The sequence below is a fragment of the Psychrobacter sp. Pi2-52 genome, assembly GCF_904846705.1.
Classification (GTDB): domain Bacteria; phylum Pseudomonadota; class Gammaproteobacteria; order Pseudomonadales; family Moraxellaceae; genus Psychrobacter.
The window spans coordinates 1-57,671 of the sequence record NZ_CAJHBS010000017.1 but is presented as its reverse complement, the minus strand read 5'-3'; the positions used below and the strand labels follow the sequence as shown (position 1 = coordinate 57,671).

Here is a 57,671-nt window from a genome sequence, read left to right as displayed (position 1 = left end):
GCGGATTCGGTAGTTTTTGTCTACATCACCGCCGTGCCCGTATGGGACGCAATCCTAAGACAGGTGAAAGCGTACCTGTGCCGGCTAAAGCGATCCCACATTTTAAGCCAGGTAAGGCCTTACGCGAAGCAGTAAACGATACGGTAGCAAACGGTTAATTAAACCAGCACTGGCTATCTAACCGTCAAAATTTATCATTCCAAACAGAGGTAACTGTCTCATGCGCTTTCTACTATTTGTATTGCTATTCTTGAGCTTTGCCTATTCACTTGGTTTGGTATTGGCAAATAATACTGAGGTCGGAGTCAACCTACTGTTTTCACAAGCACCTACGATGAATCTAGGGTTGCTACTTATTTTGTGTTTGATGCTAGGTATTGTTATTGGTATTTTACTGGCATTGCTTATCTTTCGTGTGCTGCAAAATAAGTGGGAAATCTCACGTCTGCAAAAAGCAAACGCAAATCTACAAGAGCAATTGACTCAAGCCAATACAGTTATCGATCGTCAAGCAAGCGCGCCAACAGTAGATGAAGCTGTTTATGGTGCTTCTGCTGCCAATGTACAAAGTAGTGACGCAACTAGCCTAACTGAAGGCTCTACTCTGTCTAAGCGTAGACGAGATTAAGTTGTTAGGTGATCTGCTAGGTGATAGCTTAACGATCGCAGTACTGACCTCAAATACAATACTTTGATAACTTCAAAATATATGGTAAAACCATGAATAATGTAATTAACTCTCCAGTTGTCGTCGCTCTAGACAATATGACGGTAGAGGCGTCTCTAGCGTTAGCTGACCAGTTAGATCCATCTCAATGCCGATTAAAAGTCGGTAAAGAGCTGTTTACGCGTTGTGGCCCTGATATCATCAAGGCACTGCATCAACGTGATTTTGAAGTGTTCTTAGACTTAAAATTTCATGACATTCCGAATACCACTGCTCAAGCAGTGTTAGCGGCCGCTGAGCTTGGTGTATGGATGGTGAATGTCCATGCAAGCGCAGGTCTAGAGGCCATGTCGTTGGCAAAACAGCGTTTGCTAGATAGAGATCTTGATACCTTGCTCATCGCAGTTACCGTATTGACCTCTATGGATAGTGAAGCGTTGATGCAAACAGGCATCACTGATAGCTTAGATACCCAAGTAAGCCGATTAGCACAATTGACCAAGCAAGCTGGTCTTGATGGGGTAGTTTGCTCGGCTCAAGAAGCAAAGGCACTCAAAGCATTATGTGGTCAAGACTTCAAACTGGTAACGCCTGGTATTCGCTTAGCTGAAGACAATGCAGATGATCAAAAACGTATCCGTACACCAAGTCAGGCGCTAATAGACGGTTCTGATTATTTAGTCATTGGTCGTTCGATCACTCAAGCTTCAGATCCTGCTGCTAAACTACAGACAATACTTCAAAGTATTTAAGTTTGAATAGACGTTAAGAAAAAGAGACAGCCTAAATGGCTGTCTTTTTACTTTTTGATGGCAAAGAAAAAGCTGCTACACTACTTAAATTTATTCTTACAGTATCTCCAAAATATAATAACTATATTAAAAACGCTCATGTAGCTAAATATTAGTAGTACTGCTATGAGCGTTTATCGCTAATTAGATTTTTAATAATAACGCCACTAAATGATGTTGGATAATATGAAATTACAGATATTGAGTGACTTACATATTGATAGTTATGCACGTCAATCGCACCCCGTTGGACATATTCCTAAAACTGATGCAGATCTAGTATTGGTAGCAGGAGATACTGCTAATAGCGACAAAGGTATGCCGTGGTTGCAAGAACAAGCGGCGCGCTTAGAAGTTCCCCTGATTACTATCGCTGGTAATCATGAATACTTTGATGAAGACGTATTGAGCTTTGACCATAAACTGGCAACTTGGGATAACTATGATACTGCGTCTAAAAAAGGGGTTCGAGTATTACAATGTCAGCATATCGATATCGGTGATATACGCCTTTTAGGTTGTACGCTTTGGACTGATTATAAGTATCATGCTAACGAAGACACCATGGTCGCTGCTAGGAATTTTATGCGTGATTACAAGCAAATCTATGCAGGCAACGAGTTGTTTTCACCTGAAGTATCTATGCAGATTCATGCTGAGCATCGTCAGTGGCTACAGCAAGCTTTGATTGAGTCTCATAAACTTGGTAAAAAAACTGTGGTAATGAGTCATCATAGCGTCAGTGCGTTATCGGTGTCTGAAAAGTATGCCAATCTACCGAGTAATGCGGCTTTCGTCAGTGACTTGTCAGGATGGATGCACGAGGATTGGGCACCGATGCTATGGGTACATGGACATACTCATGAAGCATTTGATTATAAAATTGGTAATACGCGAGTGATTGTCAATCCACGAGCCTATCCAAACGAGGTTAGCAGTACGGCATTAGAGTTTGCATGGGACAAAGTCATTGATATTGGCTAGGACCGTGTGTAAATATTTGGCAAATCTCCATTTATTCTAGGTATAGACTCTTTTGAATAACGCATTTTTCGAAAGAGTACATAGTATTTATAAGATATATTGCAACTAGATTTGTCTGTGGTTCATTCCTGATAAGAAATCTGCTAGGCTTGCTGTCATGAGTAAATATTTGAATAACACCCTGTCAAAAATATCTGCTGACAAGCTTGCGAGTCACACCCCAAGCGCGCCTGCACCTTCGCACCTACCAGATAGCATGATCTCCTCCGTTAGCCTGTTGCCTGAAAATAAGCGACTGATTCTATTTACTAGGCACTCTTTACGAGAGCGCTCTGATGGTAATGGCTTTGCCAGCTATCAGTTACCGTTGACTCCTAAAGGCCGTATACTGGCAAAGTCTTGGGGTCGTTGGTTATCGGGTCATCTACCATATTCGCTCGACGTCGATAGTATTTCTAGCCCGATTGGGCGTTGTATCGATACCGCGCAGCTGATGCAAGAGGGGGCAGGACTACGGCGTGACATTACGCATCAATCATTGTTGGTTGAGCCTGGCAGTCTCGTCACTGAGCCTGAAATAGCCAATCCTGTGTTCAAAGAAATTGGCGTCCTGAACTTTATTAATCGTTTTTTGCAAGGCAATCTCGAAGGCACTAAAAATGCCTATCAGGGTGGTCTCGATATCTTGTCGCTTTTTTATCAACATCAACCGCAGCACGGGCATTTAATGCTTGCGGTTAGTCACGATACTTTATTGTCTGCTTTTTTAGCGGTCATGCTCGATGTGACCGAAATCGATTGGAATGATTGGCCTAAGATGATGGAAGGGGTGTTTTTGTGGTTTGATGATAAGCCCTTTGAGCAAGCCAATGCTTATTTTGTTTGGCGCGGTGAGGTTTATATCCGCCCGATTAGCGCTTTATTAGAGGGCTACCGTGCTGCTGGTTTTCATCCGAATAAATTGCTATTGCCACCTGAAGTAAAGTGGACTTAATTGTTTTTTTTGCCAAATGATGAATAATTTCTAAACAGGCATAAAAAAACCTTGCTCCAGTATTAGAACCAGTAACAAGGTTTTAATCATTACGCTATAAAAGCGAAATGCGGTCTAACCAATACAAATCTTAAGCTTGTAGGCCTTTGATTGTTTTGTTTAGGCGGCTCTTACGACGAGCAGCTTTATTCTTATGAATAATACCTTTGTCAGCCATACGATCAAGAACTGGTACCGCTTTTTTGTAAGCTTCGGTAGCCGCGTCATAATCTTTAGCTGCGATAGCCGCATCAACACGTTTTAAGTAAGTACGAACCATAGAGCGTTGTGACGCAGAGTTCTGACGACGTTTGGTGTTTTGACGGGCGCGTTTACGAGCTTGTGCAGTATTAGCCACGCGTATCTCCTTGATAAAGATAGATAAAAATATGAATGTTGATTGCAATAATGGGTTTAACAATCATCGGTGACGAGCAGCCGTCTCGTCAAATATGATGTCGATGTCTGATATTAAAGTATCTAATATAAATAGAGCATCGTAAGCGTCAGAGCTGTTTGGAATAATTAAACAGCGTTGACGTGTAAAGCCGATTATCTTAGCAAATTATTGAACTAAGGACAATATATTTGATGATTAATGCTCAAAGAAGTTACGTAATATCATCGAATTTGGGTCATTCTAGTAACTAAATCAATAGTAAGCGCTGATAGACGTAGAGGGTTGATAAAATCTCTTACAATATATCCTATATAATAGCGTCAGTTATTGAGGAATTTAGGTATGATATTCTAACGATAGGCCTTGATATAGGTATTTTCTCATCAATATAGTTCATCTAATGTTATATAAGTGGATAGGGTATGCAGCGAAAAGCAATTGTGATTGGCGCAACGGGGTTAGTAGGGCAGCATTTGGTAAAGCAACTGAGTGAGCTTTATGACACATTGATTGTGATTGCTCGTCGTCCGCCACGCTACATTAATGCCAGCATGCGTTTTTATCAAATCAATGATTTTGATAATCTCTCTGAAGTGTTTGCAAGTGTCGGTGCCGATCGAACCACGGATGCTTTTAGTTGTTTGGGTACGACAAAGAAACAAGCTGGTAGCGATGAGGCTTTTCGCAAGGTAGATCGAGACTATAATGTAAATTTTGCCAAGTTATGTCGTGATAAAGGGGTAGAAAATTTCTTTTTACTCTCCTCGATGAATGCGGATATTGAAAGCCGCTTTCTGTACAATCGAGTTAAGGCTGAGACAGAGCAGGCTGTTATGGCATTAGATTTCGGACAATTGGTCGTCTTCCGTCCGTCGTTATTGCTTGGTAAGCATAAAGGTCGTCCGCTTGAGAGCATTGGTCAAAAAGCCTTTAAACTTATCTCGCCCCTCGTATCAGAATCACTGTCGTTACATCCTATCTCGGCTAAGCGCGTTGCTAGTGCTATGGCCATGAGTGCTCATGATATATATCATCGTAGTAAGTACCGTACTGAACCTCAAATCAAGCGTACGGATATTATCGAAAATAAGCAGATGCTAGCGATGACCCGTGTTAAAAAATAAAAGGACAGTTTTTCTAGTGATAGATTCAGTCTTAAAACTGGAAAGTTACAGATATCGATTGTTAATTGCATTAGAACAAGAGTACAAGAGTAAAAAACACAATAACTATTATCAAAGCATCAATAAGTATTGAAAAACCAGTCAGTTGAAACACTAAAACAAGGAGCAGGAGCAATGTCAGAATCGATACAAATGGATAGAGGGAATTTTGTCACTTGTGATCTATTGGATGCCAATCCTGAGTTGCGAGTATGCTTACCAAACATCGAAGGCAAGTCATTCCGTCAGTTTGGTGCAAAAGACAAATTCTGCGGTGAAATCGTGACGGTTAAGTGTTTTGAAGACAATAGCCGCGTTAAGTCACTGTTGAATAGCGATGGCAAAGACAAAGAAGGCAATGGCAAAGTATTGGTCGTGGATGGCGGCGGCTCTATGCGCTGTGCATTACTAGGCGATATGATTGCACAATCAGCTATCGATAATGGCTGGGCTGGGGTAATTGTATATGGTTGTGTTCGCGATGTTGATGACATGGCAGAGATGGATCTTGGTGTGATGGCGCTTGGTTGTATCCCGCGCAAATCAACTCGCCGTGATGAAGGTCAAACGGATATCGAAATTAGTTTTGGTGATCTGACGTTGAATTCGGGTATGTTCATTTATGCTGATAACAATGGCATCATCGCTAGCGATAAACCACTTATCAGCTGAAGTTTTAGGCTTGGCTTGATTATCAAAAATGAAAACCTCAGCTGATAAGTTGGGGTTTTTTGTTATGTAACGACAGTTAAAGCGCAATAATCGTTGTTAACCCTCAATCATTAATGAGTAAACTCTTAAGTGACAAACCGTTACGGCATAAGTTTTGGTAATTGCTCAAATATTCGTATAATAGCTTTCTGACTCCTTAACTTTGATTCTACTCTTTATGCCTATTACTGCTCTGACTGACGCGTTTGACCCTATTAACCAGCAGTTGTTTCCTATCCAAAATGCCGAGCGGCGTTGGCTAGCGCCTGTCCATGGGGCGGTCAGCAGTTTATGGTTGGCAAGCTTGGTGCAAACACCTATGTGGAATGTTGCCGAGCGCCTAAAAGTTGTGGTAGCACGTGACCAGAACCAACTCAATCAAATAGAGACTGAGCTGGCATTTTGCGGAGTCGATGCTTACGTATTCCCTGACTGGGAAACGCTAACCTATGATGAGCTATCTCCACATCAAGACATCGTTAGCGAACGCATTAATCTGTTGACGGATATGCCAAAAACGGGCGTGCTACTTATTTCAATACAAGCGCTCATGCATCGCGTCGCACCGCCAAGCTGGTTGATTGGACAGCATTTTGATTTGAGTGTCGGCGATCGTTTTGATATCAATACCCAACGTGGGCTATTGGCAAAAGCAGGTTATCGCGCGGTTGAAAATGTCTTTGAACCAGGTGAGTTTGCAGTACGTGGCAGTATTATTGATATTTTTGCCATGGGTCAGCCTTTTCCGCTACGTTTAGACTTGTTCGATGATGAAATCGAAACCATTCGCTTTTTTCATCCTCAAACGCAGCGTACATTGACTGCCGATGATTTGAAGGCGATGTTAACGGGCAACGATACCAGTATGGCAAAAGAGTCATTGTCACTACTGCATAAGATGCCAGATATCTCTAAACCTATTGAACAATTTCAAATCTTGCCCGCAAAGGAGTTTCCGCTTGATGAAGGGCGTGAGACCTTCCGGACAAACTTTGCTGCGATGTTCCCTAATACCAGTAGCCGTAAGTCTGAGCTGCACAAAGACGTAATGGCAGGGATTGCTAGTAGCGGATTAGAGTATTATCAGCCGCTATTTTTTGACTTAAAAGACTGGGAGGCGGAAAGTAGTTTATTTTCCTATTTACCAAGCGATGCGTTGTTTATCACCGATGAATTAATCAATGAAAAACAAGCTGATTACTGGTCGCAAATTCAGCGCCGTTACGAAGAGCGTCGCCATGATATTGATAAGCCTATCGTAGAGCCAGCAATGCTGTATCTATTATCTAACGCGCTTAACGAGCAGCTCAATCAATACCCAAGAGTAATATTAAGTGCTCGTGATGAGCTGGCTACGATGAATGATGTAGCAGCGCCAGAAAGTATAGAAGCCTCACAAATACCATTGCCATCGAGTGTCACTAAACAACAAGGGCTGGTGACATTAAGTGCTCAAGAACCGCCACAGTTAGCAGTCAATCATCAAAAGTCTGAACCATTATCAGAATTGCTCGACTTCTTGGATACGCAATCAAAGACTTCAACACCCGTATTAATCGTTGCAGAAACCGCAGGCCGTCGCGAGATTCTCATCGAACTGTTCAAGGGCAAGATTAATATCAAGGCGTACGATAGCTTTGAAGCCTTTCTAGCCGCAGATAAAACCAGCGCTATTAATAACAGTCATTTGCCGCATGTTGGTTTGACTGTCGCACCACTCGAACGTGGTGTCTATGTGCCTGAACGCTTGGTGTTGATTAGCGAGACACAGCTGTTCGGTCGTCAAGTCTTACAGACGCGCCGTCGTCGCCAAAGCGGGGTATCAGAAGAGTTCTTAGTCAAGAGCGTCACTGAAATAACAGATGGTAGTCCAGTGGTACATATCGAGCATGGTATCGGTCGTTATAATGGCTTGATTACCTTAGATGTGGGCGATGGTGAGCAAGAGTTTATCCATTTAAAATATTCTGATGACGCTAGTATCTATGTGCCAGTGGCTAATTTGCAAATGATTAGTCGCTATAGTGGCGGTGATCCAGCGTTAGCACCGCTACATAAGATTGGTAGCGGCAAATGGGATCGAGCCAAGCAAAAAGCATTAGAGCAAATTCATGACGTCGCTGCTGAATTGCTCAATATGCAGGCAAGACGTGAGGCCAAAGTTGGCATTCATTTTAAGATAGACCCATCACAGTATGAGCTATTTGCCAGTCAGTTTGCCTTTGAAGAAACCGCCGACCAAGCCAATGCCATTCATGCCGTAATGGAAGATATGAGACAAAACCAACCGATGGATCGTCTTATTTGTGGCGACGTTGGTTTTGGTAAAACAGAAGTCGCAATGCGAGCCGCCTTTATTGCGGTTAGTGCTGGCTATCAGGTTGCCGTACTGGTGCCTACTACATTGCTTGCCGGTCAGCATGAAGACAACTTCCGCGATCGTTTTGCCGACTGGCCAGTCCGTATCGAGAGCTTATCGCGCTTTGGCGGCAAAAAACATCAAGAAATGGTGTTGGCTGATTTGGCTGCTGGCAAAGTGGACATTGTCATTGGTACTCATAAACTGCTACAACCAGATGTGAAATTTGCCAACCTTGGCCTGATGATTGTTGATGAAGAGCATCGCTTTGGAGTGCGTCATAAGGAGCGTATCAAGGCCATTCAGACAGATGTTGATAGTATGTCTATGACGGCAACTCCGATCCCTAGAACGCTAAATATGGCGCTCTCAGGCATGCGCGATATGTCGATTATCGCCACACCGCCTGCCCGTCGTCTTGCGATAAAAACTTTTGTAATGCAAAAGACAGAAGCCTTGATGAAAGAAGCCATATTGCGTGAGCTATTACGTGGTGGGCAGGTCTATCTGCTACATAATGATGTTGCCAGTATTGAGCGTATGGCAGAAACCATTCGTGACCTAGTGCCAGAAGCGCGAGTAGGGGTGGCACATGGGCAAATGCAAGAGCGTCAGCTTGAGCAGATCATGCAGCAGTTTTATCATAAAAAGTTCAACGTGTTGGTTTGCTCTACCATTATCGAGACGGGTATTGATGTGCCCAATGCCAATACGATCATCATTGAGCGCGCTGATAAGTTTGGTCTTGCGCAATTGCATCAGCTGCGAGGCCGAGTAGGGCGTAGTCATCATCAAGCGTATTGCTACTTATTAGTGCCTTCTCTGAAAGGCCTCAAAGGTGATGCCAAGCGCCGTTTGCATGCGATTGAGCGCGCCAATACCTTGGGTGCAGGCTTTATGCTGGCAAGTGAGGATTTAGAGATTCGCGGCGCAGGTGAGATATTGGGTAAGCAGCAGAGTGGCAATATGCAGGCGATTGGTTTTAGCTTATACATGGATATGCTTGAGCGGGCGACTAAAGCCATTAAAGCTGGCAAGGAACCTGATTTAAATACACCATTGTCGCTAACCAGTGAAATCAACTTACACAGCTCTGCCCTCATTCCAGAGGAATATCTACATGACGTGCATCAGCGCTTATTGTTCTATAAGCGTATTAGTAATACCGATGATAAAGAAGCATTGACGGATATTCGTACGGAGATGATAGACCGCTTTGGAGCACTGCCAGATCAAACCAAGCAGCTATTCGCCATTCATGGATTACGCTTACAAGCAGAGCCGCTTAAGATTAACAAAATTGATGCCAATAGTAGTAGTATGACGCTGGAATTTGCGCCTGATACTCCAGTTGATGCGTTAGCGATTATCAAGTTGATCCAATCAAATGGTCAGCATTATCGTATGAATGGCGCATCTGGTATCCGTTACCAAAATAGCGATAAACTGGCCACACCGCAACAGCGTGTGACGGTCATACAAGAGCTGCTGCGCTATTTTAGCGAGCACATGGTGACAGAGCCTGCTTAGTATATAGCTGGATATCAAGTAGGCTAGGTAGTCATTCCAAGGCAATAAATCATGGTGCTATTTTATCAACCAGATAACTGATAAAATAGCCAAACTAACTTTTAACCTTCTGTATTTTATTTGCATTAAACAACAAGAGAACCGTCATTATGTTCCAACTTCATCATAAACTTGCTGCTGATAGTTTTTTAGTGGGGGATTTTCCATTATCCACTTGTCGTTTAATCAATGACTGCCAATTTCCTTGGCTGATATTAGTGCCACGTGTATCCGGTATCAAAGAGCTATATGAGCTGTCTGAGGCAGACCAAACACAGTTTTTACGAGAGTCGAGCTGGTTGTCGAGTCAGTTAGCTAAAACCTTTCAAGCCGATAAAATGAATGTAGCCGCTCTTGGCAATCAAGTGCCACAGCTTCATTTTCATCATATTGTCCGTTATCAAAATGACATGCAATGGCCAAACCCAGTATGGGGTGTGCCAGCTGTTCCATATACTAAGGAAGTGTTGGCGCAAATGCAGCAAACATTGATGATGGCATTACGTGGTCATCACCAAATGCCGTTTGATTGGCAAATGTAATTATCAATCTATTCTGCCTTTAATAAGAATAGATTGAACCTTAATTTTATATGTAAAAGAGAGGCCAGATACTTAAATGTATTTGGCCTCTCTTTTTATTTAAATTTGGATAAAAACTGTAAACAGTGAATAAACTAGACAAAAGGTCGCCTTATAGTCATCAGTAACCTTGTTTAAACTTATTTCAAAAGTATAATATATTATTAGATATATCTTATGATAAATCGTCATAAGGACAAATAACGTACATATGTTAGTGTAGTATGCCTTTGTCTCTCAGATAGCTCACCTTATTTAAGTGAATCTCATATGACCTTCTCAGAGACATTCAAACCAAAGTCGCCGCTGAAAGATGCTGGAGTTTGTCGTTTCGATTATCCAGAAGTGTTCGTGTTGATACTGACGGTTGTTTTGCGTGCTATATACTACGACTTCCGCTCTATCTCAATGGCACTATTGGTTATTATTACATTGCCAAGTCTCCTGATCCTGATATACAACTACCGACGCCAGACCAGCTTTTGGACGTCTAATATAGTTATTATTCTATTATCGGTTGTCATTGGCTCCCTACAGTTTTGTATGATCATATCAATCAGCTTGGCTGTTTTGATTGGTATACGTATCATTCTTAGCCGGCCTGAGAACCAGCTCAAATTGCTTACAGTGTCATTTATAACGGCTATTGTTTTTTATTACGTGGGTACCATTTTAAGTAATGATGAATTGGACTGCGGTGATAGTTGGCTACCACCTACAGTACTGCTAGCTAGTATGATTGTTATCATATGTCAGTTTCGACGTATGTATCAAGAATATATTGGTTATAAGGCTTCTGCCCATAAGGCAGCGGGACGCCTAAGCACGATGGTATCAGTGATCAATAAGCTTACCCGTTTTGTACCACCACAAATTTGGGAGCCTATTGTCAAATCGGATAGCCCTGTTAGGGTTTCTAATAAACGCGCGAAGATAACTATTATGTTTTCAGATATTGTCGGCTTTACCGAACTGTCTGATAGTTTAAGCTCTGACAACTTGTCAGACATTCTCAATACTTATATGCATTGCATGACGTCAATCGCTGATAAGCATGGTGCAGTGCTTGATAAGTTTATTGGTGATGGCATGGTATGTTTCTTTGGTGAACCGAATAGCCGCGGCTCGCGTCAAGATGCACTAGATTGTGTGGCGATGGCAATTGATATGCGCCGAGAAATGCGCACCTTACGTCAGAAATGGCGGTTAATGGGGTTTGAAGGCTTATATATACGTATTGGTATCACCACTGGCTACTGTCACGTTGGTAATTTTGGTAGTAATAGCCGATTAAGCTATACAATCATTGGCAAAGAAGCCAACCTAGCCTCTAGGCTTGAGTCCTGTGCGAGCAAAGATCAAATACTGGTCAGTGAAAGCACTTACGATTATATATGCCATAACTATGAATGTGAGCACGTTGCCGCATTTTGCGTGAAGGGTATTGATGAAAAGGTCGATGCATGGCAAGTACTTGACCCTAGTGCCAGTACAGGTCATTTATCTAAATGGGTCGACCACACATTGCCTGGTTTCAATTTGCATTTAAATTTTAAAGATATGAAAGACAATGATTATCAAGATATTAGAGCTCGTTTGAATTTTGCGTTGGAACGCATCGAGCAAGAGGAAGAAAAAGTAGCAAAGGGCATAGCTGCAGAAAGTAAGCGTGAAGATGCCAGTCGCAAGTAAGCGTTTCAAGTCTATCGTCTTAAAATCATATATAGAAAAAGGCCAGCTATATGATAGCTGGCCTTTTTTAATCTTAACTAGAAAGTATCATCAGTGTTTAATGATTTTCTTTAGCATGATTGAGGGTATACTTAGGAACTTCGATGGTCAAATCCTCATCATCAAGCATGACCTGACAAGATAAACGTGAGTCAGGCTCTAGTCCCCAAGCACGATCAAGCAGATCCGCCTCGATATCATCCATCTCATCTAAACTGTTGAAACCTTTACGTACTACAACATGACATGTGGTACAAGCTTTTGACATCTCACAAGCATGCTCAATTTTAATGCCTTTTTCTAATAGTGCTTTGCATAAGTTTTCACCAGCTTGTAGCTCAACTTCTGCGCCTTCAGGGCAAATTTCGTGGTGGGGTAGTACGGTAACTTTTGGCATAAATTATCTGTCCGATGCTAATCAATTTAAAAAATATTAGAAGTTAGCTTAACATGTCAGTTAAGCTATATATGTCGATGTATTTATTACCAGTCTTTGGCACTAGTACCGGCCATACTGGTCTTGACGCTCTGATTCATAATACGTGCAGCAAAGGCATCACTATGCGGCTTGAGCTGTGCTTGTTGTGCTTCAATAAGCGCTAAGTCATCAGTGCTAAGAGAGTTACGTAGCACTTGTATATGCTCTGCTAGTGACTGTTGTTCTTCGATAGAGAGCAATGACGCAAATTCGTTGAGTGCCGACTCTAGGGCGAGTACTTCACGTTCCGCTTCTACTTTCGTCTCAATCAAAGAACGTGCATTTTTGTCTTCTTCTGCGTGCTTGAACCCTGCAACAAGTAACTGTTCTTTTTGCTCATCTGATAGACCATAAGAAGGCACAATCTCAATTTTGCTTTCTGTTTTGGTCGTAGTTTCTTGTGCACTGACAGTAAGCTGACCATTAGCATCAATACTAAAGGTGACTTCAATACGAGCAAACCCAGCTTTCATTGGCGGGATACCATAAAGCTCAAAACGTCCAAGTGAACGACAGTTTTCCACCGTCTCGCGCTCACCTTGTACCACGTGAATCACCATGCCTGTTTGACCATCTTGATAAGTAGTAAACACCTGACGTTTCTTCACAGGGATTGGCGTATTGCGTGGGATGAGTACTTCAACCAAACCGCCCATGGTCTCAAGACCTAATGATAATGGCGTCACGTCCAATAACAACAAATTGTTATCACTATCGCCATTAACCAATTGATGAGCAGTCTGGGCAGCGCCTAAGGCAACGACCTCATCTGGATTCAGACGGCAAAGTGGCTGTTTAGCAAAAAACTCACTCACGACTTGCTGCACTGCAGGCATACGAGTCGAACCACCCACTAAGATAACTTCATCTAGATCTGTAGTAGACAGCTTGGCATCGCGTAGGACTTGTTCGCACACACTGAGCGTACGGCGACTGACAGGCTCTACGATAGTTAGTACATCTGTACGGCTTAATACGCCTTGATAAGACTGACCATTGACCGTGAGATTGATATCTACTTGCTCAGCGTCAGTCAGTGCTTGTTTATAAGCTTTTGCTTGTTGAGCTAGTATTGATTTGTCATGCAGGCTTACGTCTTTTGGATCGATATTTAATTGTTTAATAATCCAATTGGTAATAAGACGATCGATATCATCGCCGCCTAGTGCGCTATTACCACCAGTTGCCAACACTTCAAAGACACCGTCGGTAAGTTTTAAGATAGATACGTCAAAAGTACCACCGCCCAAATCATAGATTAAGTAATAGCTTTCTTTTTTACTATCTTCTGATGATTGGTCAAGACCATAAGCGACCGCAGCCGCTGTTGGTTCATTCAACAGGCGAAGTACGTTGATGCCCGCTGCTTGAGCGGCATCTTTGGTTGCTTGACGCTGTGCTTCATCAAAATAAGCGGGAACCGTAATCACGGCACCTTCAATACTATCTGCAGGTAAAGCGCTTGCTGCACGTTGCTCAAGAGCGGCTAAGATACGCGCTGATACTGCAACAGGAGAAACCTCACCTTGTGCTGTTACAAATGCGGGCATATCATCTTTACTACCAGATAACTCATAAGGATGAGAGAATTTGATATCAGCTTGACTACGACCCATAAAACGCTTAGCCGAGACGATCGTATTTTTTGGATCATCCGCTAAATGCGCTAGGGCGTCATAGCCAACCAATGGCGTACCAGTAGCTGGATAATAGACAACAGACGGTAATAATGTATCTGTCGCTGCGCCTGCCTCTAAGACTTGTGCCTTACCTGAACGCACCACAGCAACCAACGAGCGTGTAGTGCCAAGGTCGATGCCCAAGCCAAATTTATGTTGGTGAGGTTGAGCGCTTTGATTGGGTTCAGCAATTTGCATTAAAGACATAAGGATAACTCAGAGATAAAATGAATAAGTGAAATGGAGCAAATATAGCATATGCAGTACGAGAGCTTAACGTCAGTAATCTCATTCCATGGAATAAGGATTCTGACAGTTTGATGCGCTTAGACTCAAAGATTATACGGTATCACGGTCACTATTTTAACCAAATATACAGAATTTAGCTTGTTAGTGAGGGCCATAACCACAGATATTTAAACGTATAAGTCATCGTCATCTGAATGTGATGAATTTGCAACATCATCAAGCCCTGACGTCACATCAGCATTTAGCTTAACTAAAAACTTTAGCTTCTGTGTCGCATCAATCGCTGTCTGCCAATCTTGATTTTGATAAGCATTATTAAAGCGTTCAGATTGATTTGCTAGACGCTCTGTAATTTGAGGGTGTAATTGCTGCAAGGCTGCAAGATCTTTGTCCTCTATAGCATCATCTAGATCTATACGCATCTGCATCGCATCTTCCAAAAAGTCCAAATCTGCGATTGAGTGCTCTATATTTTGTGCTTGATCCGCCATGTCTAATAAATAACCAGCACGACTATCAGGAGCGCTTAGAGTCTGATACGCTTGATTGATCAAAGCGGACGCTTTTTCAGACTGCAACTGTGCTTGAACCATATCGGTCTGATTTTTGGCAACATTATCAGGATGATAGCGTTTCTGCAGCAATCGCAAACGTTGCTCTAGACTGCTTTGATTAATTTCAAATTGTACAGGCTGCTCAAATAGGGCAAAGAAGTTATCAAACTGTGGTTCTGAAGTAATATCTATCATAATCTGATGCCTTGCTTTTTTATTTATTTTAAAGTCATGACCTAGCTAAGAATATCTCAATCGCTTGGCTACCTAACTACATTAGCCATTTTTCATAGCGATAGCAGAGATACTGCATTATTCTTATGAAAGCTTGCTGAAGCATGAATCTATTAGTTTTCAGCCATAGAACCATTAAACTGTAAACGACTCACCGCAACCACATTCACCTTTTTGGTTAGGGTTTGTAAATTTAAAGCCTTCGTTTAAACCTTCTTTTTCGTAATCCATCAACAAGCCGTCTAAATACACGAGGCTTTTAGGATCAATGAAAATGCTAACACCGCGACTTTCATAACGCGTATCGTTTTCATCAGGGGTATCTACAAACTCTAAAACGTAAGCCAAGCCTGAGCAACCCGCCGTACGGATACCAACTCGAATGCCTTCGCCTTTGCCGCGATTGTCCAAAAAGTCTCGAACATGCTGAGCGGCGCGTTCTGTCATTTCAATCATGCCAACTCCCATTGACTATTAATCATAAATATCAATAAAAAAATCTAGATAAACTGACAACCAGAATTACAAGATTGCCAAAACAATAGGCTTACAACTATTAGAAAACAAAAGGTGACAATTACATAAGTGTCATTGTCACCTCTTTAGCGTCAGTAGCGATTACACATTGCTACTTTAGCGTAGCGATTACACATTGCTACTTTAGCGTTGCTAGTACAACATAGTGCATACGCTAGCAGGCTTAGCCTAGCCTAGATCGCAGCTTCTTCTGCTGGAGCGGCTACGCCATGCTTACCTTTATAGTCGCTAATAGCGGCTTTAATAGCGTCTTCTGCAAGTACAGAGCAATGCACTTTTACTGGTGGTAATGCTAGCTCTTGAGCGATATCGTTGTTTTTGATTTCGCCAGCTTGATCCAAGCTTTTGCCTTTTAGCCACTCAGTAACAAGCGAGCTTGAAGCAATCGCTGAACCGCAGCCATAAGTCTTGAAACGTGCATCTTCAATAATACCATTATCGTCGACTTGGATTTGTAGACGCATTACATCGCCACATGCTGGGGCACCGACCATACCGGTACCAACGTTCTTGGCGTTTTTGTCAAGATTACCAACGTTGCGTGGGTTTTCGTAATGATCAATAACTTGGTCACTATAGGCCATGGGGTTTTCTCCTAGTTAGATGATGAGTAGTTGTTTATCAACTTTAAATGTCTAACTACTCATCGATAATTGGGGTCAAACGCTTAATTTAATTGTCTGATCAATTGTTTAATAAATATATATATTGCTAGCTATACTAAAAAGCTGTATTAAAAATTAGTGCTCAGCCCACTCGACTGAGTTTAGATCAACACCTTCTTGATACATATCCCAAAGTGGTGATAGGGCACGTAATTTATCAACGGCTTCATGCATCTGTTTGATAACGGTATCGATGTCTTCGTCAGTGGTATAACGGCCGAAGCTGAAACGGATTGAGCTATGTGCCAATTCATCTGGGCGACCGATTGCACGTAGTACATATGATGGCTCAAGCGTTGCTGACGTACAGGCTGAACCTGATGATACAGCTAAGTCTTTAAGTGACATCATCAATGATTCACCTTCAACGAAGTTAAAGCTGATGTTTACAATATTTGGTACGCTATTCTCAAGATCACCATTTAAATAAATCTCTTCGATGTCTTGTAGGCCATCCCAAAGCTTTTGACGTAGTTTGGCTGCGTGTGCATGGTCAGCTTCATAGCTTTCATTAGCCAAAGCAAATGCTGCGCCTAGACCAACGATTTGATGCGTTGGTAGTGTACCTGAACGCATACCGCGCTCATGACCACCGCCGTGTTGCTCAGCTTTCAAGCGAATACGTGGCTTACGACGAACAAACAATGCGCCGATACCTTTAGGGCCGTATGCTTTATGACCTGAGAAGCTCATCAAATCAATTTTCATTTCTTCAAGATTGATTTTTACTTTACCAACAGACTGTGCACCATCAACATGGAAAACTACGCCAGCTTCGCGAGTGATTTCACCAATCGCTGCAACATCAGTAATAGTACCAAGCTCATTGTTTACCATCATAAGTGATACTAAAATCGTATCATCACGCAGTGCTTCTTTTACTTGCTCTGGCAGAATAAGACCTGTGCTTGGCTGTGGCTCAAGATACGTAATCTCAAAACCTTCTTGCTCAAGCTCACGGCAGGTATCTAATACAGCTTTGTGCTCAATTTTACTGGTAATGATATGTTTGCCACGAGACTGATAAAAATGTGCCGCACCTTTAATGGCTAGGTTGTCAGACTCAGTCGCACCAGAAGTAAAGACGATTTCGCGTGGATCAGCGTTGATAACTTCAGCAACTTGACCGCGAGCAGTTTCTACTGCTTCTTCCGCTTGCCAGCCGTAACCATGTGAACGTGAAGCTGGGTTACCAAAGACACCATCTACAGTCAAATACTCGCTCATTTTAGCAGCTACTGATTTAGCAACTGGGGTAGTGGCGGCATAATCTAAGTATATAAGGTTGTTATGTTGGCTCATGCTGGGTTTGCCTCGCTGTTCGATAGAGTAATAGTATTAATGTCTTTTATGGAAATATCTTTTGTAGAGATGTGCTGACGCTCTGAGACTGACTGCACGTTTTCCATATCTAATAATTGCGCTAATGTTATATTTTTCAAGTACTGTTCGATATGATTCGACAGTGCACACCACAGATCGTGAGTTAGGCACATTGTACCACCTTGACAGTCACCGCGTCCTTCACACTGCATCGCGTTTACTGACTCATCAACCGCAGATATGATGCTCATCACATCTATCTCATTCAATGGTTTAGCTAGGTGGTAACCACCTGCAGCACCGCGAATACTCGTGACAAGGCCGCGTTTACGAAGTTTAGAAAATAACTGTTCAAGATACGATATTGAAATCGATTGTCGTTTGGCGATATCGGATAATGATACAGCACTGTCTTGTTGGCTGGTCTGCAATGCCAAATCTAATAATGCGGTAACAGCGTATCTGCCCCGAGTAGTCAAACGCATGTGTTATCTCCAAACTTAATGTCATTTATGTTTAACAACGATCTTAGCTAAAAGTTTTAATAAGTACTCATAAGATAAAAAGAGCAACCAATAATACGTCAGCTAAGTTTTGTCTTATCGTTATTGAACAACAGATGATTAACCCGATGTGTGCAACGATTAAGGTAATTATACTTAATCCCGAGTAATTTAGTCAAGATTAAAGTGTGGTTCAATGGTTAATCAAGCTTATTGCTGTAATTGATAAAAACAATGATGTTTAGAAGAGATATATGAGTGAGACATAAGTAGCTTAATTCGTCTGCTACAAATATATTTAATGAAGTAAAAAATAAGCGTTCAATATCTATAGAAGACATTGAACGCTTATTTATAAGTAATTCAGCGAACCAAAACTAATTCATCGATAGTGCGACGATTGAACCGATCATAATGACAAGCGCAACAACAGTGACAATCATCAACGTTTTTTGCTTGCTCTGAAGCTCTCTCACGGTTGTTTCAAGTTCACGGTTTTTGATGGTCAAGGTGTTAATCTGTGTTTGCTGTTCTTTAATACGCAGTTTGTAGTTGTTCTTTTTTTCTTCCAAATCAGCTTCTGTAGGTTTGGTTTTGGTCTTGCCACCCTTTATCTTTTTGATCAGCCCCTGAATCAAGCTGCCAAGCCCAAGTTGCATAATAAACTGTTTGACCAGTTGTACTTGAATCGACTCACCGCGCATCTGTAGCTTTTCGGTGGTTTCGCTATCATGAGTGGTGATGGCGTTGATAACTTGAATGCTGTAGGCATTGATAACTACGTCAGGCTCACTACGACCAATCGGCAGTTGCGCATCTAGTAACACGCCTTTGGTACTAAAGGTGGCAAATACTTCTACATGTGGTAAATACAGGCGAAGCGCCACCACGGTGCCTTGCTTGGCGAGCGGATAAGCGGCCTTACGCAATTCAGGATCCAAACGTAACAGTAATGTCAGCGCCGACTCGATAAATACTAAAATGATATTAAGAAAAGAGTGAGACAACGTAGAACGCTTCATGTAAGTAATCCGTTTTTTATTTAGCAAGTTTTGAATATTGAGCAAACAGAAGTCTGTATTTTCCCAAGGCTTGCAGTGATATTTTGCTTATAGTAACGTCTTTATAATAAAAAGTAACGCTAGTTTCTGTAGTGGCTAAACTATTACATTACAATTTAGCCGTCAATAAAGACACTCTTATTTATGACCAGTAATATACAAATTTAATGTATAGCAATGCATAGACAGCAATTGACAAATCTGTCAAAGCGTAGAAAATAGGAAAGCCAATCGTCTCAGTTATGCAGACTCGGTTATATATAAATTCCTAACGCTTTGCGTAACATTAGGTGTCAAATACGTAGTGTAGAGCACAAAAATATGTAAAATCGCTTGCGCTCCTTATGCTGCCTTGATATAAAGACGATAACAAAGAAGAACCTGTTAATGCGCCAGTTAGGTAGTTTTTATTGCGTAAGCACCATGAGAGCGTTACAATACTTGGCGTGAGCATTTATTACCCCCTTAAACTTGAAGGAAATTTTATGAATAAGTCAGAATTAATTGATAGCATCGCAGACAAAAGTGGTCTAAATAAAACCCAAGCTGGTGATGCACTAAACGCTGTTATGGAAAGTGTTGGCGAAGCGCTAGAAGCTGGCGATAGCATTTCATTAGTTGGCTTTGGCACTTTCAGTGTAAAAGATCGCAAAGCACGTACTGGTCGTAACCCTAAGACTGGCGAAGAGCTAAGCATTCCAGCAAGCAAAGTACCAAGCTTCAAAGCTGGTAAAAACTTAAAAGAGCGCTTGAACTAAGCCGCCTTTTTAAGCGTAAAATGATAGTCGGTGGTCTATAGCTTAGGTAAGAAGCTAACCATCGAAGAAAGCACCTAATATTTAGGTGCTTTTTTTATCGCTATAGTTTGTATCATGCGTCGTGAATATTTTGAGTCTGCATGAAAAATCACGTATCATAGGGCGCGCGATAGGTGTGTCATTTAAGTCAGATTTCTTTAGTAAATTTTGTTTTTTACTATAAAATGCATACGCTCTTACTCTTACCATTGCTAGCTTAAATAGTACTGATATTGACAGGTTGCACTCAACAGCTCCTAACAGTATTACAATGGTTTTTCATCAATATAGGTTAATAAAGCAGAGATAACTATGGATAAATTGCGCGATTTCTTAAAAAGCTGGCCAGGTCGCATTTTATTGATTTTATGCCTATCGCCGCTCGCTCTCTTGGGTGTCGAAAGCTATTTTGGCGGCAACGTCGATCCCAACCAGATTGCGCAGGTAGGTGAGGCAAGCGTAGGACTGTCCGAGTATCAAACTGCTGTCAATAGCCGTCGTTCTGAAGTGCTAGAGCAAGTCGAAGATGCCAGCTTATTGAATGAAGATGTGCTTCATGAGCAAGTATTAAAGGGTCTAATCGACCGTACGTTGTTAGAGCAGCAAGCAGGCAAGCTTGGTATGACAGTCTCTGACGACACGATCAATCGTCTGCTGCGTCAAGAAGAAATATTCCAAGATGCAGAGGGTAACTTTTCAAACGATCAGTTCTCAAACTTCTTGCGTCAGCGCGGCATGACCAAAAACCAGCTATTTGCAGAATTTCGCAATCAGTTAAGCTTGGATCAACTAAATGCCAGTATCGTTGGTACGGCCGTCTATCCTATGCAAGCGGTCAGTCAATTGATTGATTTGCAACTTGAGTCGCGCAACGTTTGGGTGCATCGCTTTAATTGGCAAGACTATGCTGACAAAGTTAAGCTTAGTAAAGCAGACATTCAATCATACTATGATGCCAACAAAGACACATTGAAAAGTGCAGCGATGGTTGACTTGGCTTATATCCAGCTTAGCCCGCAAACTATCAAGGTTGATGAAGTAACCGCAGAAGAGTTGCAGCAGCAGTATGAAGCATATAAGCAGAGCATTGCGGCTACTGATGAGCGTAAAGTCAGTCAGATACTGTTTACTGGTAAAGATGCCAAAACACGAGCCGATAAAGTGAAAGCGCGTCTGAATAAAGGTGAAGCGTTTGCTGCGCTTGCTAAAGCAGAGTCGGATGATCCATCAGGTGAAACAGGTGGTGATATCGGACGCTTTAATCCGTCAGTGTTTGGCAGTGACGCGGATACTGTGCAAGAGGCACTAGAAGGGTTGAGCGTTGGTGATGTGACTGCGCCTATCAAGACTAGCTTTGGTTATCAGATATTTACGGTTACTGAAGATAATGGCAAAAAAATTCCAAGTCTAGACAGTATGCGTGAAGAGCTAACTGCGAAAGCAAAAGAGTATAAACGTCAGGAAATCTATGCTGATAAAGTGACATCAATCAATGATTTGGCAGCAGATGGTTTCAGTATCGAAGATATTGCACAGCAAGAAAACGTCAGCCTCAAGCGTATCAAAGATTATCGTAAAGTGAACAACAAATCAGCACTGCCGCAACCAGTAGTGGTTAAACAGGCATTTGATGAGTTTACTATTCAAGATCAAGCGGTAACGGCAGGCGTAGAAGTTGGCAACGGTACCGTATGGTTACAGCCAAGCAATTATCGTCCTACTAAGACGCTTGCTTTGGCAAATGCAACTCCAAGAATCACTCAAATACTCCGTCAGCAGAAAGCGACAGCATTAGCTTTAAAAGATGCTAAAGCATTGGCTGCTGGTATCAAGACGCCAGCTGATATAAGTAAGCAGTCGGTAAGCTTCCAATCACTGGGTGAGATTAACCGTCAAACGACGCAGCTAACAGACAAAGAGCGTGGATTGGCATTTAGCCAGCAAGCCGCTGATAATGGCGTCGTTGCGATCGCTAGTGAGACTGAGATGGGTGCAACGCTACTGGTTGGAGACCGTATTAAAACTGAGCAGCAGTCGCCACTGTCTGATATGCAAAGAGCGCAAACAGCCAGTATCATTCGTGACAATTTAGGCCAAGACCAGTTGCAAGACTATTTGGACTATCTACGTATGGTGTATACGGTTGAGATTAATGAAAGCAACATGGCAAACGCACAAGGACGCTAAGTATTTGCTAGTTTATTATTCTTAGATATTAAAAAAGCCACTGTATCGATTGATGCAGTGGCTTTTTTGTGGATGATGCTTTAACGATAATTATCACAAATGTTATATAGACTGAAAATTAGTCGCAGTGACAAATACAATTGCTGTGACTAATCCCAGTCTTAAACTAATAGGTGATTGTTTAATGGCGGAAATGACGCATGCCAGTGAATACCATTGCAATGCCATGCTCATTAGCTGCTGCAATGGTCTCGTCATCACGCATAGAGCCACCTGGCTGAATGATAGCAGAGATACCTACTTCAGCAGCATTATCAATGCCATCACGGAAAGGGAAGAAGGCATCTGATGCCATAACTGCACCTTCGGTAGCCAATCCAGCATGTTCCGCTTTGATAGCAGCAATACGTGCTGAGTTGACGCGGCTCATTTGACCAGCGCCAACACCGATAGTGCGTTGACCTTTGGCATAAACGATGGCATTAGATTTGACATATTTTGCCACGTTCCAGCTGAATAATAAATCAGCAACCTGTGCTTCAGTTGGTTGAACATCAGTAACGATTTTTAGATCGTTTGCCGTAATCAAACCAAGATCTTGCTCTTGTACGAGTAGGCCGCCATTGACGCGTTTGTAGTCAAGTTGACTATCACGCTGATCTGGTGCGGGTAGTTCGCCACATACTAATACACGTACGTTTTTCTTAGTAGCTGTCGCTTCAAGTACACCGTCTTCGATACTAGGTGCAATGATTACTTCTACAAACTGATTGTCGATAATGGCTTTTGCAGCAGCAAGCGTTAACGGACGGTTGAATGCAATAATACCACCAAAAGACGATTCAGGATCGGTGCTAAAAGCAGTACGATAAGCCGCTACTTGGTCATTATCAACCGCGACACCGCAAGGGTTGGCATGCTTAACGATAACGCAAGCAGGCGCGCTAAAAGCTTTAACGCACTCAAGCGCAGCATCGGTATCAGCGATGTTGTTATAAGACAATGCTTTGCCTTGTAACTGCTTAGCCGTTGCGATTGAAGCTTGTTTGCTTTTTAAAGGCTGGTTTTCAGTATAGAAAGCCGCGTTTTGATGCGGGTTTTCGCCGTAGCGTAGGTCTTGTGCTTTTTCAAGCTGTACATTGAATGTACGTGGGAAGTTTTCTGGCTCTTGAGTTTCGTTGACACGGCTACCTAAGAAGTTTGCAATCATACCATCGTACTGTGCAGTATGCTCAAACGCCTTTACTGCCAAATCATAACGCAAAGCAGTTGTCAGTTCGGTGCCACCATCTAAGGCGCTAAGTACACGGTCATAATCAGCTGGATCAGTGACGATACCTACATGAGCGTGGTTTTTCGCTGCTGAACGCACCATGGTAGGGCCGCCAATATCGATGTTTTCGATAGCGTCGTTCATAGTTACGTCAGCACGTGCAATCGTTTCAGCAAACGGATATAAGTTCACGACGACTAAGTCGATACGTTCGATCGAATGATCGCTCATAACTGCATCATCTGTACCGCGGCGTCCTAAAATGCCACCGTGAATCTTAGGATGTAGCGTTTTAACACGGCCATCCATCATTTCAGGAAAGCCTGTGTAATCTGATACTTCAGTCACGGCGACATTGTTTTCTGTGAGCAGACGATAAGTACCGCCAGTAGATAATAAACCAAAACCTGCTTTGAGAAGGCCTTGAGCAAACTCGATGATATTAGACTTATCGGAGACCGATAGTAGGGCAAGTGGGGTTGTACTCATAAGAAATTTTCCATAAAAAAAGCCTGACGTAAACGTCTGGCAAGGTGATGATGACAATGGTATGCCGTATCATGATAGATAAAGCGCGGAACATTTAATTGCCATACATAATGATGGTCAATGATGGGTAAGCTCATATAACAATGCTACATTAAATCATAGGTCTTCATTTTTTTGCGCAAAGTGCCTCGATTTAGGCCTAATATCTGAGCACATTTGGTTTGGTTGCCTCTTGTTTTTTCTAGGACGACAGATAAGAGAGGCTCTTCGACTTGCTTTAAAATCAGCTCATATAAATCAGTGGGCATCTCATCTCCTAACATCGCAAAGTACTGACGTACCACACGCTCCACATGAACTCGTAGAGGTTGCTGCGCACTATTTGTATGGTGTTGACTAGCAAAATCAAAGCCGTGCGTAGGTGATTGGTATTCGTCTTTATTATAATCGGCAGGGTGCTCAGAGCTTTTAGCAAAATGATTGGCATTATGCTGTGCATGAGGTGCCATAAAATAATATCCTTGAGATGAAGAAAAATTCTGATTGTGAGGGGTCAGAACCATAGTATATCAAATTAATATCGCCTAGCGCTGATAGATTCATCGTTATCTTGGCTATCACGGTTTAATTGAAAATGAATTTACAGTATGTTTTCTACTCACGCTTATTTATATATGACAACTTGATTTAATAAAGAGCGGTCATAGTAATGTCGCGAATTTGCGCATTAGCGACAGGGATAGTAAATAATAGCTGTCTATCTGTATTGGCAGCTAACTGACTTTGCTTGCCTAATAAATAATCGTTTGGATCTGCAATGAACTCTCCAATAATCTCATCTTTACCATAAACGCTTATTTTTACATTGGGGTATAGTTGTGCTTGCGGGCTGCCGTTACTTAGAGTAGCGCCTATATCGCTAAATGTACCAGCAGTTTTAATCTGACTGCTTCTATGAAAGGTATTGCTGATGGTAAGGGCTGATAAGTCCGCACTGGGCAAGCTGCAGGCAGCGACAGAGCATATTGATTGGAGACGCTGAGCATATGCTGGGTTTTTCACTAAATTTTCTAAGTTAAAAATAACATACTGTGCCGCGAGTAGCAGTGCTAGAACCAAACAACCTAGTATCCATAACAATGACGCAATTGAACGTGTCGTTTGGGTTGGTGCAAACGGTAGCTGGGTTTTTCTTAAGCGATCGTCCGCAGCAGGGTCTTCATCTTTAACGGGTACACCCATATCAGATAGAAGCTGTGATAAGTCTGTATCATCTGGTGGTGTTTCTTCGTCTTGATTTTGTTCTTCTAATAGTTTTTGCAGCCATGAATTGTTATCTGTATTCTCAACATTGGCATGAATATCATTGGCCGCTGCCGAGCTGAGCATGTCCTGTGTTGATGAGGATGCTGATATTGTACTAGTAGATGGTTTCTTTATTGATGGATTAGGGGTTTTGATAGTTTCTTTAGAAGAGGGCGCTTTTGGTTTTTCTGTGGTTGCTGCGCTAGGACTGGTATTACTGGCTTGGGTTAACCATGCATCCATACTATCTAGAGAGTCATACTCTTGAACGTCTTCTTCTGGCTCGTCTATATCCATATCATCATGGATTAAACCATCGTAAATCAAAGTATCAGATGATTTTTTTTTACTGATTGAAGATGTAGGGCGATTTGGCACATTTTGAAGTTTATGCTGACTGCTACTAGTATTCGCTTTTTGCTCGTTCGAAATTGGTTGAGTTTGAGATTTTTGTTGAGCAGGAATATTTTTTTGTGGTGTTGGTTTTTGAATGACCTCAGAATTTACCACAAGATGCTTATTGACCAAAAAACTTTGCTGGCACCGATCACAGCTGATGGTAGCATTGACTTGATTCAGTTGAGTTTGTTTAACGCTATAGCAAGCTTGGCAATGGGGGCATTGGGTTTTTATTGGCGTGGTCATAGAGGCGAATCCAAAAAAGTATGGTTATCAATACCGCTTAGCCACTCACCAATAGCTGCCCACAATACTCATTGTATTTTTTAAGTTTCGATGAATTATGGGCAAAGACAGAGTGGCGTCAAACACATAACATTTGACTGCCCTCTATCGTAACAGATGTAATTAAATGTTGCTAGCTGGTAAATGTACCTGATAAACGCTGCCAATGTTGGTCTTCTTGCGCAGTAAAAGCATGCTTAGGATCCAGTGCAAAATATGGCTGATAAGCTTCAGTGACTTGCTCGGTTTGCGACTCAATCAAACCTGCTAATACGATACGGCCCTTTGGCGCAACCAGTGTTGCAAAGTAAGGTGCTAAACCAATAAGCGGCTTTGCTAAAATATTGGCAACAATCACTTCTACAGGCAACACATCATGTTGCGAGCAGTACTCTGTAAATTCTTCTGGTAGAAATGCCTGTAAACGTTCGCCTACATTGTTGCGTACTGCATTCTGATTGGTAGCAAGTACCGCCTGCGGGTCAATATCGACTGCATATACCTGACGTGCACCCAATAGCAAAGCAGCAATCCCTAGAATACCTGAGCCACAACCATAATCGATAACCACTTTGTCTGTTAGGTCTTGCTCTGTTAGCCAGTCTAGACATAGGCGAGTCGTAGCATGATAGCCAGTCCCAAATGCCAAACCTGGGTCCATAATGATATTGGTGGCTTCAGGGTTAGGCGGTGTTAGCCAGTCAGGCACAATCCATAGGTCATTAGCACATTCGATAGGATGATAGTTGCTCATCCACTCGCGCTCCCAGTCCTTATCATCAACAGCCGTTAGCCAAATACGAGTAGCCTGTACTTGTGCAGCAATTTCATGACTTAATTGTTCAACCGCTTGACGACTACCAGCATCAGTAGTCGCATCAAATAGTCCTGTTAGTATCACCTCATCCCACAGCGGTGATTCACCTGGAAGTGGCTCAAACAGAGGTTGATCGCCAGCATCGTCTAAAGCTATTGATAATGCACCTGCTTCTAACAAAAGCGCTTCAGCCAAGTCGACGTTTGATTTTTCACATTGTAAATGCAGTTGTTGCCATGCCATAAAGATAACCTTAAGCGGAAATAAAAATAAGTGTAGGTGTTAGGGGGCTGCCCTAGATAAGTCTACATACAATGAAATGAATAATGTATATAGATGTTTTAACTAATAAATCTAAGAGGTACAAATACTCGGTTATTAGCGCAATGCTTGTTTTGCTTCATTGACCACGCGTGAGTTACCCTGAGCTTGTCCTGATTGCAATATAACTTGCCATAGTGCTCGTCTACGATTGCTATCTTGAGAGACACTAAGACCACGACGTGCCATCGCTTCTGCCTTACGAGGTTGGTTCTTTTTTAATGCTACTTGTGACAAATAAAAATATACCGCCGACGATTTGGGCGCTAGACGCTGTGCACGGGTAAAGCTGTTCTCTGCATTGGTTAGATTGCCAGCTTTCAACTGACTGATACCTACTTGCATCAAATTGCGAAACGCAGGCAGATTACTATTATTGCTTGCAGATTGTTGAGTACGTTGCTGCGAGTTTCTTCTAGCGTGCTCAAGTAACTCATTATGCGACGGTACCGATGGCTCAGAGATTATATAGTCGTTACGAGAAGGCGCAATGATAACAGGATCAGGCTGCGTCACTTCTGGTGCAGAAGGCGTAAATACAGGTGTCTCTTGCGTTAATGGATTTGGTGTTTCGGACTGTTCAACTGTAACGTAAGGCTCGGTTGGATAGTTGCTTTGATCATTTGCTTCCGTGATAGGCGCTTGAGCAGTTGTTGTTGATGGCACGGTCGGTTGTGATGTTGGTAGTGTTTGAACAGGCGTTGTTTGCACTGTGGTTGACGTGCTAGGTGCCGTCTGACAAGCACTTAGGCTTAGCATGCCAATGATCGCGCTGCCTGCAAGTAAGGTATTGCTTGACGTAATTTTATTACGCCATAGCACTATGGTTTGTTTTACTGAAGTAGTTGTCCGTAAAGATGACACCATCATGTTAAAACCTTTTTTAAATATTAAAAGCTAAATACCAAAAACATTATTAGAGCTATTTAACAGCTAGAGCCATTCAACAGCTAGAACCATTCAACAGCGCGGTCATACCAAGTATCAGCACGGTCTTCATCACCTTCACTTTGCTCGCTGATACCTTCTGCACCATCAGATTCAACAGCTTCGCCATTTGGAATTTCTAAACCTTCGCGGCGACGTTGTTGATTGATATCACCTTGCTGATTTTGGAACTGTGTCTGTTCACGAGCGCGATCTTGCTGATACAGGCTCAGCGCACAACTGCTGGCTTCTTCTGGTAGGTGAGCTGACATTACTGGTAGGTAGCGAGCGTTAGCACAGCGCTCATTAGACAGTTTGCCTGAATTGTTCTCTAGCCATAACCACTCGATACCTTCTGGCTCTGGTAGAGCAACCGGAGTCAGTTTTAGGCGTTTCATATAATCTACCCAAACTGGTAAGGCGCCAGTACCACCACTCAAACCAATCGGTTTATTATCATCACGACCAACCCAAACGACACTTACATAGTTGCCACTATAGCCTGCAAACCAAGCATCACGGTAGTCATTTGTCGTACCCGTTTTTCCGGCTAGGTTTAAATTGTTGCCGAGCGATTGGGCGCGTCTGGCCGTACCATTTGAGACGACTTGCTGTAATGCATAGTTGGTCAAAAAGTTGGTTTCAGGTGGAATACTGCGCTGAGTGTTAAGCCCAGTACGCTGTAAAATACGGCCACGATCATCAATGACAGTACGGATACTGTGAATAGGCGTGCGGAAACCACCAGTGGCAAAGACTTGGTAAATACCAAGCATGTCCATCGGACTCAAATTAACTGAGCCTAGTAATGCTGATGGGTAAGGTGGGATTTTTTCTTTGATACCCATGCGCTGTAATTGCTTAGCAAAGGTATTAACACCGAACTCCATACCTAAGCGTACTGCCGCCTGATTATAGGATTGAGACAATGCCGTGGTAAGTGGTACATAGCCATGATCACGGTTGTCGTAGTTTTTAGGGTTCCAGTCAGTACCGTCGTTTAGATTGACCGTAATAGGGGAGTCATCTACTGAACTGGCCAAGTTGTAACGACCGCTCTCAAGCGCAGTCATATAAATGATAGGCTTCAGCAACGAGCCGACTTGGCGTTTGGCATCGACCGCGCGGTTAAACCCTGTAAATTCACTACCACTACCCACGACAGACACTAGCTCGCCAGTCTCAGGATTAGCACTCACCAACGCGCCTTGTAAATCCTTAGTTTTGCTACTGTTACGGCGCAGCTCACCAAGTTTTCTATCAACAGCTTTATCTGCTGCTAATTGAGCGATAGGGTCTAGAGTACTGATAATAATCAGGCCTTCGTTTTTGAGGTCGTCAGAGTAATATACGGTATTTAGCTCACGTTTAACAATATCTAAGAAGTCAGGGAACTGGCTTTTGCCTTCAGCAGGCTTATCCACGATACCAAGCGGTTGCTTTAAGGCTTTGTCGTAGTCTTCCTGGCTCAGTGTGCCCATTGTCAGCATGTTATTAAGCACCACATCGCGGCGTGCTTTTGAATCGTTTGGATTGCGACGTGGGTTGTAGATACTTGGGCCTTTTGCCATACCAACCAGCATTGCTTGCTGATCTAAGCGCAGCTCATTAAGAGGTTTGTCAAAATAAAACTGTGATGCCAGACCAAAACCATTGATAGAGCGATTGCCATTTTGACCCAGATAAATCTCATTCAAATAGGTCTGTAAAATCTCATCTTTGCTGTAATGCAGCTCAAGTAGCACGGCCATCAATGCTTCATTGGCTTTGCGTTTGATAGTGCGATCTGAGTTGAGATAAAAGTTTTTGATCAGCTGCTGGGTGATGGTCGAACCACCTTGTCTGGCACCACCAGTAAAGTTATTGATTACGGCACGGGCGATACCACGTACCGATACCCCTTTATGCTCATAAAACGCGCGATCTTCGGTAGCGATAAGTGCATCAATTAACGGCTGAGGCACTTCGTCCAAAGACACAACCATCCGATCTTCATTACTGTCTGGATAGATACCACCGATATTGACAGGCTCTAGACGAATGATGCCGCTTTTGGCAGGCAGAGTACTCTGGATAGATTCTACTTTATTGCCAGAAATTGTCATTTTGATGACTTGCTCGGCATCTTTATCATTGGCGCTATACGTAAAGCCGCGCGTGTGAATAAAGTAAGTATTACCTGTTCGATGATAGGTGCCTGTACGATCATAAGCTTTGTTGCTTTGATAATTGAGCAACTCTAGCCATGTCTTCATCGTATCTCTATCGACATTGGCACCTTGATACAGCTCAAGCGGCTGCGAATACACTTTGGCTGGAATGTCCCAGCGCTTGCCCTCAAACTTATGAGTAATGGTGCGATCAAGTTTGATCAAATATAGCGCCAACAGCACCATGCCTGCGATGATGATAATTAATAGCAGACTACTAAAGACCAAGCCGCGCTGCTGCGAGGGTAGCGTGTGCATAGCAGACTTAGATGACGCTGATAACTTGGTATTTGGTAACTTGTAATTAGGTTTTTGCACGGATGTCGCACCATTTTTGGATAAAAAACTGCCTCATAATGACGCAAATTGACAAATTTTTCAATCTATCATCGTCAACGCAGGCATTTATTGGTCGTAGACTATGAGCGATGATACTGCTCATAGCGATAGCTTATAGTATAATCCCTATTAAAATACCGATACTTGTAATAAAGCGTCAGTCACTTTCAATCTGGTAGATAAACGCCATATAAGATAACAATTTACGATTGCCCTCACGATGTATTTTGTATGAATTCGCTGTTGCTAATTGTTTGCTATTAGCCGTTTGTTATGAATACTATGCTACTAACAGTAGTAATATTCATGTGATTAAAAACGGCTCTATTGCATGACGTACAGTACAGTCAATACGAGCAAGTTTGCTTTAAATGAATGCATTTTAAGCAAGCCTGTCAAAGGAAGTAAGCGCGACTATGTCTAGTATCCCATCATCAGTATCATCTGCTACCAATCACTCTTATGAAGACACTTCTATCATCGAAGGCTTAGTGCTTCCGCTGGCTGACCACTGCTTTCACTGCGGCGATCCCGTACCTCAGCCACCGTTTTATGCTGAGATATTAGGTCAGTCACGAGAGATGTGTTGTATGGGCTGTCAGTTAGCTGCCCAAAGCATAGTAGAGGCTGGTCTTGAGCAGTATTATCTTGACCGATCGGAAATTAATCGTACGGCAAGTTTACCAACTCAACTGACACGCCTCGAAGCCTATGATCATGACGAGATAAAATCGCAATTCGTGTATGCGCAAGACGGTCTGTCAGTAGCAGAGTTGTCTGTTAATAACTTACGCTGTGCGGCCTGTACATGGTTGATTGAGTCGCGTCTTGATGAGCTAGAGGGCATTAGTAAGTGTCAGGTGAATTTGACCAACCAACGTATGCGGGTCATTTGGAATGAAGACAAATTACCGATCAGCCGGATTTTAGCGGTCATCAATGAGATTGGCTATGACGCCAAGCCTTATCGGCAAGATACCCATGAAGCCATGCTGGCACGTCATAACAACCAAATGCTATTACGTCTTGGTATCGCGGCACTAGGTTCGATGCAGGCAATGATGTATGCCGTTGCGCTTTATTTTGGTGAGTATAGCGACATGTTGATCTTTCAGCGTGACTTCTTGCGTTGGGTGTCTTTATTCGTTAGTACGCCTGTCTTCTTTTATGCTGGTATTCCTTTTTTTACCTCTGCATGGTCAGCGATTCGTGCCCGCCAAGTCAATATGGATGTGCCCGTCAGTCTTGCATTGATTATTACTTTCTTTGCCAGTCTCTACGCTACCATCACTGGGCAAGGAGAGACATACTATGACTCGGTCAGCATGTTTATTTTCTTTTTGTTGGCAGGGCGTTATATCGAGCATAACGCACGTCTAAAAGCTGCGACTATGGCTAATGATTTGGTCGTAGTTGAGCCGGTATTAGTACAAAAAGTCGCTGAAGACAAATCAGCAGCTGAGCATATTTTACAGCAGCTGAAAGAAAATACGTCTCAACAAGATGAAGCTATCGAAGATAATGCTCAAAAGGGTTCGAGTGTAGCGGCTGAAGTTATGCCTGACTTTATGCAGCGTATGGACGCCAATGTTCATCAGCTCACATCACGTATCGCTCAAGACTGGCAGCAGGCACGCAACAAACAGAATGCGCAATCACAAGCAGAAGACGATATAGAGTTAAAGAAAATGGTCACCGCTCATAGTTTACAGGTGGGTGATATTATTTTAGTTGAGGCAGGTTCAGAGATTATCAGTGATGGTATCTTGCTAAGTTCTACTGCAACGGTGTCACAAAGTCTACTGACGGGCGAAGGTGATTTAATCATCAAATCCCAAGGTGATTATATCGTCGGCGGTGCACAAAACGATAGCCAGCCGTTCGAAATGCTCGTCACCGCCTTACCAAAAGACAGTCAGATAGGTTTAATTGATCGATTGATGAATCGTGCCATGAGCGAAAAACCCAAACTGGCGCAACAAGCAGATAAGCTGGCACGTTGGTTTGTCGCGCGTATTTTGGTTTTATCCGTCTTAGTATTTGTCGGCTGGTATATTGTTGACCCAAGCCAAGCCATTTGGGCAACCGTGGCAGTCTTAGTCGCTACTTGTCCATGTGCTCTGTCGTTGGCAACGCCGATTGCCTTGACCGTCTCAACCAATCGTCTGGCAAGCTATGGTTTTTTGACGACGCGTGGCCATACCTTACAAACGCTAGCTGAAATCACGCACGTTGCTTTTGATAAGACAGGCACGCTGACTTATGGTAAGCCAAATTTATTAAATATCGAATTAATCACACCAAAAAGCCAGACCGAAATTGACGATTTATCATTAATAGCGCAAAAAGATACGCTATTGGCCATTGCAGCTGCATTAGAAGTAGGTAGTCGTCATCCAATTGCCCATGCGTTACTGACGGCGGCCTATCAGTTACACCTGCCATCGACACAAGCCGTACAGCATTATCCAGCAGGCGGTGTAGAAGCAATGATTGAAGGCACTGTATATCGAATCGGCCATAAAGACTTTGCGCTAGATAAAACAGATAATAGCGCCAATGATATAGATGTAAACGATGATTTAACCATCGATCTAGTAGCTCAGCGCGCCAGCTCAGCAGTGGTATTGTCTTATCAAAACACTGATAGCAAAAAATGGCAGGCGCTGGCATGCTTTTATTTCAATGACAAGGTACGTGATAGTGCGCAGTCGATGCTCGATACACTCAAAGAGCTAGGTATCGAGTCTGTTATGTTGACAGGTGATCCAAGCCCGCAAGCGATAGTCATGGCTGAGAGTTTAGGTATGCAAGCTGCATACAATGGCCTATCACCGACTGATAAAGTCAATCATATTCAGCAGTTGCAAGCTAACGGTGCTGTGGTATTGATGGTGGGTGATGGTATCAACGATGCACCAGTGCTAGCCGCAGCAGATGTGTCGACCTCGATTGCAGGTGCGGCAGACTTAGCACAAGTATCCAGTGATAGTGTTATCTTAAACGGACAAATCGAGGCCATCACTGCGGCTAAACGTATCTCTGATAAGACGGAACGTATTATCAAGCAAAATTTCCGTTGGGCGCTCGCTTACAACAGTATCGTCCTGATACCAGCGGCTTTAGGCTATGTGCCACCATGGCTTGCTGCAATTGGTATGTCGCTCAGTTCGCTATTTGTCGTATTAAATGCATTGCGCTTAAAACGTGCTTAGTCTCTTTAAAAAGCATTTAATATAAACAGGTCTGTAAAGTTTGCTCATAAAAAAACCGCCTTCCATCAAATGGAAGGCGGTTTTTTCTATACAAAGATATTGTTAGGTAGCTCTTACAATTAGTCTTGTAGATAGCTTAGCAGACGCATAAATTCGATATACATCCAGACTAAGGTCGCAAGAATACCAATACTGAACAACCACTCGTAATCTTCAGAAACACCCATCGCAACACCGCGATCAATATTATCGAAATCTAATAGCAAGGTGAAAGAAGCGATAACGATGACAAATAAGCTAAAGCCAATAGCGATAGCGCCACCTTCAAATAGGAACGGCAATGATGAACCAAACGCTAGAGAAAGTACCCACTGTGCTACATAAACAAGCATAATGGCAATAACCGCCGAGGTCACGATAGAGCGGAACTTTTCAGTAACCTTAACTAAACCTGAACGATATAACCCAAGCATAACTGCAGCTGTGACGAAAGTTGCGCACATTGCAGTGACTGGTACTGTTGGATACATTCTCATGAAAAATAATGAGATGCCGCCCAAAAAGATACCTTCTAACAAGGCGTAAGGCACTGCCAAAGTCTTGGCTTTTTGCGGCTTGAAGGTAATAAAAAGCGCCAGAACAAACGCAGCAATCATGCTACCAAAGGCTGCCATCGTAATAAAACCTTGCGATAAACCTGCCATAAGCGCATAAAAGAAAAAGCCCACACCAGTAATGGCTGATAAACCAAGTAACAAGCTGGTCTTTTGAATTACGCCTTTGACCGTCATTGGATTACCGCCGATCGCAAGTTCTGCGCGACTGACAATAGGATTGGCCATACATAAGTCCTTAATAATAAAATATAAAAATAGTGATGTTAGTTACTTTAGCAAAACCGCTATTATTGTCAACTGTGTTTACGTGACAACTGATGCGGTGCAACCTTAGACTGCTCATTGGCTAGCGCATCGGGCTACTGTATCGCTCAATACGCTAATTGGAAAACTGAACAGACAGATTCGGCTAAGTAAAACATTCGATAGCTTTTATATGGGGTCAGTTACGACAGTTAACAACGATAATTCATAAACATGCTAGTCTAAGCGCGCATTTATCGCTATCATTACCTTGTACTTCACCGTTATACCGAGTCGTTTTATGGAAAACTCAGCGCAGTCAGCAAGATTGCCACACTTACATGAATCAGAGCTATTCCACGCTATTAAAAATCCTGCCTTTAGGCGTATTGGTCTAATGGGCCGTGCTGGTAAACGTAGTGTCACTCAAAGCTTGGTACAGATTGCCCAAACCGTCAATGATATGAATTTGACCTTGATAATGGATGTACAAACGGCCAATTTGCCAACGCTTGACCTCACAGACATAGAAAGAGTCAAAATCGTCAAACGTGGTTTGATTGGTGAGATTTGTGATTTGGTTATTGTGGTTGGCGGTGATGGTTCGATACTACATGCTGCTGAAGCGTTAGCACGCTACCGTGTACCTGTACTAGGGGTAAACCGTGGTCGTCTAGGATTTTTAGCAGATGTAAAACCTGATGAAGCTGCGTTTAAGTTACGCCAAGTATTGATGGGAGACTATCAACTGGACCATCGGTTCTTATTGACGATGGAGATACGAGAAGGGCGCAAAATTATCCATGAAGATATGGCGCTGAACGACATCGTATTGCACGCCGGTAAATCGGTACATATGATTGATTTTCAGATGAAAATTGATGGACATGATGTTTATAGACAGCATAGTGATGGCTTGATAGCGGCAACACCGACTGGCTCTACTGCTTATGCCTTATCAGGTGGCGGTCCAATTATTCATCCGAGTATGGACGCTATTTGTCTGGTGCCGATGCATCCCCATACATTATCTAGCAGACCGATTGTGGTCAGCGGTAATAGTGAGGTCTGTATTCGTATCCACGAAGACAATCGTACTCAGCCGATGGTGAGTGCGGACGGTAAGCCAAGCGTGCCACTTGAGCAAGAGCAGCGCCTCCATATTCGTAAGCATCCTGATAAGCTTACCTTGTTGCACCCACCTGGGTTTGACTTTTATGAGGCCTGCCGTACAAAGCTGCACTGGAACGTACATGCCGAAGAATTCAGTCTTGATGTCGATGATGATATTATAGACGATGAATAAGCGTATCTATTAGACCAAAATATGATACAAAAAATGGTAGTGGAGAGTAGGTAAGATGGATAAACAAACAATACTAGCAAGTCTAACGCCCGAAGTGGTTGATAAATTTCGTATGGCGATTGAACTAGGCAAATGGCCTGACGGTCGTAAGATTACTGCTGAGCAGCGCGAGACTTGTATGCAAGCAGTGATGGTATGGGAGCATGAGCACCTACCGCCAGCTGAGCGTACAGGTTATATTCATAAACCCGTAAAAGATGATGGCTCTGTCGTTGGCGCTGAATGTGATGTCGAGCACGAGCATCACTACCCTAATATGCCGAATCCTAAAGGTGCGGTACAGCCTGTTAAGTTTCGTGATAAATAGGTTTATAAGAAATCTATAATAGTTGTGATAAAGACAATTGTCATAAAAAAGCCACGCTATATAGCGTGGCTTTTTTTACTTTATCAATGATTAAATCATCAGAAATAGCTTAATCACTATAAATGATTAAATAGCAGTCGTATCGACACTAGGACGAACCGTTAGCGGATTCTTTTGCATCAAGAATCCTTGCCAGCCCCAATGTAAAAAATTACGGATATTGGCATGATCGGTACCGTTAGGCGTTGCTTGAACCTTGGCATAATGTTCGCCAAATAGCTTAAGCGTGTCCAATTGGTTCAGGCCATGGTGCTTAGCAAAACCAAAAATCTTTGCGCTACCTTCGTTCTCACCGGCTGCATTATGTACCATCCCATTTACGAAAGGGGCAGGCGCATAGCGATAAAAATCATCGATAAAGCTGATGACATCATTGAATCCAATGGCTTTTTTGTTCAAACCATTAAGTAATGCCGATACATCTGATTGGCGGATACTCATAAATAAATGACCTCAGAGCAGATTAAAAAAACAATATAATATTTATGTGTGCTCAATGATGATAGTAGCCGTTGAGCGTTCAGCATTATAATTTAGCTAGCTTAGCGATTAAAGTAGTCTTCGTCATCAAACGAAGGCGAAAAGTTGCCTTGCTCAAGATGCTGCATTTGCGACTGTACAGAACGCTCATGCTGAATACGTTGATAAATCTCTTCGCGGTGTACTGCAATATCTTTAGGTGCGTTTACACCGATACGTACTTGATTGCCTTTGACGCCTAGAACCGTCACACTTACTTCGTCGCCAATCATTAGCGTTTCGCCCACGCGGCGTGTCAAAATTAACATGCGTCACACTCCTTATGTCGCATCAACAAATTATTACTCATCAGATTACTTCTCAATTGCAGAACATCACCGCAGCACCAAACATGCAATATAACCATTATCACGATGCCAGATATCGTGCCAATAGCGGTAATGATAGGTAGATTCATTTAGCCCAAATGAAAGCCCCATTATAGGCGGCATAACAGATACTGTCACGGTTTTTCACAAAACTATTAGGTAAATGCTCATTTTAACTATGCTAAAAAATAAAAATAGGACCTAAAAAGATCCTATTTTATTTAAGTACTGTTTTTATTTAGATACTATTAATTCAAACGCTATTAATTTAAATGCTGTTTATCTACATACTATATAAAGTATAAAGTCATTAATAGCGATTAATAGATAACCATTAAAGCTAATGCTATATTTTAACAGTTTTTATGTCTTATAGCCCAGCGATTTTGCTTTCACCGTCTTCACGATCTAGGCCAAATGCCGTGTGCAATGACTTAACGGCTTTTTCTAAGTGTTGATCCTGAATCAGGACCGACACTTTGATTTCGCTGGTTGAAATCATTTGGATATTGATGTTGTTTTCAGCCAGTGTTTGGAACATAAGACTAGCGACACCTGCGTGTGAACGCATGCCAACACCAACCAATGACACTTTAACCACTTCACTGTTGCCCAATATTTCTTTGGCGCCAATTTCATCTTTTACTTCTTCGTTAAGCACTTTTAGCGTCTTATCTAAATCAGTGCGGTTAACCGTGAAAGTAAAATCAGTGGTACCGTTATCCGAAAGGTTTTGTACAATCATATCGATTTCAATATTGGCACGACCAATTGGGCTTAAGATAGCAGAGGCGATACCAGGATGGTCAGGCACGCCGCGTACTAAGATTTTTGCTTCGTCTCTATTGAACGCGATACCTGAGATGATTGCCTGTTCCATATTGTCTCCTTCGTCTATCGTAATTAGGGTACCCACGTTGTCTTGAAATTCTTGGTCAAAGCTACCGTCTGTGTTTTCATCAAAGCTAGAGAGTACACGTAGCGGCACGCCATATTTACCAGCGAATTCTACTGAGCGAATCTGTAGAATCTTAGAGCCAAGACTTGCCATTTCAAGCATTTCTTCAAATGTAATTTTTTCAAGTTTTTTGGCTTTTGAGGTCACACGAGGGTCAGTGGTATAGACACCATCGACATCGGTATAAATTTGACATTCGTCAGCGCCCAAGGCAGCAGCAATCGCCACACCTGTGGTATCAGAACCGCCGCGCCCTAATGTGGTCGCGTTGCCTTCTTCATCGATACCTTGGAAACCTGCCACAATAACGATATTGCCAGCATCTAATTGCTCGCGTATGTTTTTGTCATCGATGCTTTCGATACGGGCTTTGTTATGGGCGTTGTCGGTTTTAATCGCGACTTGGCGACCAGTCATTGAACGGGCACCAATACCAAGCTCTTTAATCGCCATCGCGAGTAGTGAGATAGAAACCTGCTCACCTGTTGAGACCATTTGATCGTATTCGCGAGGATCAGGCTGTGTGCTAATTTGGCGAGCTAGATCAATCAAACGGTTGGTTTCGCCGCTCATGGCTGAGACTACGACGACCACTTGGTGACCATTGTCATGCCAGCGTTTGACTCGTTTGGCGACGTTTTTGATGCGGTCGATACTACCCATCGAGGTGCCGCCGTATTTCTGTACTATTAACGCCATAAAAATCTACCTATTTATTCAATAATGACTTTTTATTGTCATTGATGAGAGTCAATGTGATGCTCGTCAATGCTTGTATAGATAAAGCCAGATGATAAGAGTTATGCCTTTAGGTTTTTCATTCTTCTAATGGTATCTATCAACCTTATAGAATGAACAATATGCCCAAACGTTGACCTTTATACCATATCTACTGCATAACTTTAAGCCTCAGGAGCGCTTAGATGTATGGCGATTGGTTATAGTAGTTATAACCAATCACGTATTCTATGTGTAATAGAGTAAAGCTATGCGATAAATATAAAGTACATTGTGACGCGCTATACCAATATATTCACGAGTTTAATATTCACTAGCTTAGCTAAGCTGGGTTTCAATCCAAGCAGGTAGAGCGCTGATAACCGCTGCACTGTTACTAGACTTCGGTGCGCCGCCTTGTGCGTAGTCAGGCTTACCGCCACCTTTACCACCAAGCTCACCTGCTAAATGACGAATAATATCACCAGCCTTCACTTTGGCAGTGACAGATTTTGCGACGCTCGCTGCGAGTGCTAATTGGTCATCTTTATCACCAATCAATACAATCACGCTATCAGGCAGTTTTGATTTGATATCGTCCATCAGCGTACGGATGGATTTACCATCGATACCGCTTAAAGTACTGATAAGAACCGGAGTGCCAGCGATCGTTTGTACATCATCAAGCAAATTGGCTGCTTGAGCACTGGCTATTTTTTGTTGCAAACGTTCTAGTTGTTTTTCTAGGTCACGTTGCTTATCAGCCATCGTACGGACACGCTGCGCCACTTCAGGACGTTTTACTTTCAGCTGACTTGCCAATTCGCTCAGTTGTTGCTCGCTTTGCTGGATGTTTTTGATCGCGTTCATGCCAGTGACCGCTTCAACTCGGCGGATACCAGCCGCAATACCAGACTCACTGGTGATTTTCAGGACACCGATATCGCCCGTACGCTGTACATGCAAGCCACCGCATAGCTCGATAGAGAAAGGCTTGCGCTGACCATCAACGATACGGTCTGTACCCATGGTTAGGACTCGAACGTCACTGCCGTACTTTTCACCAAACAGTGCCATTGCGCCTTGACTCATTGCTTCATCAATAGACATGTGCTCGATACGAGTAGGGGTGTTGGCTTGAATTTGCTCATTAACGAGACGTTCGACACGCATGATTTCAGCGGCGCTAACAGGTTTGTCATAAGCAAAGTCAAAACGTAGTACTTCGCTTGAGACTAGTGAGCCTTTTTGCGTGACCGCATCGCCTAGCACTTCTCTTAGCGCTGCGTGCAATAGGTGAGTGGCCGAGTGGTTTTTGGCGCTGGCTGCACGTATACTAGACAGTACTTGCGCTTCAGCGGTTTGCTTAGTGCTGATATCACCCATGGTCACGACACCATAATGGATAATCGCCTGACCAGATTTTTTGGTATCTTGCACTTCAAAGACGCCAGATGCCGTACGGATTTCACCAAGCTCACCAACTTGACCACCACCTTCAGCATAAAATGGGGTGCGATCTAATACCACAACGCCTTCCATGCCTTCTGTTAAGCTGTCTGCTGGGTTGCCGTCTTGATAAAGCGCATCAATCGTTACGCCGTTTTCTTCAAGCTGCTCATAACCAACAAAGACGGTTGGTGTCTCTACTTGGATGACACTGCTGTAATCGACGTCAAACTTGCCAGCATCACGCGCACGCTCACGTTGTGCCTGCATATGCTCATCAAATTCGGCTTCATCAATAGCAATACCACGCTCACGAGTGATATCAGCAGTCAAATCAAGTGGGAAACCATAGGTATCATAAAGCTTAAATGCTGCTTCACCAGATAGCGTATCACCATCTTGTAAGCCTTCAAGTTCGCTGGCAAGCAAACGTAAGCCTTGAGCCAATGTTTTAGCAAACTGTGCTTCTTCTTTTTGAATGGCGTTTTCGATGACGCTCTGCTTGTCTTTTAGCTCAGGATAGGCACTGCCCATTTCAGCTACAAGCGGCGCAACCATCTTATAGAAAAACTCACTATCAGCGCCAAGCTTGTTGCCATGACGTACCGCACGACGAATGACACGGCGCAATACATATCCGCGACCTTCATTACTTGGCGTAACACCATCAGCAATCAAAAACGCTACGGCACGAATATGGTCGGCGATGACTTTCAATGATGATTGTTGCTCATTGCTGATCTCTAGGATTTCAGCTGCTGCATCCATCAAATGAACAAATAAATCGATCTCATAGTTGCCATGAACGCCTTGCATGATGGCACTAATACGCTCAAGCCCCATGCCTGTATCGACACTTGGAGCAGGTAGCGGCAATAGTGTGCCATCTTTTTGACGATTGAACTGCATGAATACGCAGTTCCAAATCTCAATATAGCGATCGCCGTCTTCTTCTGGCGTACCTGGCAAACCGCCTTCGATATCGGCGCCATGGTCATAAAAGACTTCGGTACAAGGGCCACAAGGACCAGTGTCACCCATCGTCCAAAAGTTATCAGAAGCGTAGGGAGCACCTTTGTTATCGCCAATACGAATGATGCGCTCACTTGGAATGCCGATGTTTTTATTCCAAATTTCAAAGGCTTCGTCATCAGTTTCATAAATCGTGACATAAAGACGATTTTTATCAATCGCTAACCACTGATCCGAGGTCAAAAACTCCCAGATATACTCGATGCCTGCTTGCTTGAAGTAATCACCAAATGAGAAATTGCCAAGCATTTCAAAGAAAGTATGATGACGGGCGGTATAGCCGACATTATCCAAATCATTATGTTTGCCGCCAGCACGTACGCATTTTTGAGAGGTTACCGCACGTGTATAGTCACGTGGTTCCATACCCAAAAAGGTTTCTTTAAACTGATTCATACCGGCATTGGTAAATAGCAATGTCGGATCATTGTGTGGAATCAAGCTAGACGATGAAACTTGGGTGTGCTGCTTGCTTATGAAAAAATCGATAAAGGCTTGGCGAATATCGGCTGAGCGAAATGGCTGGCTCACAGCGGCTCCTTACTGACGGATAGAATTGAGTAAATGATATAAAATAATTTTGCAAGCGATTTTAGCACAAACGCCTAAGCTCTTGGTACAAGAGTTATAACTGCAGGGTTACTCTGCGAAAGCGAATGGTGCTTTAATTTGCAACTAATCAGCGTTAATGGGTTTCACCGCGAATGACGGCATGAGTCGCCAAAAAGTCACTGGTGATACCAATCTCAGCATGCTCAATGTTAACTTTGTGCTTGTGCTGGCTGATTACGGCTGCGAACCCACGCCCAAATAATAGCCACAATCATTATTAGACCAATAATGCCTAGCATGGGATACACGGTGCCAATGAGTTTACTGAAACCAAGCTGGCTTAAGCCCAGACCAATGATAGCGAAAAATGCGCTAAGCGATTTGAAGCGATTTGTTCCTGGCGTCGCAAAGCGTGTACTAAAGGCAAAAAACATACCCACTGCGGTACTGTATATCATACAAATGAGCGTCACTGACATAATTATCGCTAACACGGGCGAAATGTTTGAGGCCAATCCTAAAGTAGGCATTTCAACGCCTATGAGTTTATCGATATTAGCAAAAAGACCAATGTTGAGTAAAAATACTAATAAGCCCAAGCCAAGTCCACCCATCGCGCCACCGCTGGCTGCCGTTTTTTCTGAGCGGGTCATACCCCCAATGACTGCCAGCATAGGAAAGCCAACTGCAATGTTAAAGGAGGCATAAAGCACCGCACCAAAAAACCAATTTGAGACCGGCCAGTTTGAGCTGATAGTGGGTATTTCTTGCGCTACCTTATTTAGCGTGTCACTTGAGGCGCTGCTGTTAAAAATTGAGTACGTGGTAATAGCCAATATCAATAGCAGTAGTACAGGCATGATGATACTGATTAGCCTTATAATGCCCTTTACTTTTAAACAGAGTGTGGCGATTACCAGTACTGTCATGAAAATACTGCCCACCAGCGGTGGCCAACCGTATTGCTGAGTAAAAATGGAACCACTACCAGCCAGCATGACCACGCCGACACCAAATAAAAAGAACGATAACACCACATCCATAACCAATCCAGCACGCGTACCAAATAAGGTATACAGTACTTTTTTGTGTGAGTTGGCCTGCATATTCGAACTCATGCGCGCAATTTGCATTCCCAAAAAAGCAAAAAGCGCGGCACTAACCAGCGTGCCAATAACACTTGCCATACCATAGCCGGTAAAAAACTGAAGGACTTCCTGACCAGAGGCAAAACCGCCGCCAACGACTACTGACATATAGGCTGCGGCTATTTGCCAAGATTGTTTGTTCACTATTATGTACTCCTATCCCTGAAGTTTAGATTTGTTAGGCTAACTTGCCTTAATTGTTGTAGCGCGAAATATAGGATTCGATGGTTTATTGCCAGACGATTGAGCGTCAGATAACAAAATCATGGCAGTAAGGCTTTAAAAAAAATCCTAGATACTAACACGGTATTCGATAGAAGTCAGCCATCAAGTGCAACCTATACATTTAGTTAAAAAGCTTGCTGTTTTTGTATATTTAATTTGTGAAGTGTAAACAATCATGTGGATAGTAAGGATTCAGTGATGAGTTGGCCATTTTAGTGAGAACACCAATGGTCTTATGAGCATATTTGAGGATGGCGACTGTAGATACGTCTTTGAGGATGAGGTGTAGGCTATTGAGGATGAGGTGTAGGCTATTGAGGATAAACTGGGGCGTGTCATCACTTAGATTGCGGGGCTTAACATGAGAAAAATTGCAGACAAACAAGGAAGTATTCGCTGTAAATATGAACATATTGACAAGAATTCTGACGATGTTTGACAAAATTTAGCCATTTTAAGGCCACTAAATGTGTCAATGTGCTAATTGAGGACACGCCCTAAGCATTAATTGGTCAAAATCGCCGCATCGGTTTCATCCAGTTTGTCTTGTGTGGTTGGATTGGACTCGATTACTTGTACAGGCAAATAACGTAATTGGAGCTTGATTGGCAAGTACTCTGGGAAATTCTCTGCCATATCTTGAGTAATGAGCGTTTCAATCTGGCGTACGTCATATGAACTCGGCAAAGTCTCTCCACGTACGATTGCTCGCACCACTTGGTTCTCTTCTGAGGTATCAAACTGCGTATTGGTCAATACATTGCCTTGGTCGATAAAGTAGTTGTTGATGGTTTCTTTGACACTACTCTCAAATACTTGCTGCTTGGCATTGGTCTGTAGGTTGATAGTCAAGTAGGCACCTAGGCCGCCAAGTAGCAACAAGGTCACAGCATTCCGCTGCAAAAAAGTCAGATAGGTATTGGACTTATAATCGTCATCGACCAAACGACGGAAGCCTAATACCCACAATACAAGCGCATTGGTAAACTGGATAGCAAGAATGTTGGTCGCTGCCAATAATAGCGCGCCAAGCCCGAGTTGCATCTCACCATTGGCGAGCAAGATACCACTCGCAGCCAGTGGTGGTACTAAGGCTGTGGCAACTGCAACGCCAACAACCGCAACCGAGAGATGCGGAGATACCATCGCATACGCACCAGCCGTGCCACCTGCTAAGGCAATCATCAAATCCATGGAAGTAGGCTGGGTGCGAGATAGGATTTCTGCCGTTAGCGGTTGGTCTTTATGTAGCCAACCAACGATAAAGCCGACCAATACCACCAATGAGACACCGATAATAACGGTAAAGAGCGACTTACGTAGCAGTGGCATACGGTGATCGATAATCGCTAGGGCTATACCCGTGATAGGACCTAGCATCATCGCAACCAGCATCGCTCCGATGACTACGGCTGCTGAATTGGTCACTAGCCCATAACTGGCAATGATGGCAGACAAAATGTTCATGATGAAGTACATCTTGCTAGGCAGCGCGTTTGCCTCAATCCTAACCCGTACTTCTGGGTAATCTACCTTTTGATTGCTGAATTGCTCGGCGACAAATTGCTTATAAGACTCAAGTTTGGCTTCTTTTTCCTCTTGAACCTCATCTTCGTCACTTTCACCTTGAGACTTTTGAGCGTCGCTGTCTTCTACATCGGTTTCTTTACTTTGATTATTATCCTCTGAGTCATTATTTTGATGGTCATTATTGCGACTAGATTTGTTTTTTGTTTTTTGTTGATTGGCTATTTTGTTATCTGATGACTGTGCTGCAATGTTTGTGTCATCAGCAGGGTCGTCTTCTACTTCTACCGTTACTTCAGCATCACTATCATCTCGAGCACTTTTTTCTGTTGTTTCTGCCGTATCCGACTGGAAGAAATCGGACTTTTCTTTCGCTTCTATAGTTTCTGACTCTGCAACCTCTGATGCTTCAGTATTTGATTGTGACTCAGGTTCTGTCGACTCCAATGTTGCTACGACCACATCGTCACTGATGGTTTCCATCGTTATCTCGGCGTCAGGTGGCTGCGCACATTCAGTGTCTACTTCGGAGTCTGTTTTGCTATCTGTATCAGTCGATTGCTTGTGTTGATTGTCTTCGCTTTCATTATTGTCTACAGCGGCATCATCAACTACTGGGTCAATTGTCGCGTCTTGATTGTGAGAGGCGTCAGTAGCGATTGATGAATCGTTTTGATCCACTGAGTTAGGCGCAGTGTTTTTTTTAGATGAGGACATAGCAGATAGCGTTCTTAGTAGATAAAGAAAGTCATTATTGTAATGATAAATAGATAAAGATATAGGAGATTCTTGAAAATATAAAAAAGAGTTGAGAGAAGGTGGGAGTAAGAACTGGTATTTCTTATGATTAAGTCTAAAACCTTAATAATAGCATGGTTTTTATTCTAAAGTCATTCAATATAGATGCTACAAGGGTTCACGATAAATACTTACTTTTTTTGTGGAATTAAGGTTAAATATATTATATCCACAATAAAGATAAGGAATAATTTATGAACTGGCCGTTATTTTCTGTCATCTACTCAATGGCAGCTACTGTGACTATCGGACTTTTTATGATTGGTGCTCTCATTACAGGGTTCGATGAGATATTTCATATTCAAATAGCAGTGGGATTGGGCGTTCTAGCTTCGATACCTGCAGGGTTATTCTTTACCAAAAAAATTGGCAGTATTACTGGCAATGAGGAAGGCTATAAGACATAAAGGCGAACAGTAAGACACAAAGACAAGCAGTGTTATCGATGTAAAGTAGAACCGCCCATCAACAAACAAAAAAGACCTCAATATTGAGGTCTTTTTTGTCATCATTAAAAATATTTGCTAACTAGCATCGAAGCTAGATTTAATACAGTTCTATTTATTGAAGTTCGACAACCGCGCCATTTTCGATATTGGCATATACTTCTAACACATCCCAGTTGGTCAAACGAACACAACCTGCTGAGCCCTGACGACTGATACCTTCAGGTACTGGTGAGCCATGTAAACCGTAAGAAGGCTTAGATAATCCCATCCAAACGACACCGACTGGGTTGTTTGGTCCTGGTGCTATCATATGAACTTTCTTTTGAGCGCCTTCACCAACGGTTGATTTATACCAAGGCATTTTTACTTTATTGATAATTTTGAACGTGCCTTTTGGAGACGGTGTGGCATCGCTACCAACGGTCGTCGGATAAGTAGCAACCAATTTGTCACCATTATAGGCATACAATGTTTTGTCGGCTTTGTTGGCGACAACGCGATTGATACGTTGGTTCAGCTTGTCGCGAGTATTTAGTACTGTGATAGTCTCGCCAACAGCGTACTTTTTATTTTTGTTGAGTTTGTCTAAGTAACGTACATCCATATGGAAACGTTCACCTAGCATCTCTTTAATGTCTTGATAATAAAGACCTTTCATTTTTGACTTCGCTTCTGAACCAGAAGGTGTGGTCGCAAAATTGGTATTGATATCGTCTGCGGTCAACGTATAAGTGACCAGTACAGGTTTGTTTGCAGGAATGTTTTTAACCAAGGCGTCCCAAGTTTTTTGATCCATTTTACCAGTCGCTGGCAAGCCTTTCATGGTTTGGAAGTTAACAAGGGCTTTTTTGCTGTTCATGCCCCAACCGCCATCGATAGGACCAGGAGAAGCATGGTTCCAATCGAGCAGCGCCTGCATTTTAATGGTCATCGCTGAGTTGACTTTCATATTAGGTGACCAGACTGCACCGTTCACTTGCTTGGCATAGTTCGACAAGTTCAGCGTTGTATGTTTCTTACCATCTTTGTCTTCGATGTTTTTGATGGTTGGATCATCGCTAAAGTCTTGACGCTTCTCACTCTCTGGTAACTCAAAAGCGAGTGGATCAGACGAGTCGATAGATGATAGGTCGCTAGGCGCAGCGACGGCTTGACCTTCACTAATGTCATCATTGCGGTCAGCTTGCTCATCTTTACGCGTTAGTTCTGCTGCACTCATATTATCAGCAACTGGGGCTGGCACGTTTTGGTTGGCTTCTTGCTTATTATTGATAAGCTGGTTCATGCTGTCGACTGGTTTCGCTTTCTCTGTATTTAACTGTACAGTAGCAGCGCCATCTGAGCGACTACGGTTTTCTTGCACATTAAGGCTAACCTTTTTGGCAAGACCTGGCATAGCGTCGGCCGTGCGTACTGGCAATGTGCGAGTACTATCGGCAGGTGCAGCAAGTGCGGCTACACTAGCACTTACAGCTGCGATAGATATGGCAGTAATAATTGGCTTTATTTTCATCATATTGAGTCACTTGTGGTTGCTACTAATGCGGCTATTATGCGCATAATTTGATTGCATCGCAAACTTTTGACACATCTTTTTGCATTTAAGACTTGCCAAACGTCAACTGCTGACGTATTCGCTACAGTTGGGTAATAATTTAACCAAGGTGTGTATGGCGTCGTGCTCGATTCTTACGCAAACTGTTCATTATTCGCACTATTTTTTGTGCAAGTAAAAATGACAGTTATTGGCGCTACTAGAGGTTTACGTCTATAATGTATGACTGAATTTTATTTAATATAACGATTTTTAGCAGAAAGCAATTTAACCCGCTAGCAGTTAATCCACAAGGTGCGATATGTCAGAAGACCAAACAATGAGTGCAGAAGAGTTTCAAAACCAATACTTCAATGATGAGTCTGAGGGCTTAGACGGTGAGATGGAGTATGATTTAGAGACTGGACTTCTTGGTGAGCACGATGAATTTGCTAACTTACATGCAGAGCTAAACGAAGCACGTGAGCAGCTCGTCAGTATTCGCGACTTTATTCGTTTTTCAGTCACGCAGCTGCGTAATTATGACGTCGTTGTTGCACAAGGCACGACCGATGAGTTTGCAGAAGCGTCAGCCATTGTCTTGCATTCTTTGTCTCTCGATTGGTCTGCCAATGAGCAGATTTTAGACTGTCGTCTGACTACCTCTGAGAAGCAGTTGGTACTAGGGCTGTTAGAAGAGCGTATCGCTGAGCGTAAGCCACTCAGTTATTTGATTAACTTATCGTATTTCTGCGACCTGCCTTTTTATGTTGATGAGCGTGTTCTTATCCCTCGTTCACCGATTGCAGAGTTGATTCGTCAGCAGTTCCATCCGTACTTTGAAGTTACCGAGTTGGCCAAACCACTGGGTGTCAGCCCGAATGAAAAGTCAGCGGTATTCTATGATCATGGTTTAGATGTAAAGCAGTTGTCGCAGCCTGAGCGTATCTTGGACTTGTGTACTGGCTCTGGTTGTATCGCTATCGCGCTTGCTACCCGTTTCGTTGATGCGTTGGTCGATGCCGTTGATATCGATAAAGGCGCATTAGAAGTGGCAATGGTCAACGTAGATCATCATGACCTTGGCCATCAAGTAAACGTAATCGAGTCTGATTTGTTTGCCAAGATACCTGCTGAGAACCAGTATGAGCTTATCGTCACCAATCCGCCGTACGTAGACGCTGCTATCATGGCAGATTTGCCGCCTGAGTTCTTATATGAGCCTGAGCATGCACTAGCAGCTGGTCAAGATGGCTTAGATTTGGTACATCGTATCTTATTTGAAGCGCCAGATTACCTTAGCCCAGATGGTTTACTGATCTGTGAGGTAGGTGACAGCGAATGGGCCCTAAAACAAGCCTATCCTGAAATCCAGTTTGATTGGTTGAAGTTTGCACATGGCGGGCATGGTGTCTTTGCGATTACCTATGATGAGCTAGTCTCAAACCGTCAATTGTTTGCCTCTTATGTTCAGCTATTAGATAGCCTTCAGTAGACAAATATTAGGTTAAATAGACGTCGGCTGCATGAGCCGAAACTATAAGCAACAACTACAATCACTCATTATAAGCAACACAAGCAATAACCATGAGTGATTGGTCAAATAGTCATCAGTAGCGTTTACTTGTTTAAGGACAGTTATGGCAGGCAATAGTATTGGGCAGGTTTTTACGGTCACCACTTGCGGTGAGTCACATGGCGCAGGCCTTATGGCCATCGTTGATGGCGTACCACCAGGTTTAGCATTATCTGCAGACGACCTACAAGTAGATTTGGATCGTCGCAAACCGGGTACGTCTAAGTATTCAACCCAGCGCCGTGAGTCTGATGAAGTTGAGATTATCTCTGGCGTATTTGAAGGCAAAACCACAGGTACGTCTATCGGTTTATTGATTCGCAATACCAATCAAAAATCTAAAGACTATAGCGATATCAAAGATACTTTCCGTCCTGGACACGCTGACTATACTTATAGTATGAAATATGGCTTCCGTGACTATCGTGGTGGCGGTCGTTCGTCAGCGCGTGAGACGGCTATGCGTGTAGCAGCTGGTGCTATCGCAAAGAAGTATTTGCAAGAACGTCTAGGCGTGCAAATTCGTGGTCACGTGACTCAGATTGGCAATGAGCATAGTAATGTCTTAGACCCAAGCCAAATTGATTGGGAATTTGTAAATAGCAATCCGTTCTTTTGTGCAGACAAAGAAGCGATTGGCCGTTTTGAAACCTTGATTGATAACTTGCGCCGTGAAGGCACCAGTTGCGGTGCGCGCCTTGATATCATTGCGAGCGGTGTGCCAGTAGGCTTAGGCGAGCCAGTATTTGATCGTTTAGATGCAGATATCGCTCATGCGATGATGAGTATCAATGCGGTGAAAGGCGTCGAGATTGGCGATGGGATGGCGGTGGCAGGTCAATTCGGACATAGCGCTCGTGATGAGCTGACCCCAGATGGATTTGCAGCCAACCATGCTGGTGGTGTCTTGGGCGGGATCTCATCAGGGCAAGATATCCGTGTGAGTATTGCGCTAAAACCAACGTCTAGTATTACCACTGCTGGCAAGAGCATCAACACTCAAGGTGAGGCAGTCGATATGCTGACTAAGGGTCGTCATGATCCTTGCGTTGGTGTGCGTGCTACGCCCATTGCCGAAGCGATGCTAGCGATTGTAGTGCTTGATCATTATCTGCGTCACCGTGGTCAAAACGCCGACGTAAAGCCGCCAGTACAATCGATTACTTAGTATTTTTGTCGTAGAGTAATCAGCCCTTTGTTGTTTCCAGTAGTTTAATACTAGAAATGATAAAGGGCTTTTTTATGTCCAAATAAAATACAGGTATTACCTAAATACAGTTAATGTGTTGAGCGAGCAAAGTATTAGGCTGCCAGTTGATACTCATCAATAGCCACACACTGCTGATGTCGAAATACCAATAATAACCGCTGACTAGGAATCGCTAGCCAATGACCAAACTCAATACTATCAACGCTTTGGCTCGTTAATGTCTGTGTACAATGATGACGGCTAAAGCCGATTAGGCTCTTGATAATAGGGTTATCCGTTAATTGATGTGACATAGATTTTCTACTCCTAATTTGCTTTACGAATTTGACGGTTCAATAGATCCTAGTGCTATCGTAAAACAATGAAGTAGAAATCCTGTGTAGTCATGATGGAAAGTTGATGAACTGTTATATAGTCATTCCACTATAAAAGTATTACAGCGTTAACCTCGCTTGAAGTATCACATATATATCTGCATTCGGTTGCCTTGTACTACTCTTAAATTGAATCGACTATAGGTTATTATTCTCAAGCTAAGGGCAGGGTAATACTAACCATCACACCAAAACGCTGGTTTTTACCAGTATCAGTTTTATCAGCTCTAGCTTCTTCAGTGCCAGCTTTATTATCATTGGCATGGACATTATTGATGACTACCTGACCACCATGATGTTCAATTACTTGCTTCACTAGTGTTAGACCAAGGCCAGTGCCTTTTTTAAGCGTATTACTACTATGGTCAGTCTGCCTCGGCTCAGTCGTCGGATCTGCCGACTCTGTATATAGATCATTGCTGTCTGTGTGATTAGTTGTTTGAGATGAGGGTTGGCTTTGATGAGACAAGCTGAAGTAACGCTCAAAAGCTTTTGCGACAGCATATTCGGGTAGCAGCTTACCATCATTGAATATATCGATAGTGACGGTTCGAGCAGTGCTATGCAATGAAATCTCAACGGTACGATTTGCAAAGTGTATCGCATTATCAAGCACATTTTGCAGTACCTGTATTAACCAAAATTGGTCAGCATACACACTAGTCGCTACCAGTATTTCTGCTGGCAAGTTTGCAGTATTGGTCACATTCTTATTATCAATATATATATCGATAGGATATAGATTCTGCTGTTGCTGCTTGGCTGTATTATCTTTGATCAGGCTTTGCAAAAGTGGTAATAAGGGAGTCAGTTGTCGGTTGAGCTTAAAGGTAGGCTGTTCTACTTTAGCCAGCAACAGAAGTCGGTCGATGAGCTGTTGCATTTTTACGCTTTGCTCACCAACCGTCTCAATAAGCATCTGCCGATCTTCATTATCCAGTTTATTGCCATCCAATCCATCGTCCTCTAACAGCTCGCTACTGGCACGTATGGCGGTCAAAGGGCTTTTTAGCTCATGGGTCAAAGTATGGACGTAATCGGTGACGTAAGCACGGTTTTCGAGTCGATGCTTCATGGTCTCGATAGTATCGGTCAGGCTATTTAATTCATGACCTAGATAGAAATAGGGCTTTTTGGTGTCTTCTGCCAGCGCGCTAGTATATTGAGTCACTAAAGTAATGCTCTGCTTGAGCCACCATGCTACTAGACCTGCCAGTATAAGGGCGGCGATACTGATAAGTAGTGCGGTGATGAGCATACGGTTACGCGTATCATCTAAATAAGGCAATACGCTAGCGACAGGCTTACCGACACTGACCACACCGATGATATCTCCAGACGGATTTTTGATGGGCTGAGCCACATACATGACTGAACCATCGCGCCGCTGATAATCTCGCAGCGTGCTTCTTGCGCCGTATTGTCCTTTTAACGTGAGATAGACATCGTTCCAGCGTCCATAGTTCTGCCCTTCATTATTATCAGGTTTGGGTAATGAGTCATAAATGACGATGCCGCTACTGTCTGTCACATATACGCGAAAGCTACTGTAGCTTTTGGTTTGATCGACAGGACTGAGCGTTTCGCCCATCGCTGGCATGCCGACAAATGCCGCATCAAGTTGCGATTGATATTCCTCGTCATACAACTGTCCTGTAGATAACGGCACGTGTAGACTGGCCGCGAGTAATTTACTGGTGTCTAAGAGCGTGTCCTCGATGACTTGCTGCGCGGTTGGCTTAACGTAGCCAAACAACTGAGTAAACACGACCACGCCGCATATGACGAGCACCAACGCAACGGCTAGCCAAATTCTAAAAAATATACTTAAATTGAGCAGTCGTTTGCGTTTAGGGGCTTGCTGAGCAGTACCAATAGGATGCAGTTTGGCATACCAATTGCTTTGGTCATTATGAATATCATTCTCAGCAGGATTGATTTTATTATTCATAAACTAGCAGCCACCGTTAAGCGGGACATAGTGCGTAACCCAGTCCGCGATGCGTATGGATGACATCGACATTAGCATCTACCATAGCGAGCTGTTTACGAATTGATTTGATATGACTGTCTATCGTGCGTGCTAAGCGGTGGTCAGGATAGTCGCTTACTGCGCTAAGCAATTGCTCACGGCTAAAGACTTGCTGCGGCGCTTGTAATAGTGTCAGCAAAATTTTGCGTTCTGTATTGCTAAGCTCAAGCTTTTGCTCTTGCCACGTTAATGAATAGTTGAGCGGTTGATAATGCCAAACGCCAGATTGATTTTCAAACGTTAATGCCTGTCCTGATAGGTTATTCGAGGAAGTAGTATCAGTACTGTCATCTGAATTTGTAGTATGAGAGCTTGACTGCTGAATCAGCTGTTCACGGCGCCAAATGGCTTTTAAACGCGCGACCAATTCACGTGGACTAAAGGGTTTTGCGCAATAGTCGTCACCACCCATCTCCAACCCCAAAATCCGATCGACCTCATCGCTACGCGCGGTCAAAAACACGATAGGCAAATCTTTTAAGGCGTCGATATCAGGTGTATGACGTATTTGTTGACATAGACTTAAGCCGTCACCGTCTGGCAGACCGACATCCATAATGATCGCCGATAGATCTTGTGCTTCATGACTATGCAGCATGGGTAACACGCTACTGGCGTTATCCAGCCAAGTTATTTGCCAGCCTTCGCGCTTGCAGGTGACCTTAAGCGACATCGCGATCGCAGGATCATCTTCTACCAGTAAAATATGGGTCATAGTCTCTACATCGTCTTATAAGCTTAGTAAATTATCGTAGCACAAAACAGCAGGTTGCTCTTGCTGCCACGAGTCAAATGGTGTGAAAAGTTAATGGAAAAGTAGGGTGTTAAGTGGACAGTTTGTGATGTAATTATTTTAATACATTCAACAAAAAGGCCAGCTCAATGGGTAAGCTGGCCTTGGTAACGAAGATTAAGCATGACTGTCTATTAATAGACTAAGCGAAAACCTACTTAAGACCTTTGCAGTTGGCATAGTAGCTCACCGTAGCGGGCCAGTCTGAAAAAATACCTTGGACACCGACGTCTTGCGCTAGTACGTCAATATAATTCATCATATCACCATCATTGTTGATAGCATCGCTAAGACCGCTATAGTACCAATCGCCACCATCGGTTAATGGTCCTGAACGCTCTATCGACCAAGTAATGATGTTTAGACCATTGGCTTTGGCTTGTTTTGCGTATTCTGATGGTTGCATATTTCCCTTACCATCAGTAGTGACTAATAACCAAAGGGCTGGAGCAATAGTGTTGATGCCACGTGCTTTGATATCAGCCAATGAATGCTTCCATGTGCTTGCGTCATTTTTATCAAATGTTTTACTCTTAGCGGTCTCATTGCTGTCATCAATCAGATAAACGGCATTAGCCCCATAAGCTGGCTCGTTTTTGATCCAGTAATCAAGATCTTCTATATTGAATGACTGGGCAAATACATCGCTTGCAGGTACATTTGCTGCCTTATAAGTATCTATCAGCTGTTGGCGATAATCGTTCAAACGATAGCCGTTAAACGGCATGGTCACGGCGGGTGCTTTTAGCTCAGGCGTGTGCTTCATACCTAGCTTGCGTGCCAACGCGATATGCTCTTTTAACGTCATTACCTGACCATTTTGTGAATACAAATCCGTTCGCCAAGGCGCAGTCGCATTCATATATTCACTAAGGCTGGTTGCTTTTTTATTGGCAGCATCCATCTTACCCGTCAAGGTTTTAAACTGAGCAGCGCTGATATCTGAGGTGCGACATTCGATACTATCGGCATTGGTAAGTTTGCCTTTAGCATCTAAGATGGGCGGTACGGTACATTGCTTGGCCAGCGGCGTGGCTAATATATTAGTAGTGGTGTGCAAATCATTTTGGGCATGACGACAGACAAGCTCACCGTCATTGGTAAAAGCAACATCACATTCCAAGATGCCAGCACCCATTTGTGCTGACGCCACGTAGCTATCATAAGTATGTTCAGGAAGCTGTAATGGCGCACCTCGATGCGCAATAGAGAAGTCTGTCTTACTTGGCAGTTGCCCTCTGCATGCCTGTAGCTCTTCTTTTAGTGGTCCCTCATCCATATCATTTATCAGATAAAACGGACGCACTCCATAGGTATATGCGACAGGTAAGGACGATTGCGGTTGCGCTGTCGATAAAGGGGCTTTTGATGTGAGCACTGAGCGGCTATCGGTAGTGCAGCCTACTATCAATAATGAGCTGATCAGCGTTAAAGGTAAGGCGAGATTAATCTTATTAACCTTAGCCGGCGTCTGTTTACTCAGCTCAAGCGCTGATTTATTAGAAATTGTCATGTAAAATGTTCCTGCAAAATTATAAAAAAATCCCATCAGACGTATGGATAGGAATTGAAAAATTAACGTTTGACTATTGGTTGCTACTTGCCAAAAGAAGCTAAGGGTCGTGCATTCTTGTAAAAGCTTAGCCGTGTAAGAATTTGGTCTTGTAAGAACTTATCATTAATGCGGATACAATTGTAGGCACATGTACTAAAGAATAGACAGCTAACAGTATTTACACTTGATAGTATTGAGCTTATCGGTCGTAAAATCATACGTGTCTTCTTATACTGTTCTCATTTTTGCTATTGTTCGTTTAGTACCTCACTATTGACCATACTCTCAAACTAACAGATGATATTGACCATATAATGACACACACATTATTTTGGCAAAAAATATAGAAATGCTTAAGGCATATCTCACTACATTATTAAGGATAACTATGAGTAACTATTTAGACGCCGTAGTCGTTGAGCACAATCCCTCTCAAAAAAAGATAGATCGCGCAGTGATTTGGCTACATGGCTTAGGTGCTAGCGGTCATGATTTTGAGCCAGTGGTACCGCAGCTTGGCTTGGCTGATGATATGGCAGTACGTTTTATCTTCCCACATGCCCCTAAACGCCCAGTCACGGTAAATGGTGGCATGGTGATGCCAGCATGGTACGACATCATAGAGATGAGTCTGGAGCGTAAAGTAGATGTGGCTCAAATTGAAGAGTCTGCTCAGCAGATACAAGATTTGATCAGTCGTGAGATAGAGCGCGGCGTGTTACCAGAGCATATCGTTATCGCAGGGTTTTCGCAGGGCGGGGCAGTTGCGTATCATGTGGCACTTGGTTATCCAGAACGTTTGGCTGGCTTGATGACGCTCTCTACCTACTTAGCAACCAATGACAATATTGAGTATAGTGCTGCCAATAAAGACATGCCGATTTTGATTGAACATGGTTCTCATGATCCAGTCGTACCTGTCATCCTAGGTGAGCAAGCCCAGCAGTTATTGTCGGCAAAGGACTATAATGTGTCTTATAATACGTATCCGATGGCACATCAAGTCTGTATGCCGCAGATTCAAAATATCGGCAAATGGTTAAACACTGTTTTAGCATAGCCCATTAAGCTGTAACGTAATGTAATGCAGGCTACTTATAGGTTGAAACCTAACCGATATCTCCTATATAATAGCCAGTCTTATTGGGGATGTTCTGGCTTCGACGCTGGTGATGAAACTCAATGATGCATGTCGAGAGTGTATGTCCTCTCGTTAATCAAACATATATTGTTATAGTCGCAAACGACGAAACTTACGCTCTAGCAGCTTAAACCCTGCTTACTTAGTTGCTGATCACCTACAGTTGGTTAACTAAGTTGAAGCGTCCGCATGTAGGCTCGCCACAAGTGATTGTCTCAATTGCTTGGGTTCAAAAGTAGAGAATCGTCCAATCCATCCTGACTGTCGGATCGGTGCGGATTAAAACTAAAGACAGAAACTAAACATGTAGATTCATGAGCGTAATGCTGGCGGACGCGGGTTCAACTCCCGCCATCTCCACCAAACATTAAAAATCCGATCACTTAGGTGGTCGGATTTTTTTGTCCAAATTTTATGGTCAATTAAGCGAGTCATGATGCTAATGAATTTTTGATGAGAAAATAAGAACTATTTATATAGAGTAATCATTAAGTTTTTGAAGTTAAGTCACAATTTTTTGTTGTCTATAGAGAACATAATATTAGCTTGTCTTAAAGAATAATTCTGATTATTCTTAGTTGAGGCCTATTCTTCGCATCAGGCGATGCAGTAGCAAGAATAAGCGGACTTTCAAATAACTACAGGGAATGTATTATGTTAGGGAAAATGATGTACCAGCCATTGCTGATCAGTGGTCTAATCGAACACGCTGCCCGTTATCATGGCGATACGGCGGTTTTGTCCAAAGAAGTCGATGGACAGATGACTCATACCAATTGGCGTACTGTCTCAGATAACTCAAAACGATTGGCCAATGCATTGGCTACACTGGGTCTTAAATCATCAGAACGCATAGCAACTTTGGCTTGGAATAATCGACGTCATTTAGAAGCTTGGTATGCCATTTCAGGCAGTGGCATGGTTTGCCATACTATCAATCCACGTTTGTTCCCTGAGCAGCTTAGCTACATTATCAATGACGCTGATGATCGTGTACTATTTTTTGATACTACTTTCCTACCGCTAATTATGGCAATCAAAGAGCATATCAAAGGTGTTGAACACTTCATTTGTCTAAGTGATCGAGATGATAGTATCGTCGAAAAACTGCCTAATGTACTGTTCTTTGATGAGCTATTAGCAGAAAACTCGACTGACTTTGACTGGCCTCAATTTGATGAAGCAACAGCCAGCTCTTTATGCTACACCTCAGGAACTACCGGTAACCCTAAAGGAATTTTATATACGCATCGCTCTTCTGTGCTACATGCGATGGCGTTATGCATGCCTGATGTCTCCGCGCTCTCTGCACAAGATGTTTTAC

At 42.9% G+C, this 57,671-nt stretch carries 46 protein-coding genes, 1 other RNA gene and 1 pseudogene (1 of these 48 running past the window's edge); 21 read left to right on the top strand and 27 right to left on the bottom strand.

The window, feature by feature from the left end:
* From JMY00_RS09900 to JMY00_RS09880, 5 genes are all read left to right on the top strand, one after another.
* A protein-coding gene (locus JMY00_RS09900; RefSeq protein ID WP_057759195.1) for an integration host factor subunit beta crosses the window boundary here: on the top strand, nt 1-158 show its 3' portion. It extends 148 nt beyond the left edge of the window; the window shows 158 of its 306 coding nt (coding positions 149-306); the start codon falls outside the window, past its left edge; the stop codon is at nt 156-158.
* Between the two features lie 62 nt (nt 159-220).
* Nucleotides 221-628, top strand: coding sequence for a lipopolysaccharide assembly protein LapA domain-containing protein (locus JMY00_RS09895; protein WP_102091942.1), 408 nt, complete (start codon nt 221-223; stop codon nt 626-628).
* A gap of 92 nt (nt 629-720) precedes the next feature.
* Nucleotides 721-1,419, top strand: coding sequence for an orotidine-5'-phosphate decarboxylase (gene pyrF / locus JMY00_RS09890; RefSeq protein WP_201580045.1), 699 nt, complete (start codon nt 721-723; stop codon nt 1,417-1,419).
* Nucleotides 1,420-1,644: 225 nt separating this feature from the next.
* Entirely contained in the window at nt 1,645-2,442 is a 798-nt protein-coding gene (locus tag JMY00_RS09885; RefSeq protein ID WP_240990724.1) for a metallophosphoesterase, read from the top strand.
* 157 nt (nt 2,443-2,599) lie between these two features.
* Nucleotides 2,600-3,436, top strand: a complete 837-nt coding sequence (locus JMY00_RS09880) for a histidine phosphatase family protein (protein WP_201580043.1) — start codon at nt 2,600-2,602, stop codon at nt 3,434-3,436.
* Between the two features lie 130 nt (nt 3,437-3,566).
* On the opposite strand, the gene rpsT is transcribed toward JMY00_RS09880, so the two are convergent.
* The gene (gene rpsT / locus JMY00_RS09875; protein WP_010200097.1) at nt 3,567-3,833 is read right to left on the bottom strand and encodes a 30S ribosomal protein S20; all 267 of its coding nucleotides are present in this window, start codon (nt 3,831-3,833) and stop codon (nt 3,567-3,569) included.
* A gap of 464 nt (nt 3,834-4,297) precedes the next feature.
* Between rpsT and JMY00_RS09870 the strand changes: the two genes are divergently transcribed.
* The 5 genes from JMY00_RS09870 (at nt 4,298) to JMY00_RS09850 (ending at nt 11,950) form a co-directional block, all read left to right on the top strand.
* Entirely contained in the window at nt 4,298-4,999 is a 702-nt protein-coding gene (locus tag JMY00_RS09870; protein ID WP_201580042.1) for an NAD-dependent epimerase/dehydratase family protein, read from the top strand.
* 174 nt (nt 5,000-5,173) lie between these two features.
* Nucleotides 5,174-5,710, top strand: a complete 537-nt coding sequence (rraA, locus tag JMY00_RS09865) for a ribonuclease E activity regulator RraA (protein ID WP_201580041.1) — start codon at nt 5,174-5,176, stop codon at nt 5,708-5,710.
* Between the two features lie 217 nt (nt 5,711-5,927).
* Nucleotides 5,928-9,638, top strand: a complete 3,711-nt coding sequence (gene mfd / locus JMY00_RS09860; protein ID WP_201580040.1) for a transcription-repair coupling factor — start codon at nt 5,928-5,930, stop codon at nt 9,636-9,638.
* Between the two features lie 149 nt (nt 9,639-9,787).
* Entirely contained in the window at nt 9,788-10,219 is a 432-nt protein-coding gene (locus JMY00_RS09855; protein WP_057759208.1) for an HIT family protein, read from the top strand.
* A gap of 309 nt (nt 10,220-10,528) precedes the next feature.
* Complete coding sequence (locus JMY00_RS09850) at nt 10,529-11,950, top strand: adenylate/guanylate cyclase domain-containing protein (protein ID WP_201580039.1); 1,422 nt, start codon at nt 10,529-10,531, stop codon at nt 11,948-11,950.
* A gap of 97 nt (nt 11,951-12,047) precedes the next feature.
* Here the strand turns inward: JMY00_RS09850 and fdx are convergent, their stop codons facing one another.
* The 8 genes from fdx to JMY00_RS09810 all read right to left on the bottom strand — a co-directional run bounded on the left by fdx (nt 12,048) and on the right by JMY00_RS09810 (nt 19,233).
* A complete protein-coding gene (gene fdx, locus JMY00_RS09845) occupies nt 12,048-12,386 on the bottom strand; it encodes an ISC system 2Fe-2S type ferredoxin (protein WP_101206134.1) in 339 nt (112 codons plus the stop codon).
* An 86-nt stretch (nt 12,387-12,472) separates the two neighbouring features.
* The gene (gene hscA, locus JMY00_RS09840) at nt 12,473-14,353 is read right to left on the bottom strand and encodes a Fe-S protein assembly chaperone HscA (protein ID WP_201580038.1); all 1,881 of its coding nucleotides are present in this window, start codon (nt 14,351-14,353) and stop codon (nt 12,473-12,475) included.
* A gap of 209 nt (nt 14,354-14,562) precedes the next feature.
* A complete protein-coding gene (hscB, locus tag JMY00_RS09835; protein ID WP_201580037.1) occupies nt 14,563-15,144 on the bottom strand; it encodes a Fe-S protein assembly co-chaperone HscB in 582 nt (193 codons plus the stop codon).
* Nucleotides 15,145-15,318: 174 nt separating this feature from the next.
* Nucleotides 15,319-15,639, bottom strand: coding sequence for an iron-sulfur cluster assembly protein IscA (gene iscA / locus JMY00_RS09830; RefSeq protein ID WP_021814983.1), 321 nt, complete (start codon nt 15,637-15,639; stop codon nt 15,319-15,321).
* A 254-nt stretch (nt 15,640-15,893) separates the two neighbouring features.
* Nucleotides 15,894-16,304, bottom strand: a complete 411-nt coding sequence (gene iscU / locus JMY00_RS09825) for a Fe-S cluster assembly scaffold IscU (RefSeq protein ID WP_057759218.1) — start codon at nt 16,302-16,304, stop codon at nt 15,894-15,896.
* Nucleotides 16,305-16,460: 156 nt separating this feature from the next.
* On the bottom strand, nt 16,461-17,687 hold the full coding sequence (locus JMY00_RS09820; protein WP_057759220.1) for an IscS subfamily cysteine desulfurase: 1,227 nt from the start codon (nt 17,685-17,687) through the stop codon (nt 16,461-16,463).
* On the bottom strand, nt 17,684-18,193 hold the full coding sequence (locus JMY00_RS09815; RefSeq protein ID WP_165597994.1) for an Rrf2 family transcriptional regulator: 510 nt from the start codon (nt 18,191-18,193) through the stop codon (nt 17,684-17,686). Before JMY00_RS09815 ends, JMY00_RS09820 begins: the two co-directional genes overlap by 4 nt.
* Before the next feature lie 395 nt (nt 18,194-18,588).
* Nucleotides 18,589-19,233, bottom strand: a complete 645-nt coding sequence (locus tag JMY00_RS09810; protein WP_057759224.1) for a hypothetical protein — start codon at nt 19,231-19,233, stop codon at nt 18,589-18,591.
* Between the two features lie 524 nt (nt 19,234-19,757).
* Here JMY00_RS09810 and JMY00_RS09805 point away from each other — a divergent pair.
* Together JMY00_RS09805 and JMY00_RS09800 are read left to right on the top strand one after the other, a co-directional pair.
* Nucleotides 19,758-20,030 carry an HU family DNA-binding protein gene (locus JMY00_RS09805; protein WP_045445077.1) on the top strand — a complete coding sequence of 91 codons (273 nt, stop codon included), beginning with the start codon at nt 19,758-19,760 and terminating at the stop codon, nt 20,028-20,030.
* Nucleotides 20,031-20,381: 351 nt separating this feature from the next.
* Entirely contained in the window at nt 20,382-22,256 is a 1,875-nt protein-coding gene (locus JMY00_RS09800; protein WP_201580036.1) for a SurA N-terminal domain-containing protein, read from the top strand.
* A 181-nt stretch (nt 22,257-22,437) separates the two neighbouring features.
* Here the strand turns inward: JMY00_RS09800 and purH are convergent, their stop codons facing one another.
* The 6 genes from purH to mrcB form a co-directional block, all read right to left on the bottom strand.
* Nucleotides 22,438-24,018, bottom strand: a complete 1,581-nt coding sequence (purH, locus tag JMY00_RS09795; protein ID WP_201580035.1) for a bifunctional phosphoribosylaminoimidazolecarboxamide formyltransferase/IMP cyclohydrolase — start codon at nt 24,016-24,018, stop codon at nt 22,438-22,440.
* A 146-nt stretch (nt 24,019-24,164) separates the two neighbouring features.
* A complete protein-coding gene (fis, locus tag JMY00_RS13690) occupies nt 24,165-24,527 on the bottom strand; it encodes a DNA-binding transcriptional regulator Fis (RefSeq protein WP_201580034.1) in 363 nt (120 codons plus the stop codon).
* A 178-nt stretch (nt 24,528-24,705) separates the two neighbouring features.
* On the bottom strand, nt 24,706-25,968 hold the full coding sequence (locus tag JMY00_RS09785; protein WP_201580033.1) for a DUF3426 domain-containing protein: 1,263 nt from the start codon (nt 25,966-25,968) through the stop codon (nt 24,706-24,708).
* A gap of 172 nt (nt 25,969-26,140) precedes the next feature.
* Entirely contained in the window at nt 26,141-27,067 is a 927-nt protein-coding gene (gene prmA, locus JMY00_RS09780) for a 50S ribosomal protein L11 methyltransferase (RefSeq protein WP_102094262.1), read from the bottom strand.
* Between the two features lie 135 nt (nt 27,068-27,202).
* On the bottom strand, nt 27,203-28,015 hold the full coding sequence (locus JMY00_RS09775; RefSeq protein WP_240990723.1) for a tetratricopeptide repeat protein: 813 nt from the start codon (nt 28,013-28,015) through the stop codon (nt 27,203-27,205).
* 80 nt (nt 28,016-28,095) lie between these two features.
* Nucleotides 28,096-30,540, bottom strand: coding sequence for a penicillin-binding protein 1B (mrcB, locus tag JMY00_RS09770; protein WP_201580056.1), 2,445 nt, complete (start codon nt 30,538-30,540; stop codon nt 28,096-28,098).
* A gap of 497 nt (nt 30,541-31,037) precedes the next feature.
* Between mrcB and JMY00_RS09765 the strand changes: the two genes are divergently transcribed.
* A complete protein-coding gene (locus JMY00_RS09765; protein WP_201580032.1) occupies nt 31,038-33,836 on the top strand; it encodes a heavy metal translocating P-type ATPase in 2,799 nt (932 codons plus the stop codon).
* Between the two features lie 119 nt (nt 33,837-33,955).
* On the opposite strand, the gene JMY00_RS09760 is transcribed toward JMY00_RS09765, so the two are convergent.
* Nucleotides 33,956-34,678 carry a Bax inhibitor-1/YccA family protein gene (locus JMY00_RS09760; RefSeq protein ID WP_057759239.1) on the bottom strand — a complete coding sequence of 241 codons (723 nt, stop codon included), beginning with the start codon at nt 34,676-34,678 and terminating at the stop codon, nt 33,956-33,958.
* Between the two features lie 319 nt (nt 34,679-34,997).
* On the opposite strand from JMY00_RS09760, the gene JMY00_RS09755 reads away from it, so the two are divergent.
* Together JMY00_RS09755 and JMY00_RS09750 are read left to right on the top strand one after the other, a co-directional pair.
* Nucleotides 34,998-36,002, top strand: a complete 1,005-nt coding sequence (locus JMY00_RS09755; RefSeq protein WP_179798759.1) for an NAD(+) kinase — start codon at nt 34,998-35,000, stop codon at nt 36,000-36,002.
* Between the two features lie 55 nt (nt 36,003-36,057).
* The gene (locus JMY00_RS09750; RefSeq protein WP_057759241.1) at nt 36,058-36,369 is read left to right on the top strand and encodes a DUF1315 family protein; all 312 of its coding nucleotides are present in this window, start codon (nt 36,058-36,060) and stop codon (nt 36,367-36,369) included.
* 126 nt (nt 36,370-36,495) lie between these two features.
* Here the strand turns inward: JMY00_RS09750 and JMY00_RS09745 are convergent, their stop codons facing one another.
* The 6 genes and pseudogenes from JMY00_RS09745 to JMY00_RS09720 form a co-directional block, all read right to left on the bottom strand.
* On the bottom strand, nt 36,496-36,870 hold the full coding sequence (locus tag JMY00_RS09745; RefSeq protein WP_057759243.1) for a HopJ type III effector protein: 375 nt from the start codon (nt 36,868-36,870) through the stop codon (nt 36,496-36,498).
* A gap of 179 nt (nt 36,871-37,049) precedes the next feature.
* A pseudogene (csrA, locus tag JMY00_RS09740) lies at nt 37,050-37,217 on the bottom strand (carbon storage regulator CsrA); the annotation flags it as partial.
* A 430-nt stretch (nt 37,218-37,647) separates the two neighbouring features.
* Nucleotides 37,648-38,934, bottom strand: coding sequence for an aspartate kinase (locus JMY00_RS09735; protein ID WP_057759246.1), 1,287 nt, complete (start codon nt 38,932-38,934; stop codon nt 37,648-37,650).
* 357 nt (nt 38,935-39,291) lie between these two features.
* Nucleotides 39,292-41,964, bottom strand: a complete 2,673-nt coding sequence (alaS, locus tag JMY00_RS09730; RefSeq protein WP_201580031.1) for an alanine--tRNA ligase — start codon at nt 41,962-41,964, stop codon at nt 39,292-39,294.
* A gap of 230 nt (nt 41,965-42,194) precedes the next feature.
* Nucleotides 42,195-43,277 (bottom strand): hypothetical protein, encoded by a 1,083-nt coding sequence (locus tag JMY00_RS09725; RefSeq protein WP_201580030.1) that lies wholly within the window; start codon nt 43,275-43,277, stop codon nt 42,195-42,197.
* Nucleotides 43,278-43,862: 585 nt separating this feature from the next.
* Nucleotides 43,863-45,602 carry a DUF389 domain-containing protein gene (locus JMY00_RS09720; RefSeq protein ID WP_201580029.1) on the bottom strand — a complete coding sequence of 580 codons (1,740 nt, stop codon included), beginning with the start codon at nt 45,600-45,602 and terminating at the stop codon, nt 43,863-43,865.
* 275 nt (nt 45,603-45,877) lie between these two features.
* Here JMY00_RS09720 and JMY00_RS09715 point away from each other — a divergent pair, with 275 nt between their 5' ends.
* Nucleotides 45,878-46,090: a hypothetical protein gene (locus tag JMY00_RS09715; protein ID WP_102094255.1), complete on the top strand. Its 213-nt coding sequence runs from the start codon at nt 45,878-45,880 to the stop codon at nt 46,088-46,090.
* 154 nt (nt 46,091-46,244) lie between these two features.
* Here the strand turns inward: JMY00_RS09715 and JMY00_RS09710 are convergent, their stop codons facing one another.
* Complete coding sequence (locus JMY00_RS09710) at nt 46,245-47,648, bottom strand: L,D-transpeptidase family protein (protein WP_201580028.1); 1,404 nt, start codon at nt 47,646-47,648, stop codon at nt 46,245-46,247.
* A 340-nt stretch (nt 47,649-47,988) separates the two neighbouring features.
* Here JMY00_RS09710 and prmB point away from each other — a divergent pair, with 340 nt between their 5' ends.
* Both prmB and aroC read left to right on the top strand, forming a co-directional pair.
* On the top strand, nt 47,989-49,161 hold the full coding sequence (prmB, locus tag JMY00_RS09705) for a 50S ribosomal protein L3 N(5)-glutamine methyltransferase (protein WP_101206117.1): 1,173 nt from the start codon (nt 47,989-47,991) through the stop codon (nt 49,159-49,161).
* 145 nt (nt 49,162-49,306) lie between these two features.
* Nucleotides 49,307-50,410, top strand: coding sequence for a chorismate synthase (gene aroC, locus JMY00_RS09700; protein ID WP_093068921.1), 1,104 nt, complete (start codon nt 49,307-49,309; stop codon nt 50,408-50,410).
* 134 nt (nt 50,411-50,544) lie between these two features.
* On the opposite strand, the gene JMY00_RS09695 is transcribed toward aroC, so the two are convergent.
* The 4 genes from JMY00_RS09695 to JMY00_RS09680 form a co-directional block, all read right to left on the bottom strand.
* Nucleotides 50,545-50,745, bottom strand: a complete 201-nt coding sequence (locus tag JMY00_RS09695) for a hypothetical protein (RefSeq protein ID WP_201580027.1) — start codon at nt 50,743-50,745, stop codon at nt 50,545-50,547.
* A 235-nt stretch (nt 50,746-50,980) separates the two neighbouring features.
* Nucleotides 50,981-52,777, bottom strand: coding sequence for a two-component system sensor histidine kinase CreC (creC, locus tag JMY00_RS09690; RefSeq protein WP_201580026.1), 1,797 nt, complete (start codon nt 52,775-52,777; stop codon nt 50,981-50,983).
* Nucleotides 52,778-52,793: 16 nt separating this feature from the next.
* Nucleotides 52,794-53,573 (bottom strand): response regulator, encoded by a 780-nt coding sequence (locus JMY00_RS09685; protein ID WP_201580025.1) that lies wholly within the window; start codon nt 53,571-53,573, stop codon nt 52,794-52,796.
* A 232-nt stretch (nt 53,574-53,805) separates the two neighbouring features.
* On the bottom strand, nt 53,806-55,164 hold the full coding sequence (locus JMY00_RS09680) for a glycerophosphodiester phosphodiesterase family protein (protein ID WP_201580024.1): 1,359 nt from the start codon (nt 55,162-55,164) through the stop codon (nt 53,806-53,808).
* 430 nt (nt 55,165-55,594) lie between these two features.
* Here JMY00_RS09680 and JMY00_RS09675 point away from each other — a divergent pair, with 430 nt between their 5' ends.
* The 3 genes from JMY00_RS09675 to JMY00_RS09665 all read left to right on the top strand — a co-directional run.
* Nucleotides 55,595-56,266 (top strand): dienelactone hydrolase family protein, encoded by a 672-nt coding sequence (locus tag JMY00_RS09675; RefSeq protein ID WP_201580023.1) that lies wholly within the window; start codon nt 55,595-55,597, stop codon nt 56,264-56,266.
* An 85-nt stretch (nt 56,267-56,351) separates the two neighbouring features.
* Nucleotides 56,352-56,710, top strand: a transfer-messenger RNA (tmRNA) gene (gene ssrA / locus JMY00_RS09670).
* 291 nt (nt 56,711-57,001) lie between these two features.
* Nucleotides 57,002-57,671: AMP-binding protein (locus JMY00_RS09665; RefSeq protein WP_201580022.1), on the top strand; the 670-nt coding region annotated here is incomplete at its 3' end.

Coding starts and splice junctions, on each gene's coding strand:
- JMY00_RS09895 (WP_102091942.1), top strand. CDS start 221: ATGCGCTTTCTACTATTTGTATTGCTATTCTTGAGCTTTGCCTATTCA.
- pyrF (WP_201580045.1), top strand. CDS start 721: ATGAATAATGTAATTAACTCTCCAGTTGTCGTCGCTCTAGACAATATG.
- JMY00_RS09885 (WP_240990724.1), top strand. CDS start 1,645: ATGAAATTACAGATATTGAGTGACTTACATATTGATAGTTATGCACGT.
- JMY00_RS09880 (WP_201580043.1), top strand. CDS start 2,600: ATGAGTAAATATTTGAATAACACCCTGTCAAAAATATCTGCTGACAAG.
- JMY00_RS09870 (WP_201580042.1), top strand. CDS start 4,298: ATGCAGCGAAAAGCAATTGTGATTGGCGCAACGGGGTTAGTAGGGCAG.
- rraA (WP_201580041.1), top strand. CDS start 5,174: ATGTCAGAATCGATACAAATGGATAGAGGGAATTTTGTCACTTGTGAT.
- mfd (WP_201580040.1), top strand. CDS start 5,928: ATGCCTATTACTGCTCTGACTGACGCGTTTGACCCTATTAACCAGCAG.
- JMY00_RS09855 (WP_057759208.1), top strand. CDS start 9,788: ATGTTCCAACTTCATCATAAACTTGCTGCTGATAGTTTTTTAGTGGGG.
- JMY00_RS09850 (WP_201580039.1), top strand. CDS start 10,529: ATGACCTTCTCAGAGACATTCAAACCAAAGTCGCCGCTGAAAGATGCT.
- fdx (WP_101206134.1), bottom strand. CDS start 12,386: ATGCCAAAAGTTACCGTACTACCCCACCACGAAATTTGCCCTGAAGGC.
- hscA (WP_201580038.1), bottom strand. CDS start 14,353: ATGTCTTTAATGCAAATTGCTGAACCCAATCAAAGCGCTCAACCTCAC.
- hscB (WP_201580037.1), bottom strand. CDS start 15,144: ATGATAGATATTACTTCAGAACCACAGTTTGATAACTTCTTTGCCCTA.
- iscA (WP_021814983.1), bottom strand. CDS start 15,639: ATGATTGAAATGACAGAACGCGCCGCTCAGCATGTTCGAGACTTTTTG.
- iscU (WP_057759218.1), bottom strand. CDS start 16,304: ATGGCCTATAGTGACCAAGTTATTGATCATTACGAAAACCCACGCAAC.
- JMY00_RS09820 (WP_057759220.1), bottom strand. CDS start 17,687: ATGAGCCAACATAACAACCTTATATACTTAGATTATGCCGCCACTACC.
- JMY00_RS09815 (WP_165597994.1), bottom strand. CDS start 18,193: ATGCGTTTGACTACTCGGGGCAGATACGCTGTTACCGCATTATTAGAT.
- JMY00_RS09810 (WP_057759224.1), bottom strand. CDS start 19,233: ATGAAGCGTTCTACGTTGTCTCACTCTTTTCTTAATATCATTTTAGTA.
- JMY00_RS09805 (WP_045445077.1), top strand. CDS start 19,758: ATGAATAAGTCAGAATTAATTGATAGCATCGCAGACAAAAGTGGTCTA.
- JMY00_RS09800 (WP_201580036.1), top strand. CDS start 20,382: ATGGATAAATTGCGCGATTTCTTAAAAAGCTGGCCAGGTCGCATTTTA.
- purH (WP_201580035.1), bottom strand. CDS start 24,018: ATGAGTACAACCCCACTTGCCCTACTATCGGTCTCCGATAAGTCTAAT.
- fis (WP_201580034.1), bottom strand. CDS start 24,527: ATGGCACCTCATGCACAGCATAATGCCAATCATTTTGCTAAAAGCTCT.
- JMY00_RS09785 (WP_201580033.1), bottom strand. CDS start 25,968: ATGACCACGCCAATAAAAACCCAATGCCCCCATTGCCAAGCTTGCTAT.
- prmA (WP_102094262.1), bottom strand. CDS start 27,067: ATGGCATGGCAACAACTGCATTTACAATGTGAAAAATCAAACGTCGAC.
- JMY00_RS09775 (WP_240990723.1), bottom strand. CDS start 28,015: ATGATGGTGTCATCTTTACGGACAACTACTTCAGTAAAACAAACCATA.
- mrcB (WP_201580056.1), bottom strand. CDS start 30,540: ATGCACACGCTACCCTCGCAGCAGCGCGGCTTGGTCTTTAGTAGTCTG.
- JMY00_RS09765 (WP_201580032.1), top strand. CDS start 31,038: ATGTCTAGTATCCCATCATCAGTATCATCTGCTACCAATCACTCTTAT.
- JMY00_RS09760 (WP_057759239.1), bottom strand. CDS start 34,678: ATGGCCAATCCTATTGTCAGTCGCGCAGAACTTGCGATCGGCGGTAAT.
- JMY00_RS09755 (WP_179798759.1), top strand. CDS start 34,998: ATGGAAAACTCAGCGCAGTCAGCAAGATTGCCACACTTACATGAATCA.
- JMY00_RS09750 (WP_057759241.1), top strand. CDS start 36,058: ATGGATAAACAAACAATACTAGCAAGTCTAACGCCCGAAGTGGTTGAT.
- JMY00_RS09745 (WP_057759243.1), bottom strand. CDS start 36,870: ATGAGTATCCGCCAATCAGATGTATCGGCATTACTTAATGGTTTGAAC.
- JMY00_RS09735 (WP_057759246.1), bottom strand. CDS start 38,934: ATGGCGTTAATAGTACAGAAATACGGCGGCACCTCGATGGGTAGTATC.
- JMY00_RS09720 (WP_201580029.1), bottom strand. CDS start 45,602: ATGTCCTCATCTAAAAAAAACACTGCGCCTAACTCAGTGGATCAAAAC.
- JMY00_RS09715 (WP_102094255.1), top strand. CDS start 45,878: ATGAACTGGCCGTTATTTTCTGTCATCTACTCAATGGCAGCTACTGTG.
- JMY00_RS09710 (WP_201580028.1), bottom strand. CDS start 47,648: ATGATGAAAATAAAGCCAATTATTACTGCCATATCTATCGCAGCTGTA.
- prmB (WP_101206117.1), top strand. CDS start 47,989: ATGTCAGAAGACCAAACAATGAGTGCAGAAGAGTTTCAAAACCAATAC.
- aroC (WP_093068921.1), top strand. CDS start 49,307: ATGGCAGGCAATAGTATTGGGCAGGTTTTTACGGTCACCACTTGCGGT.
- JMY00_RS09695 (WP_201580027.1), bottom strand. CDS start 50,745: ATGTCACATCAATTAACGGATAACCCTATTATCAAGAGCCTAATCGGC.
- creC (WP_201580026.1), bottom strand. CDS start 52,777: ATGAATAATAAAATCAATCCTGCTGAGAATGATATTCATAATGACCAA.
- JMY00_RS09685 (WP_201580025.1), bottom strand. CDS start 53,573: ATGACCCATATTTTACTGGTAGAAGATGATCCTGCGATCGCGATGTCG.
- JMY00_RS09680 (WP_201580024.1), bottom strand. CDS start 55,164: ATGACAATTTCTAATAAATCAGCGCTTGAGCTGAGTAAACAGACGCCG.
- JMY00_RS09675 (WP_201580023.1), top strand. CDS start 55,595: ATGAGTAACTATTTAGACGCCGTAGTCGTTGAGCACAATCCCTCTCAA.